The following is a 57671-nucleotide window of genomic DNA, read 5'->3' as shown; positions in this document are numbered from 1 at the left end:
AGTTGCTTTTGATACTCCAAGCACTTGGAACCACCAAAAAATACTCCTATTTAGTAAGGTATAGGGTAGGAATTTCATTCGTTTACCTACAGATAGATAAACTTCTCTGCTTTCGGCTAACTCCGTTGCAATCTGTACCCCTGAATTACCGGCACCCACTACTAAAGTCGTTCCTTCCTTTAATTGGGTTGGATTTTTATAATGAGCTGCATGAATCTGGAAAATGTCTTTTGAGACATCTTTCTCAATATCTGGTACAAAGGGTTTTTGAAAGGGACCAGTTGCAACTACTATATTTTCCGCTACATAATTTCCTTTACTGGTAACGAGGTGAAACTTCTTATTTTCTTTAAATAGATTAATAACCGATGTATTCAGTTGGACTGGAAAATCATAATAACGACTGTAGTTTTCTAAATAATCCGCAATCTCATCTTTGTTAGGGTAACCATGTGGTGGCCCTTCTACGTTCATTCCCGGTAGAGCACTATGAGATCTAGGTGTAAACAAGGTTAAAGAATCGTAACGATGACGCCAAGAGTCCCCAACTCTACTATTAGAATCTATAATTAAAAATGAAAGAGATTTTTGTTTTAAATAATAGCCAATAGCTAGTCCTGCTTGCCCAGCACCAATTACAATTGTGTTATATGAATTTCCCATTTAACATCCCTCCTTCAACAATGGTAAGTACATTATGCATAGTAGGATGAGTTTATTAGAAAAGAGAGAAAAGAACGAATTTAATTATGCCAAACCTCTAAACCATTATTTAAATACGCGTTTTTACAAGCACTTCTTTGGATTTTCCCACTAGATGTTTTTGGTATACTGCTAGTCTTTAAAAGGGAAATAGCGTATGGTTGAACTTCATGTTCCTCCATTACTTGTTGACGGATGTTCCTTAAAACACTGTCTAAATAACCTTTTAATTCTCTTTCATTGTGTGGTCTAGGCCTATATTTACGTTCAATTTCGGCAACTATAATCAACTTTTCTTCCCCATTAATATCAACAGAGAACGCAGCACTGGCTCCTGAAATAATAGTTTGATCTGCTTTTTCCACAGTTAATTCAATATCTTGTGGGTAATGGTTTTTCCCTCTTAATACAATGACATCTTTTAGTCTACCTGTTACAAAAAGTTGGCCTTCATGAAAAAACCCTAAATCCCCAGTTCGTAAAAAGCCATTTTCATTTGTGTCTTTTACTGTATTATTAAACGCATAATTTGTTTCTTGTTTCCGTCCAAAATATCCTTTTGCTATACTGTCTCCTTTAACCCAAATTTCACCTATTTCATTTGATGCACACTTGGACAAGGAATCAGTATTAACAATTTCTACTTTCTGATCAAGCCAAGTCATACCACAACCAACTAATTTAACTGAATTTTCAGAATTTATAGGTCTCTCTATAGCTTTATTTTCTAAAAGATTTTCTTTGCAAAAGCCTTTGGAGACAGGTTTTGTTAATTTTTCATTACCTGTTATAAATAATGTAGCCTCAGCCATACCGTAGCACGGAAAAAATTGATTTAGTTTAAAACCACAATCTTTAAAAGCCTGTGCGAACTTTTGAATAGTTTCATAACGCACGGGTTCAGCACCATTAAAAGCAACTTCCCAACTACTTAAATCAAGCTGCTTCTTTTGTTCATCTGTAATCTTTTTTAGACATAAGTCATAAGCAAAATTGGGTCCACCACTAATAGTCGCTTTGTACTTTGAAATAGCACTTAGCCATCGAAAAGGCTTTTGTAAAAAATCCATTGGTGACATAAATACACATTTTGCTCCAAGATATAGTGGTTGTAGAATGTTACCTATTAACCCCATGTCATGATACATTGGTAGCCATCCGAGCATGACTGTATCCTTGTTATGCTGACAAGCTGCTTTAATCATGGCTTCATTATGCAAAATATTACCGTGAGTGACCATTACTCCTTTAGGAGAAGATGTAGATCCTGAAGTATATTGTAAAAAAGCTAAAGATTCTTTATCTATCTTTGGTTGTGACCACTGGTCCTGATAATCATGAGATATATCGTCAATCGGAATCCACTTTAGATTCATGTTTAAAAGTTCATCTGAGAAATGAAAGCTTATTTTTGAATGCAGTTGCGTAGTTGTCAAAATAATATTAGTAGCTGCATCGTTCATAATCGCTTTTAAACGTAACATATTTCGACTTAACCCCGGAGGGTACACGGGTACGGGTATTACATTCGCATAGATACATCCTAGAAAGGCTTTAACATAGTCTATCCCCGATGGATACATTAAAAGAGCTCGTTGTCCTTCTAAACCTAAATGTTGTAGGTAAGCAGCGATTTGCTTAGCATACATATGAAGTTCTTGATAGGTAATATTAGTTTCATCTTGGTTATCATTAGATAAAAATGTGTAGACTACTTTTTCAGGATGTATCATCACTTTATGTGATAACAAGTCTATCATTGAAGAATAATTACTTTTTGGAATAGTAGGATTGTCTATCAACTTTCCCATGCGGTCTACACCTCTTTTTAGTGTTCTAAAATCACAAAATCACAAATTCTACTCTCTTTCAAAGGCATTGATGGCATTTACGCTATGACTAATTGCAGCACCAGCTTTAAGTGCAGCTGCTACAGTCACTGCTTCTAAAATCTCATCCATAGTTCCACCTAGTTTTTTATACTTAGCTACATGAGCTTCAATGCAATATGGACATCCTGTTGTATGAGCCACGGCAATAGCAATCAACTCTTTTGTTTTAGGAGGAATCGTACCCATATTAAAGACTTCATGTTCAAACTGCATAAATTTTGCTGCAACCTTTGGCGACCTTTCCTTTAATTCACCTAATCTATTTAAATATGATTTTTTATATAAAGTATCGTCTGACATCTTTTATTTCTCCCCTCATTATTTAAATATAAGTAACTATCATGAAGAATAAAACAAACTACTTTAAAATAATAAAAACTTATTTAATCGACGGACGACTTTCCCACCCCTTTTTCTCAATGGTAAAATTTTACTAAGTCTAAATAGAAGAAAATTAACCTATAATTACCTCTATTTGTAAAAAAAGCAGCTACAAATGGATTCTACAAACAATATTTTGGGTTGTCAATTACTTTATTCGAAATTTAAGAATAATTTAATAACTATTTTACAAGACTTTTAGGAGGTAAAATAAAGGCTATTTATTCACTAGGATAAGTACAATATTATACTTAAAATTATATTAATAAAGTCAAAGCAAGACTTATTTCAGGAGGTATTTTTGGGAAGTTTTAAAAAAATAAGTGGACTATAAGATATAAGAAAGTTTAGATGTTTTTTTAGAGCAGATGAATCTTTATTTAAAAGTGAGAAATTCACTATGTATAATATGTCTCTATAACACTCAAATGCTTTTTTGAATTTTAAAACATATGATAACGCTACCATTTTCACCAAAAAAGAATGTTACAAAAAAAATTTAAAAAAAAATGAAATTTACATTTGGAAATGAAGGTAAAATCTGAGAATGATAGTGTGAGGGATTATATCTATCTGCATTCAAGATCTCTTCTAGAAGTTATCCTAGATATAATCCCATTTTTTATAAAAGCCTAGGTGATGCTACTGTTTTTAAAATTGCTTATTGAAGTAAGTTTGGAACTCTTTACAAGTTAAATTTTATCTTATGCTTCAATTTCAAAACCTGAGGACTGTAATGGACCAATTGTAATTAAGCTAATTAACTGCACTGCCATATGTTTAGGAGAGTAGACTAAATCATTATTAATCCACCATTCTACAGTACCAATCAATGCTGAAGAAATGAAATGTATTAATAATTCTGGAGGAGTTGAAAATTTTTGTTCTTGTAAATTTATTGTGGCGAATTCTTTTCTGAATTTCTCTAGGATAACCCCTTTCATTTTGCCATTAAATCCATGTACCCCTTTTTCACTCAACATAATTTGATAAAAAGTAGCATGGTGGAAAATATTTGTGAATATAGCTTCAATCATTGATTGAAACTGTGATATTTTCACCCTTTTCTTTTGAATGTATATACAAGGGTTAATAATATCTGTTAGTTCCTCAAAAACTTCGTCAATTAATTTATCCACCAAATCTTGCTTATCTACATAGTGAAGATAAAAGGTAGCCCTGTTAATTAATGCATTGTCTGCAATATCCCTAATGGTAATAGATTCATAGCCTTTCTCTTGAATTAAATCAATAAACGATTCTTTAATCATTTTTCGTGTTCGAATAACACGCAAGTCTGTTTTCTTTAACATTTTTTCATCACCTGTCTATGATTTCATTTTTAATTAACACTCAGGACTCATGTGTTGTATATATAACAAATAGCGCAATATTGATTATTGAGTATGTGAGAATAAGGAATATAATTACATTGTATATAACAGGGCGTTTCTTATGCAACGCTCTGTCGATGAAAACATGATGTTCAGGAGGGAGATTACGTGTGCGTATTTAAGAGTTTTTTTTCACAAAAAAGATTTTGGGGGAGCTTACTAGGAATTATCATTGTCGTTATGATTTTCAGTATTGCTTTCATAGGATCAATTGTTAATCCCACTCCGAAGGACTTGCCTGTTGCATTGGTGGTAAATGATAAAGGTGCTGAACTGCCTAATAAGACAAAACTAAATGCTAGTGAGGACTATAGAGAAGCGTTACTAGATAATAAAGATATTCCCTTTAAGTGGTCAGTGATTGACACAAGAGAAGACGCTATCAGTGCAATGAATGAAAAGAAATACTATGCGACTATTGTCATTCCAGAGAGCATGTCTCAACAAATTATGTCACTTCAATCCCCTTCACCACAAAAGCCAGAGGTAGAGGTAATTATTAATCAAGGAATGCATTACACGGCTGCTAATACAACAAAACAGGTTATCGATCAATCGCTTTCTAAAATAAATGGTCAAATTCAGGATACAATTTTTACCCAGTTAGAAGCTAAAAAAGCTACTATTACTCCTTCGCAAGCAAAACTTTTGAGCAGCCCTTTACTTGTGAAGAATGAAACCATTAACGAAGTTGGAGATCACACAGCCAATGGGAATGCTCCTGTTTTATTTACACAGATAATATGGATCGCGGTCATTATTAGTTCTGTTATTCATTTTGTTATTATGAAGAAGGTTACAAATGGCCGTATAAGTACCCGATCTGTTTTAGCTCAATTAGTTGCAGGACTACTATTTGCAACAGCCATTGCTTCTACAGTCCTTTTATTTACTGATAATGTATTAAACGTTAATATATCTGACTTCCAGGCAACATTCTTATTTTTACTTTTTACTGCATTTATGTTTTATTTACTTCAAAACGCTATTTTAAATTGGTTAGGATTAGTAGGGGTTCCACTATTTATCTTACTTTTTCTCTTCTCAATTCCGGTATTAAATTTACCTCCAGAGTTTCTACCTACAGTAACTCAAGATTGGTTTTATTCATGGGTTCCCTTTAAATATAGTGTAGAAGGTCTACGTAACATCTTCTACTTTGAAGGGCATGCTATCGAAAGCTATTTATTTGTTCTAGGAATGATAGGTGTGGCTTCATTTATAATCATGTCACTTTCTATACTCAAAACAACAAGTAAAGCAAAACCAATGGTAGCTGTAGAAAAGTAATTTTTATTTATTAATAAAAAAAGACCTTGAGAAGAGCAAGATATATAACTTACTCCTCTCAAGGTCCTATTTGTTTTAATTAATCTTTTGATATCTTTAATTACATGTAAGCTATAAGCCTATACTTGATCTTAAACTTCAGGAGTTGGTGTTGGTTTTTCATAACCACTTTTATATAAGTCTACGTATGAAGCCTTAGCATATTAATGTGTGAATATATATAATACAGTAGTAAGTCGCATTGCAACGTAAGAGCCGACCCAAATATTTTGAAAGGAATGTAGCTCCTAGAAGGTGAAAATGAAAGAATGGTCATTCAATCTGTTTTTTCATATCAATTAATTGTTGTAATAAAATTTTTTCTCCTTCTGAGCTTAGCACGATATTACCTAGATACACTTTATTTTTATCACTTACCTTACCAGTTATAGCACAGGGTTTACTTTCACCACATTTTCCGATAATTATTGCTTCATTTTCTATAGACATTTCCACATGACTCTCACTGCCTTTTATCCCTAAGGATCGTCGTAGTTCACTAGGGAATGTGATACGTCCAAATTTGCCTAGACCCTTAATCAGCCCTATTTTCTTCATTTTCTCACTCCTAATTTAAATTATCTTTCAATTTAATAATGGTTATTAATTAATTGTATTTTGGTGACAAATTATCTCCACAAGAGAATTTTTTACTGGAGTAATTCCAATCTCGAAAATGTATTATATTACCTTTTTACCTCATTATCTTTTTCTTTTAATAAAATTAATATATGAATTTAAACTAATAACAAAGATTTATTAACCCTCATTTTATGATACAAACTACAGAATTAAACAAAAATCTACACAAGAAAACCAATAATATCCATTAAATTATTTATATGTAAAAAAATATTTAAATCCATATATGATAACATTAAATGTATCTATATCTAAATAATGGATAATACACACTTCTTTCTTATCGAATCATTCACAAAAAAATATTTTAGAAAATTTTTAATTTTTGTCGTTTTCTGTATGATTATATAGTTCCTAGTATAAATTAAAGATACGATGTCTCTGGAGAAAAATGAAAGCGTTTAATACTAGTTTATCTTTTCTTAGTTCCACTTCAATGGAGTGAAGATATTTATAAACTAACTACAGAAAAAAAGTTGCTCTCATTGTATCCTTATTAATGACTTAAAGGAGTATCACTATCTCTTCGAATTACGCTGATGTATCCACTCCTTTTGAAGCTAAGCAGACTACGATATCTACTATAATCCTTCCCTTACAAAGAAAGGGATTTTGGAGGATGTAATAGTCTTTCTATAATTACTACAACTTATATGAGAGAGGTTAAAAAATGAATCATTTACATCGTAGGATGGGAACTTTTTCTTTAACAATGGTTGGACTAGGTTCAATCATTGGTTCAGGTTGGTTATTCGGGGCATGGAGAGCAGCTCAAATTGCTGGACCTGCTGCTATTATTTCCTGGATTATCGGTATGATTGTTATTTTATTTATTGGACTTTCTTACAGTGAGCTTGGATCTATGTTTCCAGAAGCAGGAGGTATGGTTAAATATACACAATATTCTCATGGATCATTTCTTGGATTTATTGCTGCTTGGGCAAACTGGATTGCTATTGTATCTGTTATCCCAGTTGAAGCTGTTGCCTCTGTACAATACATGAGTTCTTGGCCCTGGGAATGGGCAAAGTGGACAAGTAGTTTAGTGAAAAATGGCACGCTTACTTTACCTGGATTAGGCATTGCTTCTGCTTTATTACTTATTTATTTTTTACTAAATTATTGGACAGTAAGTCTCTTTTCCAAAGCAAATTCACTCATCACAATCTTTAAGATAGTGATTCCTGGCTTAACAATTGGATCACTTCTATTTGCCGGTTTTCATAGTGGAAATTTTACGTCTGGAGAAGGCATCGCGCCAAATGGTTGGGCAAGCGTACTGACGGCGGTAGCAACGTCCGGTATTGTATTTGCATTTAATGGTTTTCAAAGCCCTATTAATATGGCTGGAGAAGCAAAGAATCCTGGGCGTTCTATTCCATTAGCTGTAGTAGGATCGATTCTAATTGCTACCGTTATTTATATCTTATTACAGGTTGCCTTTATTGGAGCAGTTGACCCTTCTATGGTTGTTCATGGATGGAGTCACCTTAATTTCAACTCTCCATTTGCTGATTTGGCTATTGCTTTAAGTATTAACTGGCTTGTTATTGTATTGTACGCTGATGCATTTGTTTCACCTTCTGGAACGGGAATAACCTATACTGCTACCACATCTCGTATGATATACGGTATGGAAAAGAATAAATATTTACCTGGTGTTTTAGGGAAATTGCACCCTATTTATGGTGTGCCACGTCAAGCAATGTTTTTCAATTTAGCCGTATCATTCATTTTCTTATTTCTATTCAGAGGTTGGGGTGTATTAGCTGAAATTATTTCAGTTGCGACATTAATCTCTTATATTACCGGGCCTGTTACAGCCATGACGTTAAGAAGAACGGGGAAAGAATTGTACAGACCATTACATCTAAAGGGATTAAGTATTATTGCGCCATTAGGTTTTATATTTGCGTCATTAACTCTGTATTGGGCGAGGTGGCCACTTACAGGACAGGTGTTATTCATTATTATGATGGGTCTTCCTATTTACTTTTACTATCAAGCAAAGTTGAAATGGAAGGGGTTCCAGAAGAACTTCCTAGCTGGACTTTGGATGGTTACTTACTTATTATGTATGATGGTTATTTCATATTTAGGAAGTGAAAAGTTTGGTGGAATAAATGTTATTCGATACGGTTGGGACATGCTTATCATTACATGTTTGTCTCTTGTTTTTTATGTTTGGGCTGTAAAGAGTGGATTTAAAACAGAATACCTCAAGGAAGCCACCAAAGTAAATGAAGAAATGAGATTAAGGGAGAGAACAATAAAATCTCAATTAGATAAAGAAAAAGCTGTATAAAAATTGGTTTCTAGTACAAGTATTTTATAAGTATGTGGAGATAGTTATTATGTTGAAAAATAAGGTAGGAAAGTTAAAAACCTTTACGGTAGACTATTCTATATTAAAAAATAATAAAATAATTAATAATTCCATAGTCATGCAATCCATTAATGATCCAGATAAAATTGTAAGGTTAGCTAAATTGGATATATCTACAAAAGAAAGAGTGTTCATTCAAAATGTAAAGATTTTAAGATTTAAGTCCATCCCATCTCATGAACATAATTTAGAATAGAAGAAACTCTTCCAAAAGGGAATTTGCTTACAACAGCAAAAGCTTCTTTTGACGATGTTATTGAGATATTTTACTTGTCTTATTAGATGCCTAGGGCATCTTTTTCTCTTTTCTCATATGTTCGAGGGCTATAGGAAGAGTCGAATTCCTATCTATCGTAATGCTGCGAGAAGTCAAAACATGAAAAGGCCGAAAAGTTTTCTAAAAAACACTGTACATTCTTTCGGTCTCTTGTTTCATTTATATAACAATAGTGAAAGTTGTTATTTTATGGAGGTTTTATATGTCGGATAAAGTGCCATTTTCATTTATAGTAGTTATTGGTTTAATGTTATTTGCTCTATTCTTCGGGGCAGGAAATTTAATTTTCCCACCAATGCTTGGTCAATCAGCAGGAATAAATATTTGGTCAGCTAATGCCGGATTTTTAGTAACCGGAGTTGGTTTACCGTTACTTGGTGTGTTAGCATTTGGTTTTTCGGGAAAAGATGATGTCCAGTCACTAGCGAGTCGCGTACACCCTGTGTTTGCTCTTGTGTTTACAACCGTACTTTATTTAGCGATTGGTCCTTTATTTTCCATACCAAGAGCAGGAACCGTTTCTTTTGAGATAGGCGTCAGACCTTTCTTGGCGGAAGATCTAGGCCACATACCTTTATTTATTTTCACCATAATCTTTTTTAGCATCACATGCTTTTTCTCACTAAATCCCGTTAAAACTATCAATATTATCGGAAAATTCCTAACGCCTATTAAGTTAATATTTATTGGAATGCTTGTAATGATGGCTTTTATTCATCCGATTGGGGATTTTCAGGCACCTACGAAGAACTATAAAATTCACTCATTTTTCAAGGGATTTCAGGAAGGTTATTTAACAATGGATGCTCTTGCAGCTTTTGTTTTTGGAATTATTATTATTAATGCTATTAAAGAAAAAGGCGCAAAAACAAAAAAACACATTATGACTATTTGTGCAAAAGCAACAGGAATTGCTGCGATTATCCTAATAACCATTTATACGGCTCTTTCTTACATGGGTGCTTCAAGTGTAGAAAAACTTGGATACTTAGATAACGGAGGTACTGTTTTGGTAAAAGTCTCGAATTATTATTTTGGAGCTTACGGTGGAATATTATTAGGATTAATGATTACTGTAGCTTGTTTAACAACTAGTGTAGGACTTGTTGCTTCTTGTTCTTCATTCTTTTATAAACTATTTCCAAAGGTACCTTATAAAATACTTGCTATTAGTCTATGTGGTTTTAGTGCAATCGTTGCTAACATCGGGTTAACGCAGTTAATTGCTATTTCTATACCTCTATTAACAGCTATTTATCCATTAGCTATTGTATTGATATTCTTAACTTTTTTTCATCCTTTATTTAAAGGAAAAACTGAAGTTTATCAAGGGAGCTTACTTTTGACATTTATTATTAGTCTATTTGATGGATTAAATACGGGTGGTATTCACATTTCATCTATTAATAGTTTCTTTATTAGAGTTCTCCCTATGTATAAATTAGGACTAGGGTGGATTGTTCCAGCTATTATTGGGGGATTAATAGGTTTTAGCATAGTACAAGTAAAAATCCTTCTTAATTACAGGTCATCTAGACTGAATAAATAATAAATATTCTGATGTAAAGGTTATATCCATTTGAAAATAGGAGAAAATCATCAAAAGGAAGCTTTGTTCTTATTGAGCAAAGCTCCCTTTTTGACGAGTTTCTTCTGTCTTGAACGGGGTTCATTTTGTCTTAGAGCAAATCTCAGCATCTAGTTTATTAGATAACTTTTTAAATCATCAAATGAGTTCGAGTATTTGTGTTGGTTATTTTTAATCACTTTTACTTTCGTCCTAGTATCAGCGCGGCTTGCTTTAAAATATCATTCTCCATTTCTAATTGTTCATTTCGTTTGCGAAGCTCCATCAGTTCTTTTTGTTCCTCGGTCAGGTTATCTTTTCCTTTAAACGAACCAGATGTTTGACTTTGCTCTACCCACTTATCTAAAGATGAAGGAGTCAAGTCATATTCACGAATAATCTCTTGTCTCGGTTTTTCGTTCTGATAAAGCTGCACCATTTGTTGTTTAAATTCCTCCGTAAATGTTCGACGTTCTCTTCTGGTCATTGTAGATGCTCCTTTAGTATATTATCTGTAGTCTACTTGACCTTAAAAATTCTGTCCAACTGAGTGTAGCCTATTCAAGCATATAGCTTAGGTTATAAAGAGAATATCTTAGTAAAAGATGCTCATAGCACATTTGATACGGCTGTGCTTTCAGCTTCAAAAATAGTAGAACATCATAATAATATTCTAGGCGGCAGATTCGTTACATTAAAAGAAGTAAAGAAAATTATATTTTAATCTAATAAATAACTTTTCAAAGGAAAAAACAGCCTTTCAAAGACTGTTTTTTGTTCCTTGAACTTTGATTATGGTAACTAAGGTAACTAAGATTTTATATGTTATAAAGATCAATAATTGCTAACTATAATCAGATCTCTTTACTACCTTTTTCAAATCTGTGGTTTATTCTAACTACTCTATACATTATAAATCCTATAAATAAAATAATCGGAAACGTAGTTTTTATATTTTTAATAAATACCTCAATCATTGGGAGTAAAATAATAGCTAATATAATTGAATATCCAATGCCATTTATAAGGGTATATTTATCTTTGATTTTCGGCATTTTATTTTCTAACATGGTCATTACTATTTGTCCACCATCCAAAACTGGAATAGGTAACGCGTTCACAATACCTAGGAACAAACTAATTTCAGCTAAACAACTCAAATAATTAGAGAGTTCATTAGAATAAGTTGTTGTCGGGAATATAGTTAATCCTGAGTAAAAATATTGAAAAGGGTGATTTAAGAAAACACGTATTAAATCGATAAATTTCATGACAACATGAAATGAACCTCCCTCAATTAACTTTATTATCATAAGGCAAGATATGGGAAGAATGAATATGCTCATTATCACACCTGAAGCTGTTAAGACTACCCGACGCTTCTTAGAATATGTGAAAAATTCTTTATCGCTTCCGGCGGGCATAACGTACCCACCTAATAAAATCCAACAAATTTTAAACTTTATTGATTGTAAAGTGAATTCCAATAATATTGGACCAAATCCAAGAGAGGCTTCTTTAATTTTAATTCCTACTATTTTTGCTCCTATAAGATGTCCTATTTCGTGTACGATAGTAGCAACTATCATGATTAGTATGATTTCTTGGAAACTCATTAAATATCCCCTTTTATAAAAGTAATAATATATAAATTATATCATTTTTACTTTTATATGTAATAAAAGGTAAAAATTATGTTTTAATAGATATTGGAAATATTTATCAAAATGAACGGGGACTGTTTAGATGCATGATATAAAATTTAATTATTTAACTGACTTATGCTCAAGGTATCAACAAGACAAATTTTTCATTGAAGAAATTCCTCTCTCTATTTTATCCAAGGCAAATAAAAGATTTAATATTTCAAGTGAGGAAGCAGTGGTTGCTTTTCTCGACTGTAAGATGTTTGGCTCAGGAAAAGTCGGTGTGTATTTTACCGATAAGGGGATAAGGTGGAAAAATCTAAGTGGTGAATCAGGCAATATAGAATGGACTGAATTTGGTAAAGTAGATCAGATTACGGTCCAAAATAAGGTCGAGGTTCATTTCGACGATAGAAAAGCATTCTTAATAGGAGGAGGAAATACTTATCCAATTTCATTATTTATAGAACTTTTGACAAGTATAAGGGATTTCTTAAACGAATATTCGTACGAATTACTTGTAAAACAGCACAATGTATCTTCTTCTGTAACTTATAATGACTTAATGAATATAAGTACATTATTTGAGAAATATGAAGAAGCATTTGAACCTAATAATGGTCTGTTAGTAGATCAGCATATTCCTTCAGATTTAAAAAAGAAAATAACAAAGTATTTTAATTTACAAGCTAATAGAGAGATTGTTGCTTTTTTATGTACGTTTCCTTTAAAGAAAACCGACGGGATTATTATTGGTGAAAATGGAATTTATTTTAGAGAAGCATTCGTCTCCCTTTATTATCCCTGGTATGTATTCCGAACGTTGCCTTTATATTTATCAGCAGATGAACTCATTATTGGGAAAGATAATATCTTTCATCTTATTCATGCGAAAATGGAAGGTACAGAAATTTTACTTTTTCTAAAAAAACTTCAGGAGTATGCTAATTCTGTTTACAAAAGCGTTCCTACCGTAATCGATCTCTATTCTGTTAACACCAAAACTAAGAATTACGTTATATATTAATTGGAATCCACTTCTTAATAAGATGAGACTAAGAAGTGGGTTTTTGTCGTTTCCTATAAAAAACATTACGTTAACTAACTTTGTATGGGGTATACATATATTTTTAGGTATATATTAGGTAAACTTGAATTAAAAAGGTGAAGATATGATAAGAAATTTTAAGGAAAATGATAAGGATTATATAATCGATTCTCACTACAAAATCTACAATAAAGAGTATAGTTACGATTTATCATTTAAAAAGTTTGTTTCTAATAGTGTGAATCAATATATTAAAAAGGCAAATAACTCATTAGAGAATATTTGGATTTTAGATATTGATGGATGCCCAAAAGGATCAATAAGTATAAAAAGTGTCAGTGAAGACGTAGCTCAATTAGGACTGTTTCTTGTCGATCCTAGTTTAAGAGGAACTGGGTTAGGTAAACAATTAGTTCAAACAGCTATAGATTTTTGCAAGGAGAGAAACTATAAAAAAGTTGTTCTCTGGACCAATAGCGAGCTTGTTGCTACAAGGAGAATTTATAAGAATAAAGGGTTTCGATTAATTGAAACTAGAAATCTAATTTTATCAAATAAAGAACTTATTGAAGAACAATGGGAATTATCTTTGTAGTTATTTCTAATTTAATGTACAAATAATTAAGGTTGGAGAGTTTTTAATTCTACACCCTTTGCTTCTGATAACGATGATTATGGTAACTAAATTTTATAAGATATATAGCTTATAAAAAGAATGCTTAACAACAAGAAACCCCCTACACATTTGAGGGGGGTCTTGTTGCTAATATTAAGGGTGTAATTGCTTGTTGCTTACATATCATTTAATATTTTTGTAGATATTTATTATAACCCAGTAAACCATTTTGAAAAAGAAGAAAATGAAAACGATTACTTTTTATTTAAATCAAAATGTACCTTTTCTATTTCAAGCCTGTAGGCAACACTGTAGTAAGTAAAAATGGAAGCATTTATTCTTTTATCGCTGATATACAACAGAACGGTTTTTGGACACTTATTTTCACTTGTCTAAAGCCCTCTTCTCCTAATAAACTTTGAATATATTTAGGCGAATAATGAAGAAATTCCTTAGTATGCCTCATTCTATCCAGTTCCTCACTTAAAGTAAATGTGATGAATACCTCACCTTCAGGCTTTAATACTCTTTGAATTTCCTGTAGTCCTTTTACTAAATCGGACCAAAAGTATACTGTATGAATAGTATATACTTTGGTGAAATATTCTGCAGCAAAAGGAATATGTTCAACGTTTCCTTCAGTAATCTCTGCCTTATGACTTGCTATAAAGCCTCTATTTACTTGTTTAGCCTTGTTCACCATAGATAAAGAGATATCGATTCCACATATCTTTTCAATATCTACATACTCGTTTAGAAGTCTATTCAACGTTGCACCAGTTCCCATTCCAATTTCAAGAATACGATCGCCAGGCGACGGCTTTATAAGCTCAACTGTCCACCCATTAGCTTTTTTATTGCCCTTTTCCATATAAGAACCTATCCATTTTGCCAAAATACCTCTAGGGTTACTCAACTGTTTACCTAGCCATTGGTTAAACATATTTCCCCCCCTAACTTTGAGCAAGGGAATAAGTTATATAAGACTCTAACTTTTCTTTTACTACATTCCACTCTCTATCAAGTATGCTATAGACAACTGCGTCGCGAACTAGGCCGTTATATAAAAGGCGTTCGTTTCTCAATATTCCTTCTTTAACTGCGCCTAGTCGTTCAATAGCTTTTTGAGCTGTATTATTCCGTAAATCGGTTTTGATTTGTACTCGTTTCACTCCTAATGTTTCAAAAGCGTATTGTAATAATAAAAACTTACTTTCTGTATTAATACTTGTACGTTGAGCATCAGGTGAAAAGAAAGTATACCCCATTTCTAGAGTTTTTGAAGATAAAGATATGTCATATAGTCTAGTACTACCAACAATCTTATTATTCCAAATATCTTCCACGATAAAAGGAACTATCTCCCCTGTTTTTTTCTTTTGTAGACACTCATCTATTATATTTTTCATATCTAATAAGCTATCCATTTTAACAGGCATATAAGTCCAAATATCTGGATTTTGTTTAACAATATTATATAAGTCCTCTGCATCTTCTATTTTCATTATTCTTAATCTTACACGTTGTTTACTTAATTCCACTTGTTTCACCCATCCCTTTGTGCATATTTTGGAAATCATTTAATTTTACACTATATGGAATTAAATATCGAACTGTTTTTCATCAATAAATCAATAATTTAAAAATTATTATTTCTTCCTAGAAGCCGTATTATGGTAACTAGATTTGTATAGTTAGCACAGTTATATTTTATTATTGAAATCTCTTTTGTCTTTATTCTTTTGGTAATCTACAAAAAACGATACTGGAATTGCGCCAAGAAATATACCAATTGAAATAAACAAGGAATTACTTATTTCAAGATTCTTATCTCCAAATATTTTGCTGTAAATTATAAAACATAAAAAACTTAAAAAACCTGTAGCTAAAGGTATTAAAATATGTTTGTGAAACCTCATAACATTATTCTCTCCCCTTCATGTTTTTTTCGAGTGCTTTTATATCCTTCTACCCTCCATTAGTAATTTTTAACATTTTGAAGAGAATGGTACAAACGATGATATTTATGTTTCCGATAAGGCGTTTTATGTTAACTAGAGCTCTGGATATCAATTGTTTTTTTCTTTTAAAAAGAGTAAAGACCAAGTAAGATCATGTTAATTTTTAGAGTTAACATCTTTCCCCTTTTTCAAACTATTTCGTTGGATATAGGCGCCATAATAGGCGTCTTTTTTTTTGCACAAAAAAGGCAATTCACTACGTTTTCATGAATATAAATAGAAGAATAATGAAGAAAGGAAGGGTGTGAATGATAAGAAAGTTATCTATTCCTATTTTAACTTTAGTGATCCTATGGACAATTATTCTTTGCATAGAAAAACAAGTTATGGTGGCCTGTTTTCTATGGGTCGTTTATAGCGCCTTGCAATTTTTTCGAAGGGAATAATTTTTATCTTCTACATAAAGATTTTTAGGAAAGTATATGAATCGTACATAAGAGGATTTCTAATAGATCTTTGTATTCCTTTAGCAATACTACAAACTCAACCTCCTTCCATAAACAAAAGACACTGGCTCTTAACCAGTGTCTTTTGTTTATAATTTTATTTTATGCTCAATAATTTTTATAGAAATGTCATTCATACAAATCATTAGATACTTTTCAGTTCCCTTGGATCTGTTACTTTGTGTTTGTATTTCTTTTCAAATTTATTAAACATGGATATATTCGCTAGTACTCCTACAGCAAACATAAGCAATGTAAGAGAAGAACCACCATAACTTACAAAAGGTAACGTTACACCTGTGATAGGAAGAAGTCCCGTTACTGCTCCTAGGTTAACAAATGCTTGAATGCCAATCATAACGGAAATACCGATAGCTAATAAGGCACCAAAAGGATCGTTGCATCTTTTAGCAATTTTTAAACCTTGTAAAATAATAAAAAATAGCAACCCTAATACAAGTAACACTCCCCAAAAACCTAACTCTTCAGCAATAACTGCCATAATAAAATCTGTATGAGACTCAGGTAGATAACCAGCCTTTTGAATGCCTTGGCCTAACCCTTCACCTGATAGTCCACCAGTTCCTATAGCTAGGTAGGAGTTAACCAATTGGTACCCATCCCCTTGCTGATTCGCAAATGGATGGAGAAACCCAGTAAAACGAGCTAAACGAACAGGAGAAAAAACGGTAGCCATCTGTCCTGTTACTAATAAAACGATGAGCATAACAAATATTCCTACTACTCCTAACAGAGCAATCTTTAGCATGGATTTTCTAGAGATCCCTGAACATAAAACAATCGCTGCAACAGTTCCTAAAATAAGGAGAATTCCACCGTAATCGGGTTGTAAAGCAATTAAGAAACAAATAAAAAACACGATAAGGATAGGCGGAATAATAGCACGCTTTAAATCGTTTATATACTCTTGTTTATTTGCAAAAACAGCCGATAGATATACAATGATTGTTAGTTTCGTAAATTCTAGTGGTTGTATTCTAATCGGCCCCAGTATAAGCCAACTTTGTGCATTCCCGGCGGTATGGCCAAAAATAAGAACCAAAGCAAGAAGCGTAATTACTGTTACTAATAAGATTTTTAACACTTTTTTTTCTCGATAAATTTTATAGGGAATAAAAGCAGAAACACAGAAAAAGAAGAAGCCTGCTATAAGGGCAAGTTTTTGCTTTTGATAAAAATAATCCCCTTCAACACCGTAACGACTAACAGCCGTTACCATACTAGCACTGTAAACCATGACTAATCCGATGAGACTTAGAACAATTAAGGCTACAATAAATTTGTAATCATAACATTTTACTATTTTCTTAAACATAAAAACTCCTCGTTCCTTGCAAGTGTAAGATTCTTATTTTCATCATAAAAAAAAGATTCTTAGTAAATTATATAGAGTAAAAAGAACACTCAATAGTATAATAACAGTTCCTCGCGCTTTGTGCTTTCCTACGATATAATCATTTACACCATGCAATATAAAAGATACTGAAACCATAAGAACAGCTATATTGTACCAGTAATCGCTATCAAACAGCCAAGCTATACTCATACAAATAAGCAATACAATTAACGTTGCATTTCGAATTCGGTTATCAATAAAAATTTGTGCGTATTTCATAAAGATCTCCCACTGCTATGTCTTTTCTTATATAGTTACGTTTTATTCTTTTCTATCCGTCTCACCTTATTTATTAGCTTATATTATACTTAGACAATTCCATATTTAAGATTAATAATCCTCTTTCTTCCAACGAGTTTGAATATATAGAACGTTTTGATATGTGATAAGTTGTTTTGCATGTTTTAATCATAGAGAATAGGATAGAGAAAACAATAAAAAATGAATCCTTTCTTTTTTCTCCTATGCGTTATTATACAGATAAATTGATTTTAGTACTGTTTGTACCTAATTTAAATATGAAAAGAGACTTATTTAGTATTCTCACACTTCAAAGTGAGAAATAAGGAGAATTACTATGTTTTTAACTACTAAAGATAATTTCTTTCATTTCTTAATACTGGATATCATCCTTAGTTTCCTCCTCCTTTGTTTTATTATTTTTATAGATAAATATTTTAGGGAAAATAAAGATACAGATAAAGAGAAGAAAAGAAAATATCAGAAAGATTTTATTATCTTGTTAGCAATGGGATTAATCGTTTATTTTATATAGCATACTATGCACTAGATAATTTTTAATCATATGGAGGAGTTGTAGCATGATTCGAACAATCGCTATTACACAAGACCTACACGTCAAAGAAGATGTGCCCCTTGCTCACTTATCTGATTCCTCAATTAAATGGTTCTGGGTAGATCTTGCCTCTCCTTCTGAAGAGGAAGCAAAAGTATTAGAGACATTTTTCCACTTTCACCCTTTAGCTATCGAAGATTGTCTTCACTTATTACAACGCCCTAAACTTGATTACTATGAGGGGTACAGCTTTTTAGTTCTTCATTATTTAAATAGCCACAAATTAGATGTTGAAGAAGTAGACTTATTTATCGGAGACAATTATTTAGTAACCTTTCACCTTAAACCATTACTCAGTATTGAAACCGTACAACAACGTCTTTTACAACATCCTAGTGGATTTAATAAAGGAGTGTCCTATATTGCTTATGCGGTTCTAGACCAATTAGTGGATGATTACTTCCCAATTGTGTATGAAATTGAGGATAAATTAAATGAAATTGAAAGCAGAGATGCAAAAAAATCAATTGCTTTACTGATGGATGATGTTTTTGATATCCGAAGTGATTTATTAAAACTCAGAAAAACTATCCTTCCTATGCGTGATCTGCTATATCGCATTATTAATTCTGAACGTTTACATATACCTGCAGAGCAGAAAGCCTATTTTAATGATATTTACGACCATTTGTTAAAATTAACAAACATGGTGGAAGCCAATCGAGATATGACATCTGATATGAGAGACAATTACCTTTCAATTAATGCTAATCGGATGAACTCCATTATGATGACGTTAACGATTATCTCCTCGATTTTCATCCCCCTTACATTTGTCGTAGGGTTATATGGGATGAACTTTGATCATATGCCTGAACTTCACTGGCATTACGGATATTATATTGTTTTAGGAATTATGGCTTTAATGACAATTGGTATGATTCTTTGGTTTAAACGAAAAGGCTGGTTTAATGTAAATAAATAACATCAACAATATGCTCACTTATCTTCTAAAAATGGTTAATTAAAAGCAGCCCCAAAGAATGGGGCTGCTTTTCTAAGCTTTCCGACAATTATGAACATGTTGACCAAAGCATATATTTAAAGGAGATTTTTTAGCCAATAAGAATCTTTTCTTCTGCATACCGAATTTTAGATTGCTTATTTGAGCGAATTGCAAGCACAAAACCAATGGTAAGAGGCCCCACTCTGCCAATAAACATCATAATCGTAATAAGAATTCGTCCGGTAGGACTTAAGTCGCCTGTAAAATTAGCACTTAATCCAACTGTTCCGGAAGCAGAGAACGTTTCAAACAAAAGAGTAGACATATCTACACCTTTTTCTGTGATTGTAAGTAGAAAGAAAATAATAGAAACAAAAATAATTCCAGAAGTAGCAATAGAAAAAGCTCTATAAACAAGCGATTTAGGAATTCGGCGTCGAAAAACATTAATCTCTTCTTTATTTGTCAATACTGACCATAAAGCAAATAATATTAAGACAAACGTCGTTATTTTAATTCCACCGCCTGTTGAGCCTGGGGCTGCTCCAATAAACATAAGCCCCATCATATACACTTTTGAAGGTAATGTGAGTGCCCCAATATCCAAGGTATTAAAACCAGCAGTACGGGGAACTACTCCTTGAAAGTAAGCTGCCCACCATTTATCGCCCATGCCCAATTGACCTAAAGTATGAGGGTTATGATATTCTAAAGCAAAAATAATGAGTGTGCTCACGACATTTAGGAGGATAGTTGAAACTAATACAATTTTAGTATGAAGAGAAAACTTCCTTATGTTTCGTTTTCGAAAAACATCTGCAATGACAAAGAATCCAGTCCCTCCTATTATAAAGAGTAACGTAATCATAATATTTACGGTTGGATCTCCTACCCATTTACTTAAATTATCTGATTCCAAACCAAATCCTGCATTGTTAAAAGCCGATATAGAATGGAATATCCCATAATAGATTGCTCTTCCCCAGCTCATTTCTTGAGACCAACGAATAGCTAGGATAAGCGCTCCAATACCTTCCACAGCCAATGTGATTAGAACAACACGTTGGACTAATGCAATAACGCCCTGTAGGGAAAAAGCATTTAGAGATTCCTTAAGTATTAATCTTTGTTGTAATCCAATTTTTTTACCTAGCACAATAAACATCAGTATACCAATAGTCATGAATCCCCAACCACCAACTTGAATGAGAACAAGTAGAATGAGCTGTCCAAATAAAGTAAATGTAGTACCGGTATCTACCACAGCTAGTCCTGTTACACATACAGCAGAAGTGGCTTCAAAGAGAGCATCAATAAAGCTTAAATGATGTCTATCGCTTGTAGCGGCAGGAATCATTAATAAGCCGGTTCCTAATAATATTAATCCTAAAAAACCTATGAACAAGATACTTGCAGGTTCTAGGTGCTTCACTTTATGTTTTTTGCGTGACTTAGAAATTATCATATTACATTCCCTTCAAAATGTTTTGAGTAAAGGCTTATTATATATCATACCCATTTATTCGAAAATATGGTGATTGTTTTTATTGCATCCATAGCTTCCAAGTACAGGTTTTATGTGAACTAGAAATGTATACCTTATACATTGTGTCCTCAAAAAGAGCTGAATTTTACTTTCTAGACATTAACTTTCCTTATACGATATAATATGAAATATGAGAATACCTAATCATCCATCAGTTGAAAGTTTACAGTTATCTAAAGTATTTCACGCTTTAAGTGATCCAAATAGATTGAGGATTGTAAAAAGTATAGCAACAAAAGGTGAAGAAGTTTGTACGTATTATTCTTATGAATTTAATATTTCAAAGTCGACTGTTTCTCACCATATAAAGACATTGAGGGAATCTGGCGTTATAAGAGTACGTGTAGAAGGTTCTCAACATTTTTATTCGATTAGAATGGAGGATTTGAACGAAAGGTTTCCGGGATTAATGGAAATGGTTCTTTCCACAGATCCTGAGTCTTATTGAAAAAGTTCTAGTTTATCTAGAACTTTTTCTTTTTTATTGTCAAATAGAAAAAAGCATGTTATTATTCGATAGTGTTCGACATTCATCGAACACTAGAACACTAGAAATCAGAAACCACTTTTTATTAGGAGGAAATATAAATGAAAAAAAAACTTTTAGATAAAGCTAATTTGGAAGTGACACAAATAGGCTTGGGGACTAATGCAGTAGGTGGTCACAATCTATTTACAGATTTAGATGAAAAACAAGGAAAAGACTTGGTTAAAGAAGCGTTGAATCTAGGCATCACCTTTATTGATACAGCTGATGTGTATGGGTTTGGACGATCTGAAGAATTAGTAGGAGAAGTTATTAAAGCTCATCGTTCTGAACTTAAGCTTGCTACTAAAGGAGCTGTTGAAAAGTTAGATAATGGCACTACACGTATTAACAATAAACCAGAATATTTACGTACAGCTGTTGAAAAAAGTTTAAAAAGACTACAAACTGACTACATTGATTTATATTACTTGCATTATCCAGATAATGAGACTCCATTAGTTGAATCAATAGGTGAATTATCTCGTTTGAAAGAAGAAGGTAAAATTGGTTCTATAGGTATTTCTAATGTGAATTTAAACCAGCTTAAAGAAGCTAATCAATACGATGATATCGATGTTATTCAATCACCTTATAATATGTTACAACGTTCAGCAGAAAATGACTTATTACCTTATAGTCGAGAGCATAACATTTCATTTGTTCCTTATGGCCCTTTAGCATTTGGAATTTTAGGTGGTAAATATAACAGTTCTTTAAATTTAAAAGATGGGGATTGGAGAAAAGAAGAACCTTTATTCCAACCAGAAACATTTCTAAATACTTTAAATAAGGTTGAAAAATTAAAAGAACTTGCTGATGACAAAGGAGCTAGTTTATCAAATCTAGCTTTGGCATGGTTACTTACACAAGAAGGCATTGATACAGTGATACCTGGTGGTAAACGTGCTGATCAAGTCAAGGAAAATGTAAAAGCAGATTCTTTAATCTTACTACCACAAGATTTAGTTAAAATTGAAAAAATACTAGCTGAATAATATAAATCAACAGGTAGGCTGTCGAGAAAATTTTGACAGCCTTTATTTTCTTGTAAATAAAACTAATGTGGTTTAAATTTCTATAATATGGTCTCGCCAGTCACCTTATATAGTGAAAAGGAGAGGTTTACAATAGATACAAAAAATTCAACACAGAAAGCTTCTTCAACCATTGCTTTGTACGCTTTAACTTTAGGAGCTTTTGCTATTGGACTGACAGAATTTGTTATTATGGGCTTATTACCTGAAGTAGCTTCTAGTTTACATGTTTCTATTCCACTTGCAGGAATGCTTGTGACAGGATACGCACTAGGGGTCGCTATAGGGGCACCAATAGTAACATAGCAACAAATAAAATGAAACGTAAACAATTACTAATACTTTTACTGATACTATTTATTATAGGGAATGCTCTTGCAGCATTAGCTCCTAATTATACTATTCTCATGGCAGCACGTATTATTGCAGCCTTGACTCATGGTTCTTTCTTTGGTGTAGGTTCTATCATTGCATCAGAATTAGTATCAAAAGAAAAAAGAGCTAGAGCAATTTCTATTATGTTTGCAGGACTAACATTAGCAAGTTCGTTCCTAATGTTCCCAGAATCGCTAGTCCTCTTAATATATCTAACGAGCGAATTCGTTTTTATTCTCCACTTCCCATGCCCTCATCCTTTACTTTTATTCTAATAACGTTCCAAATACATTTCTAAAAAGGATTGTTTATTTTCGTTACTCCCCTTCTTGATATGTCATAGTTCAACTATATTAGATTACGTTGCGTCACCTTCAACCCTTATTTTTAAATGAATGAATTATTTTTAGTGCGATAAAGAGAGCGTGGATACGTTTTGAGAAGTGCAAAGACTGCCCGCTTTGGAAACAGGTTTAGCCAAAATCCAAAAGATATACTGACGTCCGCAGAGTACTAATTACAAAAAAAGAAACCCTACTATTTTCAAGGTTTCTTTCTGATATTCCACTCTAAGCGACAATTAAAGATGAACTAACATGCTTTTACTGTGATATAGCATTTTCCGACGTTTTGTAATTCATAAAGTAAATAACGTCGTTGAATACACACTTTCTAAAAGCTAGCATCTAGCTTTTAGAAAGTTCGTTTATCTCCCTTTCAATAAGAGCCACTGAAAGCTCGAATGCTTGTATCCGTCTTTTAGCTAAAGTAATTTGAGATTTATATCTACCAGCATTTTCTTTAGCTTCAAACGTTTTTACTGTCTGTCTGAGTTTATGTAAAGTTGAATCGATTTGACGTTTTGCTTCAACTAATTCAGATACATCAAATTTCATTTACGCCCCCCCTTTTTGTAATTTTTATCGGTAAGATGTCTTCCTTTAAAAAGATAGTTTATCAATAGAGCTCCTGTTATCTATATCTCTTGTCTTGTACATGAGTAACCATCCAAAAATACTTATCATACCGAATACCGTAAACACGCACTTACTACTTAAGACTTCTACTTAACAATATACCTGATAAAACAATTTTTTTATCCATAGAAATTGAAAAGATTTCTTTAAAAGAAGTAAGTTTCTGTAAAGTGTTGAGAAGTAATGTTCATTTTTATTAAGATGCTCAGCTGTTTCAAAATAGCATCTGCGTACGATTCCTGTTAAATAACATATTCAAAATCTCTCAACCTAATAAAATTTGTCATACAAATTTAGTTTTTCATCTTCACAACAAAAATAGTTTGTGATATACTTCACATGTAAGGATGTTCATAACGAACTAACAAACTCTTGAATGTAAAGTAGAAAAAGCTATTTCACTCCGATGCCAATACGATTGAAATAGCTTTTTTTATGCTCTTATTTCCATCACCCCATCCTTTCTGTTGCTATACTGGGTTTAATCTAGTCCTCTAAAAGAAGTAGTAAGTTCTTGATTAGTAAGGATAAAGATAAACATAATACTATTAGATTTCCGATACGAAGCATTTACAACCATCTGTCACCTTTCTTTAAAAAATGATAAATCAAAAAAAGTTAAGCTAAGAGCCATAGCGAAAGGTATACTAAGGTCATACATATCGATTTGGGATGATCGAAACATATAGTTAAAAATATAGATAGCAGCACTAAAGGAAATGAACAGCCCAACAAACTTCAATAGTCGCTTTCTTAGTTCAAACCATTTTACTTTTTTGATGTTACTAATTAACTTAATAATCCAATAAAAAGATGCGACTATAATAAATACAACATAACCTAATATAAATCCAAACGAAAATGAATTATCAATATCCATATATGTAATAAAAGATATAATAACTGTACTTAGCACACACAGCGTACAGATGAGAGATGTAACAGTGCATTGTTTCATTATACCCCCCTCCTCCTTCCATCCTTCATCTTACTATCCCATTTTAAAAAAAACTCATTTCCCTTTTGAAACGATTATCTAACATTCTACAAAGTTTGCAACAAATTTTGTGTATTCATCCTAAAAGAGTTGTAGCATCCTATATAGAAAAATAGCTAGGATTTACATCTGTATGTCTAAAGCAGCCATACAAATAACAGCGAGTTTCCAATGTAGGTTCATACTTTACAACAGGAGCTTTTCCCCAATACACTTCTTTAACCGTATTTTTAATGAAAGCAATCTCTTCTTTTGTCACTTCTTTGTATTCTACTTTAAACTCTTCTTCCTCATCTGGATCTTGAAGAACTTCTTGCATTTCTTTTTCTTTTCTTTGGATAGTCTTAGAAGCAAGTTCTTCAATGTGTTTTGTTTTTGAAAGCTTCCATAACGAATGAAAATAAGTCGGAAAGAACTCTTCTGAATAAAATTCCCAATCTAACTTGCAGTAGATATTAACAACCTCTTCATAATCCTCCATAATATAATAGATCTCTGCTATATCAGCTTCTAAATCTTCTCCTTCTTTTTTACTCAGCAGCAGCAGCTTTTTTACAGCTTCTTTTGCTTCTGATTCCCTTCCCAAATGCGCTAGACAAATTCCATAGCTAAGGAATGGAAACAAACTATCGTTGTTAGAAGATCGCAGTAAGTGCGCTTTACGAAAACATTCCGCTGCTTCAGATAGCCTTCCTTTTTTATAGTAGCATAACCCAAGATTATTTAGATTTTCTAGTGAAGGAGTTAAAGTGATGGCTTCTTCTAATATACCAATTGCTTCTTCATACTTTCCACTTGCTTCTGCATGTGAAGCGCAACCTTTTCAAAATCTATTTCATCATACTTGCTCATAGTCATACCCCTTTTAAATAGCAAACGTAAAAGCCGCCTCGATTTGTCAGATAAGGCAGCTTTTACGAGAAATTTAATATAGAATCTGTTTCACTATGAATTATAGTATACTTTCCCAGTAAAAAATATATTTTCCTGCAAAGACCCTCTCGTCTGTGTAGAGAATATAGTTAACTATAAATTTAATGATAACTACGATTTAGTTATTTATCATCATCTATTTCATTTTATAAAACGTAACCACTGGTCTACTATAATTGAATGTCTGAAATGTTGAACACTAAAGAAGGGAATGAATGATGGTTGGTCTATAGGAATGTATCAATCTTATTCGTTTAAAGACGACCATAAAAATAAGAGTAGAATTGTCATGAAGTTAATAATGTTGTTGCAAGAAAATTATAGGTGAAACACTAAAGCCAAAGAAATGTATAGCCTTCTATGGCTTTTTTTACTCCCGGTAAATCTGCGTCATCCTCTAGTTTAAAAAATCCTTTTTATATTGAACAGCAAGATATATACCGGAAGCAATGAATGCAATGGAATATTTAAATAAGAAGAAAATTTGCCACATATATTCTTTTGGGAAAATCAAATCGCATAAAATGACTCCACACAACATAATGAGGGCACTTTTTAAACTTATTTGAGTTGTTCTTTCATCAGCCTCCCCCATTTTTTTATAAAATACATATACTAAAATCAATCCAGCTATAAGCGATATGATACCGATACCAATAAGAATATTCCAGTTACTATTTGATTGTTCTGTCCAGGTTCTCAAAGGAGTAAAAATGGCATTTCCTATTTTGTCAGTTATCATTTTAATCCCTTCCTTTCACATAACTAAAAATATCGTTTACATCTACGTTAAAGAAATCAGCTATTCGAAAAGCTAAAACAAGAGAAGGCGAGTAATTATTCTTTTCCATTACATATATCGTTTGTTTAGATACGCCCACTGCGTCAGCCAATTCTTTTTGAGACATCCTGTTTAAAACTCGGTGCTCATACACTTTATTTTCAACGTAGTCACCATTTTTTTCTTTCAATGTAATCACCTTCCTTTTTTTGACTACAAATCCATCATACACTAAACTTATATAAAGGTAAAGTAAACTTATACAAAAGATAAATATTATTATACATTTTAGGAAAATAAAAAGAGTTAGACTCTTAGCAATGAATCTAACCCTTTTTCTATTTCAACATCAAAAAATAAAGTACTCATTTCCTTTTACTATTTAGAAAAGATTTATTTTCTTTTCTTCGTTAAGACCAATATTTGTTGATTAGTTGAATCCCATTAAATTTTTCACCTGTTGAACATTTTCTAAAGAAGTTAATTTTTCTAATAGTAAAAAGGCCACGTCAAACCCGGTGCTCGGGTTTGATGAAGTAATGATATTGTGATCTACGACAATATAATCATCTTGAACAAGTGCGCCCAATTCTTTTAACTGTGCCCTTCTTATACTTTTAGGTTGATTATAAGTAGTAGCTTTCTTCCCTTCAAGGATTCCACTTTTTCCAAGTGAAAGAGCGGCAACACAGACACTGGCTATAGGTTTTCCTGCTGAGTGAAATTCTCGAATAACCTGCAGGAATCTCTCATCGTAAGCATCTTCATAAAAATTTGCTTCTTCAAAACCACCGGGTACAGCAAGCGCATCAAATTCTTTTACATTAATATCTGATACTAGCATTTCCGGTATCACAGTAAAGTTCCATGTACATGTTAGTTTTGGATGTAAGCCCGCTGTGATTAGTTCAGTCGTGCCGTCTCCCTCAAATTTATTCCATCCAAACACATCTGTAAAAACGCTTGCTTCTACAGCTTCAAATCCATTTGCTAAAAGCAATAATATTTTCTTCATAGAATCATCTCCTTTCAGTAAATTTTATGAAATATTTATGCGATGTTATATACAAATAATTAGGTTATTTCTAAAGATAACTTTACTAAATGAGGTAATTACTTGATAATAATTAATAAAAAAAGGTTGACGATAAAATGGACGCAATAGATAAAAAAATACTTCATGAACTGCAGGCAAATGCTAAGATTTCAATGAAAGAATTGGCTCAAAAAGTTTACTTATCTTCCCCTTCCACCATTGAACGAGTGAGAAGATTAGAGGAACAAGGGATTATAAAAGGCTATAAAACAATTGTTGATGCAGAAAAGTTAGATAGAAATATAACTGCGTTTGTTTTATTTGAGACAACAAGATGTAAGGATCTTGCGGCGTTTTGTAGCGTTCATCCTGATGTAATGGAATGCTATCGTGTAGCTGGAAAAATAAGTTACATAGCAAAAGTATGTACAGAGTCCGTGCATACTTTAGAAGAATTTATTGATAAAGCTATGGAGTTTGGTATACCATCAACAAACATCGTTTTATCATCACATACGAATATGGAACTTAAATTATCCCAAGATACTAGCAACGAATAACGTTTAAAAAGTATGTTTATTTATTTGTCCATTAACAGTATTCAAGTCGATTTTTCAAGAGAGCTAAATCAAAAAAAGTTCATATATAAGCTTGTTATAATAAGGATTATTGTTAAAGGTAAGGAGGAGTATAAGTGCAAATAAAAACACATGAAAGACAGTCATTTTATGCCGGATGTCAATTCGTGGATATAGAAGATCAAACAAATGAACACGTCTTGCCTCTGCTTATTATGTACCCTACATATAAAGAAGAAAAAGTTGAAAAGATGGGACCTTACACGATAAGCGCTGCGCAAGATGCTCCACTTTCAGACGGATCATTTCCTTTAGTCATTATTTCTCATGGCGATGGAAGCACGCCTCTTGCTTATCGAACCATTGCCCAGTTTTTAGCACGTAATGGTTTTATTGTAGGAATACCTCAACATCCGTTTAATAATCGAGAGAATAATACGCTATCTGGAACAATAGATAACCTAAAAAACCGGCCTACCCATATACGTACTGTAATCGATTGGTTTTTAAAGGAAAGTTCCTTTTCTACATCCATTAAATCAAATAATATTTCTTTTATTGGCCATTCAATGGGAGGATATACGGCTCTTGCTGTAGCAGGTGGAGTCCCTACTTCTTTTCCTTCTGAGTCTCCTGATCGAAAGCCTTACTGTTTATCTGTTGATCATGATAAACGTGTTCAATCACTGATTCTTTTAGCACCAGCCGCCGGATGGTTCAGAGAAAGAGGAGCTCTTGAAGACGTAAATACACCTATCTTAATGATTACAGGTGAAAAGGATACGATTACTCCTTCTTTTCACGGGGAATTTGTATTAAATGGCGTTTCTGATGTGGAAAAAGTTCAGCATATCGTTGTAGAAAATGGAGGACATTTTTCATTTCTCAGCCCATTTCCCGACTTTATGAAGTCTCCTACCTTCCTCCCTTCTCAGGATCCGGAAGGCTTTAATCGCAGGGAGTTTCATGAGGACCTGCAAAACACTATATTGGACTTTTTATTACATTCTTTTTAACAGATTAGTCAGTTGTACCCCCTTTTCTTTTGAAGCAATTATATCTAGAAAGAAAAGTTAAAATCCCTTAGAAACTGATGAGCTTCTAAGGGATTTTCATTTCCTATGAGGTCCATGACGCTAGTCTCCTTCTTTCTTTTTTTAAAAGCAGCCAGTATTCACAAATAAATGTTTCAAAAATTCAAAAAACATAACACACGATCTTATTAATCTGTAATAATTAAGAAATAGAGATATATAGAAAAAGTGCTGCTTATTGAATTGATATTTTTACTCTTTTACAAAATAAAAGGGGGATTTACAATATGGCTTTAAAAAAAGGTCAGCTAACCGGACATTTATTCTTGGCTAAACTTATTACACAGTACGCAATGATTCATCAAAAAACGGTAGGCCCCGTAGCTGAAGAATATATTAAACAACTTGGTATTCGTACTGGAGAGTGGATGGAAGGCTTTTATAGCGATAAGCATGAAAAGTGGACGGTAGAGGAATATGCAGAAGTTATAATTGACCTTAAAAATTCAATTGGAGGTCACTTTGAAATTGTTTCCGTTCATCCAGACCATGTGGTTGTAAGCGCTACCCAATGTCCATTTGGCGACGTCGTACAGGATGCTCCTCATTTGTGTAAGATGACGTCTAGTGTGTTTGGAGGAATTGCAGCTCGTAAATTCGGCTATGGAAAAGTGAGCTTGCGCCAGCGTATTGCTCTTGGTCACCCAATGTGTGAAGTTGCTATATATTTTACAAAACACAGTGAAGAAAATGGAGATGTGTATGAAGATCTTTCTATTACGCCTTCTTATGGTAATCCTTTCAATTGGGAAGAGGAAACGATTCATATGCTTAATCAAGAACTTCGAAGAAGCGATGAAATGATTGAAACCCTTCTTGCAGAATTAGAAGAATTACGTAAATAGTATTTCATTACCACATTTAACTATTAAGACATTTTGTTCTAGTTAGGTTAGAGAAGCAAAACAAGATGTAGAAAACAAAGAGCAGCCTTTAATTAAAGGTTTGCTCTTTGTTTTCACCACTCATTTTAATTATTATGGTAAGCAGAAAAAAAAAAAGTAAAAGTTATTATAGCTATTTAGGGATTTTATTTGTAACCTTATGCTTACGAATCAGATGCGTCACCCTAAAGAATCCTTGAAGCGGTCAGAATGCCTTTTTTAATTGCATGAACTGATAATGAATGGATTGACGATACTACTTCAAGCTCTTGTCTATCATTTTTTATTTCTCGACTTTTTTGTAAGGCACTGCATGATTTTCTTGCTTGCGTATACTGGCCAAGATCATTATCAGTAACACTAAACCAATACCAACCATAATGGTGGTTTTTCCCCCGAAATGAGCTAGCCCACTCAAGAATAGTCCCACTATACCGAAGTCTGAATCTGAAAATGTAGCATTTGATAGACCCAAATCTCCCAACACAGGTATTAATAGAATTGGCATGAAACTGATTAAAAGGCCGTTCACAAATGAGCCTAAAATCGCACCTCGTACACCACCCATTGCATTTCCAAACACCCCTGCAGCCGCACCCGTAAAGAAGTGAGGTACTACACCTGGTAAAATAATGATTCCTCCTGATAAAACTAGTATTAACATACTAACAATACCGCCTAAAAAACTTGAAAAGAAACCAATTAATACAGCGTTTGGTGCATAAGTATATATAATTGGAACATCTAATGCTGGCTTTGAATTTGGCACAATTTTAGAAGATATTCCTTTAAATGCTGGTACAATTTCAGCTAATACCAATCGTACACCAGCTAAAATGACGAAAACGCCGGCAGAAAACATTCCTGCTTGAAGTACCGCAAATAAAATATAGTTTTTTCCGTCACTTAAGTTACCTTCGACATAACCAGGCCCCGCAAAAAGAGCGACAATAACGTAGAAAATCGCCATAGTTAATGCAATACTAACTGTACTGTCTCGTAAGAAGCCAAGCCCTTTTGGAAAGTTAATTTTTTCTGTTGATACAATCTCTTTCTTTCCCTTTACAGCCATCCCCACGAGACCACCAACTGCAAAACCAACTGCTCCAGAATGTCCTAATGCCACATTATCATTACCTGTTAGTTTACGGATAAAAGGCTGAACGAGGGCTGGAGAAAGCGTCATAAAAATCCCCACTGTTAAAGCACCAAAGAGAATTAATGAAAACGATGTAAAACCACTTACGGATAAAATGATGGCAATCATACATGACATGTACAAAGTGATATGTCCTGTCAGAAAAATATATTTAAATCGTGTAAAACGAGCAATCAGCAGGTTTACAATCATACCAAAAAACATAATTAATGCGGTCGAAGAACCATATTTACTCAGTGCAATCGCAACGATGGCTTCATTATTTGGAACGACACCGTTTACGTTAAATGCTGCTTTGAACATTTCTCCGAATGGAGCGAGGGCTTGCTGAAGAATCCCTGCACCTGCTGTAATAACCAGGAATCCAACAAACGTTTTTGTTGTTCCTTTTAGTGTATCTGAAAGATTTTTCTTTTGTGCAAGTAGACCTACTAGAGCAATTATGGCTACTAAAACTGAGGGTTCACTCAGAACGTTAATTAATACATTTAACACCTGATTCATCTCTATCACCTCTCAATTTCTTTACAGTAGATTTTTTTCTTGCAGAACCCCTGTTAACTTGGCGCGTAATTCTTCTAAATCAATAATATTATCCAAAATTACGACGTTTCCTAAGCTTGCACCGCCTTCTGCAATATCTTTTGCAAGGAAGAACACGTCTGCATCCTCTGGTGTTGCAGAACCTAAATCAGAATGATTGACTTCTACGCCGCTTACTCCCATCTCATTCAACAACTGTTGAATATTCATTTCTACCATAAAACTTGTTCCTAATCCTGATCCGCATACTGTTAAAATTTTCATTATTCATCTTCTCCTTTTTTTCGCATCATAGCTATAATTTCAGCTGAAGTTTCAGCTTCTTTTAAACGTCTTAATGAGTCTTCATTTACTAAAAATGATGTCAATTCTGACAGCGCTTTTAAATGTAATTTGTTATCAATGGCTGCTAGACAAATAAACAAGTCAATTGCATGTTCTTCTTGGTTCAGTAACAAAACTGGTTTCTTCATTCGTAGAAGGGACATGCCAAGCTCTTGTACACCTTGTTCTGGCCGGGCATGAGGAATAGCTATCCCTTTCCCTATATGAATAAAAGCTCCCATTTCTAAAACTCTATCAATCATTGCTTGAGTATAGGCTGAAGTAATATAATGCTGTTCTTCCAAAGGTTTTGCTGCTAGTTGGATTGCTTCTTCCCACTCTAGAGAAGCGTCAGAGAATTGAATCTTATCCTCTGTTAAAAGTTCAGAAAGCATAGGGGCGTAACTCCTTTCACGTGTATGGCTCTGTCTTAAATGTTTCGTTAAATCTTCATAAAGCGCTTTTTCATTTCTAATAGTTGCATATTTTCGTATGGTCGCCATTAACTTATCCATTGGGATAGTTGATTGAACCGGCAAATTGAAATCAGCTGCCACAGCTTGCTGCAAATAGTTTTCCTCCAGCGCAGTTAATAATGGACGTGTTAAATAAACAGGCTTGGATGATTCCAAATAAATAGTTGAAAAAATCATATCGTAACTGTCTGGGGACAGTTTTTCGATTTCCGCAGCCGAATATGATTCTGTAAAATGCAATTTTGGAAACAATTGTCGTAATTGCGTTCGCAGCATCATAGAGGAACTAATCCCGTTTGGGCAAACGATTGTGGCTCTATACACTTTAGGTTTAGCCTCTAGTTTTCGAACATGCCCACCGAATAAAATCGTAAAATACCCTATCTCTTCATCTGAAATACATTTTCCCGTATATTCAGAAAGTGGCTTCAACGCCTGTTTAACAAATTCAAAGAGTACACCGTGCTCTGTTTTAATTGTGTCAATCAACGGATTTGATAATGGCACTTCACAGATGATTCTAAAATAGGCTGGTACCAAATGTTTATATAAGAGCGATTTTAAAATATGCCTTTCCTTAAATGGTACTAATATTAAGCGCTCTACTTCTGAAATAATAGTACTCGATACAAGGTCAAGCTTTTCATCAATATGGAGCTCTTCTATATTCTGCATAGCAGATAACAATTGAACCGTTAGGTAGATAACCTCTGCTTCAGCCACTTCATCAAGTAAATAAGTTGATAGCTCTTCCCCCATTTTTAGTAAGGGCTGTTCTTTCATTAATTTAATTTGCTTGATTGGTAGAATCAGTTTGTGATGCCCAGACCTGCATTGTAGAAATAAGAGTTCATAAACTAGCTGATCTAGCCGGTTACTAACAAAATCGATCCGATATTTTTCAGCTAAATCATTTACGTTCTCTCTAATTGCTGAACCTGTATTTTCATAATTCCAACTATTAAGAACTTGCTTCATCCCTGAAATGCCCATTGGCAATTGCAAAAGCGTTCCAATACAAATAGTTGCAAATCGACGCTTAAGCCTCTCTTCTCCCTCTAGGTGAAAGCCATCTGTCCGGTTATAAGATAACTGGATGCCTTCTTTCTCACAATACGAACGAAGCTTTTTAATATCCGCTAGTGCTGTATTCCTGCTTACCTGCAGAAAAGACTGATAATGTATATTTGCTATCGCCTCTTTTCGAATATACGTGTATAAATAAATTAAGTATATCCGCTCAGTCTCTTGAAAAACTGACTGCTGACGGTTAAGCGATGTTCCTTCTAGTTTCCAATAGTTTTTAATTCTTTCATCAACCTTAAATTCTATATCAATCACTTGAATTTTTGGTAAATCTAAATTGCTTAATGCATTGTTCAACTTATCAAGCGTATAGGCAAATTGTCGAGGTGATAAATTTATTTGAAGTCTCAACTCCGGAATTGATAACTTCGGGTAATTAATCATCTGCTCAAGCAGCTGCAATGATTTATGATCAAACATCTTATTATCCTCCTCACGTTTATTATAAAATAGAAGTGTTAGCGATTACATAACTGTTCAATCCAATCTTTGTTGTCATTTTAGAATAGCTATTGGACTGAAGGTTATATTTTCCTTTTAAAAGTTTAACATAAGCGCTCGCACCACAGAATGACAAACGTTTATTTTTTGATTTTTATCTCTTAAAGCTGCAGTAAAGCGATTTAAATTGCCTCCCTTACTATAGTAAGCTTTTTTATCGGCGTAACAACAAAAAAGAAGCGCCCTCCGGCAACTTCTTCCCGCTTTTCCTATTCATATGTCAGATTTTCACCTACAAGATAATCACTTAGATTTAGTCTCTTAAAAATGACAGCAGCGCTTCGTTAAATTCGTGTGCATGCGTTGCATTTAAGCCGTGTGGACCGCCTTTTATCAAGGCTAACTTGGAACCAGAAATGGCTTCATGCGTTCGCTTTCCGCTATATTCGAATGGAACGATCTCGTCTGCATCACCGTGAATAATAAGAGTAGGTATTGTAAATTTGGCTAAATCGTCTCTGAAATCTGTTTTACTGAAAGCAGCTATGCAGTCTAGCGTCCCTTTAGGCGATGCGGCTGCGGCAATATCCCGGTTGTAAAGTCGAAATGGTTCGCTGACTAAGTCATTTCCGTCTTCCATCCCAAAAAATGTTTTTGTAAAATCATCAAGAAAAGCTAAACGATCATTTTTTACGCCGTTTTCAAATTCTTGAATTCCTGCATCATCTAATGCTCCTTCAGGATGATCCTCTGACTTATAAAGAAATGGTGGTACAGCTCCTGCAAATACGGCTTTTTCTACTCTATCTGTTCCGTACGTTCCTACATAACGAGCTACTTCTCCGCCGCCCATTGAAAACCCGACTAGTGTCACATTTGTTAAATCCAAATGTTCTAGCAACTGATGTAAATCAGCAGCGAATGTTTCATAATCGTAGCCGTCCCATGGCTGAGAAGACTTTCCGAATCCTCGGCGGTCATACGTTATGACTCTGTATCCAGCCTCAACAAGAGCTGGAACTTGATATTCCCAAGACCGTCCGCTTAGCGGCCAGCCGTGAATTAAGACAACCGGCTTTCCTGTCCCATGGTCCTCATAGTATAGTTCAATAGGTGCTTCATTTTCTGTTCCTACATTAATTTTTGCCATTTTGCTACCTCCATTATATAGTCGTTCTTTATTTGGTTAAGTGGTCGTAAACCTAGCGTAGATAATAAAAAAGATGGCTAACTCTCCTATGATGAGGGTGCTCGGGACGACTAAAAGTAAGTTAATAATAAAAAATACCGCTAAAATTCCTAAAAACAAGCCTAAATGATACACTTTCAAACGATGTTCTTCAAATCTATACTGGTGAAAAACAAGAGTGGTTGCCATGAAGTAGAGCAGCACGGAGCCGAATACAAAATATAAGCTGAATGTGTACTGAACTTCGTGTAAAAACATGAGCTTAATCGATGCTGCAATCATGCTTAGAGACATGAGGATAAGTAAGTGTCCGTAAATAATCGTTTGTCCCGCTCTTTGAATGGACTTGTTTACTTTCTTTTCTACGTTCTCAAAGTACTGCCACCACATGGCGATGATCAGGACAAATGAAATAACCGAAAATAAAATGGTATTCCAATCCCCTTTTTGTGGCTGTATCACAGCAAGAATGCTGACAACGGATTCTCCAAACAGGATTAATGTTAGTAACGCAAAGCGTTCTAACAAATGAGCGGTGTTGGTCGGTAATTTCGCTAACCGTTTATGTCCTAAAATAGGTAAAATCATATCCACTGCAATTCCTGTATATAACACGGCGTAGCGGACCCATGAATCAAAAAAGAGCGAAAGAAGCGAGATGAAAATGCCAATTCCAAAGCATGTTCCTAAAAACACAGCAACTTTTTTTCTCTCACTCTGTTCAAATTTTTGAACAATAAGATATTGAATCGAGGTTAACGCTCTTAGTCCAATATAGCCAATCAGAAAAGAGACGTAATATTGATCAAAATCTACGGACAAGCTTGAGATCATGATAAGAACAAACAGCATTTGAAGAATCATAAAGATGCGCTGATGCAAAAAATCTTGTCCAAATCGATTGATAAACATCGTTTGTCCCGTCCACGCCCACCATATCGGAATAAAGATCAGTACAAACTTTAACAAATACTCTCCATGAATATACCCTTGTTCAACATGAAGCAAAACATGCGTAGCAGTCGCAACGGCTGCCACAAATAACAAATCATAAAAAAGCTCCAGCCACGTAACTTTTTTTTCTTCCACTACTCCGCATCCCTTCCTATCATTTATCAGGCTGTCGTTAATATACTTTATTTTATAAACAAGAGACGCATATTTCATGACAGGCAGCGTAGTAAAAGATAGGTGAGCCAGCTGTTCATCAGTCGGCTCACCTATCTAACAATTTCTCTTATGTCGTTACGTTTTCTCCGTCACATAAATGATCCACAGATGCCATTCTACTTTCATGTCTTATATGTAAAGAGAACGACCTTTAGCATGCTATGTTAGACACTCTGCTTGCTGAAATCGCGCTGAGCTCCTCTATAGCTGCCCATTAAGTTTTGATATCCAGGAAGATGACTAGAAATTAAATTGCCAAAACCTTCAACGTCGTTGCGCCAGTCACGCTGCAGCTCGCACGCTACGCTAAACCAGTTCATAAGCTGTGCGCCGCCGTGAGCCATACGCGTTAATGCTGCATCGGCTACTTGCTTATTAAACGTCCCTGAAGCGTCTGTCACAACAAACACTTCGTAGCCTGCTTTAATGGCAGAAAGCGCAGGAAAAGCAACGCAGACGTCTGTAACTACACCCGCGATGATAAGCTGTTTTTTGCCCGTTGCTTTAATGGCTTTAACAAAGTCTTCGTTATCCCATGCGTTAATTTGTCCAGGACGAGCTATTTTTGTCGCATCAGGAAACAAATCAACGAGTTCTTGCATGAGCGGGCCGTTGGGTCCATTTTCAAAGCTAGTTGTTAAAATAACCGGTAAATCAAAGAATTTAGCTGTATCACCAAGAGCCAATACGTTGTTTTTAAATTCATCAACCCCATAGTCACGTACAAGGCCAGAAATAAGGCCCGTTTGGTGGTCAACTAAAAGCACGGCAGCATCATCTTTTGAAAGGCGAGAGTAAAGATCAGACATTTTATAATCCTCCTTAAATTAAGGCAAGTAAGGATACACGTACCTCTTCCATTCCTTACAAGCGGTCTATAATTTGAACGGTTTTTTGGATTTCATTTATGATCTATTAGGTAAAATATATAAAGAAAAGCTATTTCTGAGGTGAAGGTTCGTGAGGTGTGTTCTCTTTCTTAATCTAGGACAGGAACAGGCGCTTGATCAATCCAATGAACGAACTGCTGTAGGTAGCGCTGAAGATAACGTTTTGTTGATTCATCGGTTAGTACTTTTTGTTGAGCATCAATTTTTTCATGAACTTGCGAAATCAGCATTTTTTGAAATGGTAAAACGTTGACTTGCATAGCTTCCAGTACTTCTCTCGTTTGCATTTGAGCAAAAGCCGTACCGAAGCCTCCTGGAGTTGCTCCAATGAGACCAACCGGTTTTCTGTTTAAAACAGAAGAAGTCCGAGGTCTTGATGCCCAGTCTAAGGCATTTTTTAACACTCCTGGAATTCCGGAGTTGTACTCTGGACTTACAATGATAACACCGTCAACATCTTGAATCGCAGCTCTAAAAGATGCGACAGATTCTGGTGATCCGTCAGCTTCTAAGTCTTCATTAAAAAAAGGCAGGCTGCTTATTTCAATCCAGCGATATTGAGCTGAGTCATCTAATGTAGTCAATGACTCAGCGATCATTCGGTTATACGAATTCTTTCGTAAACTTCCACAAATAAGACCAATAGTTTTTGTCATCTATTCACCTCCTTACTTGGAATTAATTTCATATTACCACGGTGTTTCAAATATAGATATTAGTTTTATATATAGATAAATTAATTCCTTCTTTGTACCTAATGTAGGGTTGAACTAGCGTTTTACTATTACTAAAAGAATTTTTTTAGTGAAATTCAGTCTAATTCTCTCACTTCAAAAGGAATCAAAGCTCTTTCAATTTGATCTCGATGGGTTTCGTACTGTTCAGGCAGCATGAGCTTTTCTCCCATTGTTTCATGTGATTCATCATGCGCAAAGCCTGGAGGGTCTGTTGCAATTTCAAATAGAATTTCTCCGTGTTCTTTAAAGTAAATCGCATTAAAGTAATTCCGATCTCGAACAGCCGTCACTCCGTATCCGCTATCGGCTACGTATTTCTGCCATTCCAACTGATCTTCATCATCTTTTGCTCCCATGCAATATGGTGAACCGTTCCAACGCCCATTTGCCCACGTCCAATGGTTGTTAATTTTAAATCAATCACATTTCCGATGTCAGCTGATGATTGAAAACGTATAAAATCTCCTTCTTGCCCTACTTTTTTTAGCCCCATTACATCTTCTAATAATTGAGCTGTTTCATGAGGCTTAACAGATAGTAACGTAGCGCCTCCGAATCCTTTAATAGCAACATCCGAACTAATTCCACCAACTTGCCACGTATTTTTTTCTCCTTCTTCTCTTTCAACAATCTCTAGATGTAAACCATGAGGGTCGTCAAACTCTAAATACTGTTCTCCAAACCGCTCCATCTTTGTAGCTGGAACCCTAAACTTAGCTAATCGCTTTTCCCAAAAGTCCATCGCACCTTTTGGAACCACATAGGAAGTTACGCCAACTTGCCCGTCACCTATTTTTCCTTGTCGTGCATTTGCCCACGGGAAGAATGTGATAATCGTTCCAGGGTTTCCGCCTTCATTCCCAAAGTAAAGGTGATACGTTCCTGGATCATCAAAGTTTACCGTTTGTTTGACCAAGCGTAGCCCTAACACGCCCGCATAGAAATCAACATTTTCTTGAGGATGACCTACAATGGCCGTGATATGATGAATACCCGCTGTTTTTTTACTCATTACTACCATCTCCTTCGATACATTTTTCGTCATATGCTTTCTTATCCCTCTTAAAATTACAACTATTTATCGTAAATATCTCGAATTCGAGATATTAATCAAAAAAATAAAAGCGTCTTTCTTATTTCAATCCATTTCTCTTTTAGAAAATAAAAGTATCTAGTGCATAATAACCTGGTCCTGCAATTGCTACACCGATTGCTACAACTAAAAGCGTAAGGTTATATTCATACCCATTTTGTGTGGCCCAGTATCCATTCGGACCGTGTACTTTCACAATCGCCATGACCATTGTTCCTGCAATCAAAAGCCCTCCAAGCGGTGTAAGAAGTCCTGCAGCAAATAAAGCTCCGCCTACTAGCTCTGATAATCCAGCCATTAACGCCATTCTAACACCTGGCTTCATTCCGATGGATTCAAACCAGCCTCCCGTTCCTTTTAAGCCGTGGCCGCCAAACCATCCAAATAATTTCTGAGTTCCATGTGCCATAAAAGATAATCCAATGACTAAACGTATTAACAATAAACCAATACTCACCATTTTTTATTCCTCCTATTTTTTCATCAATTTAAAATCTCGAATTAAAATATCTTGAATTAAGGATAATTATAAAATCATATGGTTCCACTGTCAATATAAATTTTTATATTTTTTTGTAGCTAGTTGAAACGCTTAACGACGTATTAAAAACATATTCATGATTTTATATGGATATGAGCGTGGGAACAGAAAATATAATGGGTGGACTTTGCTGTTTCTTAATCATATTAAAAAAGTAAGCAATGATATAAAGTCATCAGGATGAGTAGCGGGAGCATTGCAAAGCGTATCGCGTATGACCCAAGTTCTAAAAATAATTAAGCAAGGTTTATTTACTTTTCTGTGAAATATAAAAGTAATATCACTTATTCATACAAAAATGCACCCTACAAATGTAGCAGGATGCATTTCACTCAGTTTTCTGTATCTTTATTATTTTTTCTGCTGAAAAGTTCCTTAACACACTCAAATGATTAGAAAATATTCAGCAGTTTCTATTGGTCCAATTCCTTCAAGTACATAACTTGAAAATACCTCTAAATTTTAATAATAGGCAGCTGAAATAATAAGAAATTAGTTTAGCTGAATACTTCTGATGACTCTAAAATAGCCATAACGCTTTGTACGGATTCGATTGAACGTTTTAACCCTTCATTTTCCTTTTCCGTTAAAGGAAGTTCAATGATATGTTCAATTCCATCTCCTCCTAGGATTGTAGGTACACCCAGGTAAAGATTATTACAGCCATATTCACCTTCTAGATAAGCTACGGAAGGCAGAATTCGCTTCTTATCCTTTAGAATCGCTTCTGCCATTTGAACCATAGAAGCAGCAGGAGCATAATAGGCACTTCCATTTCCAAGCAGGTTAACGATTTCTCCTCCACCTTTGCGCGTTCGCTCTACGATAGCTTCTATTCGTTCAGGTGAAATGATTTTTTCAAGTGGAATTCCTCCAGCATACGAATAACGGACTAATGGCACCATATCGTCTCCGTGTCCGCCTAAAACAAACCCTGATACATCTTCAACAGAGATATTTAATTCTTGAGCAACAAATGTATTAAAGCGGGCTGTATCTAATACACCAGATTGGCCTATTACTCTATTTTTAGGGAACCCGGTGGTTTTATAGCAAACGTAGGTCATTGCATCAACTGGATTACTTAATACAATAATATAACTGTTTGGTGCATGCTTTTTTACATTTTCCGATACTTCTTTCATAATTTTCGCGTTTGTTGAGACTAGGTCATCACGGCTCATTCCCGGTTTTCTTGGAAGTCCTGCAGTAATTAATACTAAATCTGCATCCTGAATGTCCTCATAGCTAGATGTTCCCTTAATATTAGCGTCAAATCCTTGGACCGGGCTTGCCTCTAACATATCAAGTGCTTTTCCTTTAGTCGGGTTAGTCTGGGAAGGAATATCAACTAACACTACGTCTCCAAGTTCTTTTTGTGCCATCATTAATGCTGCTGTGGCCCCTGTAAAACCCGCTCCAATTACAGCTATTTTTTTACGCTTAAATGCCATGATTTATCCCCCATTCCTCGTCGTTTATATGTATGCTATTCAACTTTTTGATCTTCTTCTACAGCAGCAGAATCTGCTTTTGCTTTATATTGAATACTGGATTTTGTTTTAGCAGCAGATGATTTTTTAGTCGCTTTATTGTCTTTAGGTGTCTCCTTTGACTGCGATTCTTTATTTTCATCTTTTAATAGGCTATTTCCAACCTCTTCATCAGGATGGGGAATTACATGCGCTGACACTAATTCTCCAACGCGAGCCGCTTCTTCTTTTCCCATATCTACAGCTGCTTGTACTGCACTAACATCACCTTCAACTAACACTGTTACAAGGGCTGCATCCACTTTTTCTTGCTTCACTAAACGGACATCAGCTGATTTTAACATCGCATCCGCTGCGACAATTGAACCTATTAAGCCTCTTGTTTCAATCATACCAAGAGCTTTAGCCATTCTCTCCACCTCTTTCTATATCAACAGAATCTATAATCCCGATAATAATTGCATCAATGGGTAATGGAGTGTCGGATGCCATATGTGCTGCGGCACTTCCTTGAGTAACCATTACCTTATCACCAATCCCGGCTCCAATACGATCGACTGCAATAAAAGAAGAGTCGTTATTCGATTTATTTAAAAGTTCAGGTTGAACAACTAAAAACTTTAAACCGCGTAAGTTATCTTCTTTTCTTGTTGCCCAGACGTTGCCAATTACTGTCCCTATTTTCATAAAACATCCGCTCCCTCTACGTCTATCACGCAAATTTCTTTTCCTAATTCTCTTGCTGTATCGCGCGCTAAAGGAGTGATAATCGTTTTAGGTGAAACAGTAATTTTTTCTTCTTCTACTAATTTCACATGTCTTTGGGTTAGCACTCGTTCTGTAAATGATAAAGAGTGTCTGTTTAAGCCTGATTGCAAAAATCTCTCAAATGATTGGATTTTTACCCCAAAGCTTTCTAATGTATTTTTATAAGCGATTAAATGTGCTGCATATTTGTTGTTTACTGGTTTTTTTTGATTACTGGACAGCAAAACGCTTCCTAAAGTTACAGAAGGAATGAGTGAAACAGAAATTCCTTCTAGCAAAGCCTCAGCCAAAAGATAACTTTCTAGTGTATCTGTCATACCAAGAGCCCCTTTTACTAGCAGGTCCTGCTTTGCTTCTGCAAATAAAATACCTTGTATATCTTTTGGAAGGTTTTCTTTTTGGTCATCGCCATAAACCAGTGTCCAGCTTGTTTCTAACTTTTTGATTTGAATTGGATCAATTTCCGCTGACTCTTTCACAATCAGCAGCTTTGGCTTTACGTTTAGGGGCTGCTTGTCTGATTTATCTAATCGTTTTAAAACTTCTACTACAATTTGTTCAATCAGAGCATGATTGTTCATAAAGCTTCCTCGTATAGAGAAAGAATCCCTGTAGCTCCGGTAGAAATTAGCCCAGCATTCGCTTCATCTGTATCAATATGCATTTCAAGCTTAAACTTTGGCGAAACTCGAATTAATACACGTTCGAGCGTAGTAGGTCTTTCTCCTTGAGAGGTAATGCGAACACACTGACCATTTTTCACACCATAAGCTTCAGCATCACCCGGCGTCATATGAATATGAGCTCGTGCAATGATTAAGCCTTCTTTCTTGTAAATGCTGCTCTTTGGTCCAACTAATGTAATCGCTTCCGAATTCTTTATATCTCCAGATTCACGTAGTGGAGGAACAGAACCAAGTTTAATTGAATCTGTTTTACTGACCTCTACTTGAGTTATACTCCTTGCTGGACCAAGGACTCGCACCTTTTCGATGCTTCCTTTAGGTCCCACAATAGTAACTGTTTCATTAGCTGCAAATTGCCCAGGCTGAGACAGGTCTGATTTTTTTGTTAGCTCATACCCTGCTCCAAAAAGAGCTTCTACATCTTCTATACTTAAGTGACAGTGTCTAGCAGATACAGCCATTGGGACTGTATTGCTTTGCTTGGCTGTTTGACTTAACTGCTGAACAACCTCTGCTACAATCGATTGAATGGCCTGCTTATTCATGCGCTATGCTCCTAACTTTTTAAGCTTATAGTTCACTATCAATTTTTGGTAAAATACTTTCTAATTCATTGTGTGGGCGTGGGATAACGTGAACGGAAATAAGTTCTCCAACGCGCTGTGCAGCTGCCGCACCAGAATCTGTTGCTGCTTTTACCGCGCCTACGTCACCGCGTACTAAAACCGTTACAATTCCTCCACCTACGTGAACTTTACCAACTAAATGTACGTTTGCTGCTTTTACCATTGCGTCTGCTGCCTCTACTGATGCTACTAATCCTTTTGTTTCAATCATGCCTAATGCTGTTAGTTCTCTTGCCATTTTTAATTCCCCCTAATTAGTTTGTTTGATATTTTTGAAGTGCTTGATTAACCATTTCAGCAATTGCTGCCGAATCAATTGGTCCCTGTGGTTTTAAATGATTCATAACTTCGTTGACAATTTCCTGTACGTCTTGATGATCTTTTGTATCTGACGAAGCAGAGGTAAAAGATACGGATGGTTTCGGAATTGTCACCTCTTTTGTACCATAAGCCATTCGCTTAATATTTAATAAATGTCGAGCGGTCACATTGTCTGATGTAATGTTACCTCCGAACGAACCGCATCCTAATGTAAAGGAAGGCTTAAGTCCAGTGGTACCACCCACGGCTCCAACTGACGAGAGTGTGTTAACCATCAGTCTTGAGACGGGCATTTCAAGAGCAAACGTTTTAGCTACAGCATCATCGTTTGTATGAAGTGATAAGCTGTGACCTCTTCCTCCAAGATTTAATAAACTTAAACATAATTCCCTTGCTTGTTCGTCGTTCTTAGCTGTATACAATGGGAAGATAGGTGCTAGCTTTTCAATCGAAAATGGTACATCCTTGGCCACCCTTGTTTCTTCAGCAACTAAGATGCGTGTATCAGAAGGTACTGTAATACCTGCCATTTCAGCAATTTTCACAGCACTTTGACCAACAATATTTGGATTAAGCTTCTTTGGAATCGGTGAAATCACTTTTTCCATCTTGGCTTTCTCTTCTGAATTTAAAAAGTAGGCTCCATTATTCTTTAATTCTCTAATAGCCATTTGTTGAATATTAAGATCGACAACAATCGATTGCTCGGTTGCACAGATCGTGCCGTTGTCGAACGTTTTGCTATCGACAATCATTTTTACTGCTTGGTCAACCTTCGCAGTCTTTTCAATATATACAGGTACATTTCCTGGACCTACACCATAAGCTGGTTTCCCAGAACTATACGCTGCGCGAACGAGACCACTTCCACCTGTTGCTAAAATTAAGTTCACATCTTTATGCTTCATTAATTCATTGGTTGCTGCCATAGAAGGATTAGAAATCCAACCAATAATCCCTTCTGGAGCTCCTGCTTCAACTGCTGCACGGGAACAAATTTTAAGTGCTTCTACTGTACAGTTCATTGCCCGAGGATGAGGGCTGACCACTAGAGCATTTCTAGTTTTTAAACTAATTAATGTCTTGAAGATAGCCGTTGAAGTGGGGTTAGTTGTAGGAATAATTCCAGCAACAACTCCAAAAGGAGAGGCGACTTCTAGCACTTTGTTCGCTCTATCTTCGTGAACAATCCCTACTGTTTTTTCATTTTTAATTGATTCATAAACAGCTCTAGATCCTACCTCATTTTTGATTTTCTTATGTTCTACAACACCCATTCGCGTTTCTTCCACTGCCATTTTCGCTAATTCTAATGCTTTAGAATAGGCTGCTTCGGCAACTCGTTCAACAATGCGATCTACTTGTTCTTGTGAAAAATTCAAGTATGCCTGCTGTGCGGCTTTTGCCTTTTCCACTGCATCCCGCATCTCTTGTAAAGATTGAAGATCTTGATCAAACTGCATATCCAACAACTCCTTTCTACTGTCTATAAGCTTTTTAGTAATGAACTGGATTTCTTGCAATGTCTAAAATAGCCTGGCGAAACGCATCAGCAGCTGCTTGACAGGCTGATTGAGATCCTGTTAAAAACCCACCGCCAAAATTTGTTTCAGAAGGAGGGCCAAAAAATTTCACAAGTTCTACATCAGCTGCTTTAAGCGCTACATCAAGTCCATACATAGCCTCTAGTGGAGGGGCAATTAAATAAGCTAGTGGTTCGCCAATATCGATTCCTGCTTCTTTAGAAAGATAAGAACCTGTTCTTGCCACCACATGTGCATACAGCGCGTGATTTTTCTCTTCATCTAACGCTTCAAAATAGGCATCTGATTCTGTCACTTGTAAAACAGCATCAATGCCAGCTTTAACTTCATCTGGACTCGGACCCGCTAATACCCCAATCATTTCACCTGATAGCGGACCTGACGCATGGGCAGCGCCAGCATAAAAGGAACGGGCATAAGCTACCTCAACGTCTGCTCTTTTAGTGGCTTCATCTAAAGCTGTATAGCCTACGTCATCGATACTTGATGTAAACATGGCTAAACTTCTATGGTAAGGCTGCAAGTTAAACTGTTGAACTAAGGCGTCATCCACATTTGGAATCACACGAACAGCTAAAATGTCAGCATGGATACGTGTTAAAGCCACTCTTATTCACCTCTATTGTTCTTTTTGAACAAGCGATACTCCGCTAGCTTCATATTTTAAAATTTTTTGAACCAATGTACCGAGATAAGCACCCGCTTCAACTGGAGGAATACCGCCTTTATGAATATTGGAAACCACCATTCTCTCAGCTTCGATCATTCCTTTTTTCGGTTCATAGCATAAATAGGCACTTAAAGATTCTGCGCTTATAAGTCCCGGGCGTTCTCCAATCAAAAGTACCACCACTTTTGGCGTCAGAAGTTCACCAATGTCGTCCATTACAGCAACTCGACCTTTTTCTATGTAAAACGGAACGCCTACATCTAAACCTGCGCTTTTTAAGGACTGTTGAAGAGATAGGTAAACATCTTCGACATTTTCTTCAATGGACTTGGAGCTTAAACCATCAGAAACAATAATTTGAACAGTTGGTGATTTGGTACATCTCTCTTGAATGCACTTTTTTGCTTCGTCTGATAGCTTTCGTCCATAATCCGGCCGGCGAATGTATACTTCTTTATCCGTTACCTGAGTATTTACTTTAAATAAATTCAGCCGTTTTAAAAGGTCATCGTTCACATTGCCATACACAGCGTCAACGGCTGCTGCATGGTCATAGCGGAATTTCAGCCATGTTTCTGTCCGCGGACGTAAACCTGCTCTGCCAATCCCGATTCGGGCAGGTGTTTTCTGAATCAATGTATCTAATTCTTCTTGATTCACTGGATTTTTAATACCCGGAACCTGCTGCTTTGGTTCAACGTTCTCTTCCTGCTGAATAGGCATTTTACTTTCAGGCAGAGATGTTGAATCATTTTCTTGAATATTCGGAAATTTAATTAATTCCTTTGCCGACTCTTCTTCTATCACTTCAGCTAGAGGTTCATTAATTACCTTCGTATTGGCGTTGGATGTATGAGCCCAAAAAGCTACGCTGCTTTGACGTTCGTCAGTGGGAGAACTTTGTTCGAAACTAGATTGTTTTTCTAGCTTTTCAACAATGGATCGTGTAATTTTTTCAATCAATTCAGGATTCATCCTCTTTATCACCTACCTTGTAAAAATACTTGGATCTCCTGCGTATTTACTTAATTTCCCTTGTTCAAAAATCCCCATTTTCTCAAGCCATTCTGCAAATAAAGGAGAAGGCTGTTTCCCCATCGTTTGCCTCAAAGTCGCTACATCGTGGTAGCTCATTGATTGGTAGTTAAGCATACAATCATCACCCATTGGTGTTGCGATAATAAAATTAACGCCTGCAGCTGTTAGCAATACACCTAGATCTTCAATATCATTTTGATCTGCTTTGATATGATTGGTGTAACAAATATCTACACCCATCGGAATTCCATGCATCTTTGCCATAAAATGATCTTCTAAGCCTGCGCGAATAACTTGTTTATTGTTATATAAGTACTCCGGTCCAATAAAGCCGACCACGGTATTTACAATGTAAGGGTCATAATGACGTGCAAATCCATAGTTACGCGACTCTAACGTTAGCTGATCCATTCCAAAGTGCGCTTCAGCTGATAGCTCAGAACCTTGTCCTGTTTCAAAATATAAGCGCTGAGGCCCTGTTCCTGTTCCATGACTTTTAGCTAATTGATTCGCCTCTTCTAATAAGGCAGCGCTGATTCCAAATGAGCGGTTAGCTGCTTCTGTTCCCGCAATACTTTGAAAAATCATATCCGCTGGTGCTCCTTGTTCAATGGCTTTCATCTGAGTCGTAACATGAGCTAAGACACAGTTTTGAGTTGGAATCTCCCAATCATTCATAAAATTTTTTGTGGCGTGGAGCAGCCTTTTTACACTTTCAACTGAGTCATCTACAGGATTAATACCAATAACCGCGTCTCCAATTCCGTAAGACAGCCCTTCTTTTAAAGAAGCAATCATTCCTTCTACATTGTCTGTAGGATGATTAGGCTGCAGTCTAGAAGCTAAGACCCCTTTTTGGCCAATAGTAATATTACATTTTGTTAAAATCTCCATCTTATTCGCTGCGTGAACTAAATCAAGATTTGACATTAGCTTTGCTACTGCAGCAATAATTTCACTATTTAACCCTCGACTAATCCTCTTTAAATCCTCACCCGTTGTTTCATCACTTAAGATATACTCTCTAAGCTCTGCTATGGACCAATTTTTCATTGTTTGATAGATAGGTTCATTTACTTGACTCTCAATAATTTGAGATACTTCGTCTTCTTCAGGTGAGATCATTGGGTTTTCGCGAATATCAGCAAGTGTTAATTCGCTAAGCACCTCTTTTGCTGCAATTCTTTCTTGAACGGTTTCTGCAGCTAAACCTGCCAGCCGGTCACCAGACTTTTCTTCATTTGCCTTAGCAAACAAATCTTTCAAATCAGAAAATTGATAAACAGCACCTAAATAATGTGTATGTAACTTCACCAATGAAGCCCCCTTTCTTATGAGTGGAACGTAAGGGTTTTGACTACTACCGGTACTACGCTTGTTTGTAGCAATTGGCCAATATCTAAGTAGTCACCGTGTTCCACCTTAATTTGATCAATACAAATAATGCTTTGCGAAGAATCTTGAGCAACAAGCGTTTGGCCCAATACCTTGGCATGATCGCTCTCAAGAACAATAATGAGCGGCTGATCTCTTTTGTTTTTTTGTTTCACCGCTTCTAGCAGACCTTTTGCTAATTGTTGAATATCTCGAAATCCTACGTACGGAAGCCCAGATAAGTACAAGGCAAAATTTTGTCCCTCCTGCTGCGGGTCATGTATCTCAATTGCATCTTTTACAGCATCCTTTAAGTGATGAACACTTTTTTGAAACCCATCCTTAAAAGAAATTTGATAAACAGGTACATTTCGTACAGGTAAATCTTTGGTTTCTACTTGAATCGTGGCTCCACTGATTTCAGTCGTTTGTGTACCAGCACCAAGAACGGTTGCGCGAACGGTTTCATCAGGCTGAATCCATGACCATTTCTTTAAACTCTGATTACCCCTTAAAGAGTCCGCAAGCATCATTCCTATGTCGTGGTAAGGAGCTTTTTCAAAACCTTTAGATTCATATTGATAGAGGCACTCACTGATTCCACCAGAAAACATAATGACATCGATTTCTTCTTTCCAATTCGGTTCATGACCTAAAAGCAGTACCTTGTCTTCTGCTATCATGGTACGTGTTAGCATTCTACTAATCAGATCGGCCATATAATTTGTTATATTCTTTATCTCTTTTTCCACCATTACATCACCTGTTGCAAGAGTACTATTCCACTCTCTTAATAGGTTTCTAACAGGTGGCGAAATGCTGCTGATTTTATCTTCCGAAAACTCTATCAGCCTGCCTCCTATGTGCAGTGTGCAGGTTCCACACAGCCTTCCCATTCGATAAACTGCTACATTAGCTGTTCCCCCGCCAATATCTACATTGGCAATAGTTTTGCTCATTTTTTTAGAATATTGATAAGCTCCTGATCCTTTTGCTGCAATAATTCCCTCTAAATCAGGACCCGCAGTTGCAACTAAAAACTCCCCCGCATGATTTGATAGATGGTGAATCATTTCCTCGGCATTTTGCTTAGTTGCTGTTTCACCTGTAATAATCACGGCACCTGTTTTAATATCTTCGGAACCAACGTTTGCTTTATCATACTCATTTCTAACAAGCTTCTCTATTGCTTCAATATCGATTGTTGTTGATGTGAGAAGTGGTGTTCGATAAATCGGGCTGCGATGAATAACTTCTTTATCAATAATCTCAATACGCGGCAAGTGTGTTCCTCCTGCCATATTCATCAGAGAAAATTTGCTTAACACAATTTTGGTTGTGCTTGTTCCTATATCAATTCCTGCGCTGATAATCTCCTCTTTTAGAGGTTCGTATTGTTTCATATCCCTCCACCTCATTAACCTTCAATCAGCAAAAGGTTTTATATCACTGATTGCTCATTAGTCGTGTTTTAGTCAAATAAAAAAGGCACCTCATACGAGCTATCTTCTAAAAGATAGCTGTATAAGGCGCCTTTGCCCGTATTTTTTTGTATATTTAGAATATAACTGATTTTTTATAAATTGTAAAGGCTTTCATTAGAAAATAATATATTTCGATTTCCAGTTATCAGTATACTGTTTCATCTCTTGTAGAGACTGACACTGTACCAAAGCTCGAACCTCTTCAAGCCCTTCTTTGTTGCGGGAAGAAGTAACAACAATAGGACCATTTACAACTACTTGCCTTGCTTTTTTAATCGCTAAGCTCACATCAGCATCTTTTGCATCACTTTTTGTAATGACCCCAATAGCTAACTTATTAATGCCTGTACTAAAATTAGGCGGAAAGACTGTCTTTTTCTTGGTGGCGTCCTGCAAATATAACACATGTGTAACTTCAAGAGCGGTTGCCATAATATTTTTATAAAAAAAAGGATTTTCAACATATTCTCCAGGTGTATCAACGATCCAATCATAATAGATTAAAGCTTGTGTTTTAACTGCCTCTACCGGCTTTCCAAGCAGAGCATTTGTTAATGTCGATTTGCCGGCACCAATTGAACCAATGAGCATGGCTCTATTTTTTTTATGCATAATTCTTCCCTCCTATACTATTAGGATTTTGTAATAATTGAAGGCGTGTACCCTAATGTTTCGGAGAGAAAACGATTAATTTCTCTCATTGCCATATCTACTTCTGAAACGCTTCCCACAATAACAAGGCTTCCTGTAAAACGATCTAAAAAACCTAATTGAACATGTGCAGCTTTTGTAGCCAAATCACCGGCAATGATAACCGTCTCGCTTGGAGTTAATGTTAGAATGCCTAGAGCTCCTTCTTGCTGTATACCTAATTTTTCAAACATATCCGGATCTGGATTTGCAATTAAATGGCTCAATGTAATTTGTTTTCCCGGCACAAACTCTTGAATAAAACGCTTTTTTTCTTCACTCATAAAAAATTACCTCTCCCTTATCGTATAAATTCTATACAATGCTTACATCACTTGTGTCTTACTGCTTTTTTCTTCTACCTTTTCATTTTCTTCAGCTGCTGAACTTAAGTACTCGTCTTTTCCAATAATGCCTGCTTCGCGATCCTTCTTTTCTAGCTCTAAGGCTTTTGGAACAGATAGCCAATATGCTAAACCAATGCCTATTACACCTGCAGAGAACTTCCCGATAATAACTGGAAGAATTAATGTCGGTTGGAAATTGGCTGTAAAAGACAAATGATCTCCTAATAAGAATGCCGAGCAAACTGCAAACGAAATATTAATAACTTTGTCTTTTGGAGGCATGCTGCGAATAAGCTTAAACATCGCTAAAATATTAGCAATTGTAGCTAAAATACCTGCACTGCCTTCTTTACTTAATCCAAGTTTTTTCCCTACAGCTTCAAGCGGCTTTCCTGCATATTTTTGAAGCAAATAAACCATAGGAAATGCACCAGCAAGCATGATGCCAATATAACCTGCTGTTTCTAGCGCACGGAATTGATCCGCTTTATCAGCCATGATCGGATGAAATCCCCAGCTTCCAAATAAATGAGAGAATAGGCCCGTAAAAATTTCAACAATGGAGAAAACAAGAACTAGCTTAATTCCGGCATCCATAATACGCCCAAACCACATAAATCCTTTAATCATTAAATCTGGCAAGAAATATAGTCCTACCGCTAATAGCACAACAAATAATAAAAGTGGAGATAAATTCAAAATAATTTTCAAATAACTTATCGTAAACTCGTATGTTGAATCACTTGTAGTGGAAATAATTTTACGCACATCAGAATTGGTTACCATAATTAAAACACTTGAAATAAAAGCCCCAATTGGAATCGTTAACACACCTGACATGACGCCGAGCGCCATATATTTGTGGTCGCGTTTATCAAGCATGGCCAGTCCTACTGGAATCGAGAATACAATGGTTGCTCCGGCCATAAATCCTACTATCATGGCCATGACCCATCCTTCATACGACTCTTTTAATACGTGTGCTAATTGATACCCTCCCATATCCGTTGCTAAGATAGAGGTTGCTGCGATAGCAGGATCTGCCCCAATAGCTGAGAAAAAAGGACCGCATACCGTACTAATAAACCACGAAAGATATGGAGTTGCAGCCATGATACCAGCCGCTGGTATAAAAATATACCCGATAGAATGCAACCCTTCCATGAATTGCTTTCCTAATCCTTCATCACTATTTCTAATCGCAGCAATAGCCCCACACACTGCACAAGTCATGATAATATAAATCACGATTTTCCCAATGATAACCACACCCAATTCCCCCTATATGATGATTTTTATTTAAATAGATAATAGTTTAACTATTTCTATCTATTTAAAGCGTATGAAGTAACTTGTTAAGAGCTTTGCTACTAGAGAAAGATTAAAATTGTTCCCTTAAAAAAGACAAAAAGGTGCCAGGTGGTTTTTTATCACTTAAAACCACTAAGCACCTTTGCTCAAACTATTTACTTGTACAGTGAGGTTAAGTTCCATATTTCTCAATGATGTGTTTTGCTAACTTCTCTAGTGTAACCTGCTTTTTCATGCTAATAGTCCGCATTTTTTTGAAAGCACGATCTTCTGTTAAATTATATTTATTCATTAAAATTCCTTTTGCTTTTTCAACGATTTTTCGTTTCTTCAGTTCATTATTCATTTCCTGAACTTTTTGCTCATACATTTTTGCATTTTCTGCTTGCTGTAGAGCGATTTCAACTGCTGGAATTAAATTTGATTCAGCTATCGGTTTTACTAAATAGCCTACTATATTCGCTTTTTTTGCTTTATCAATAAACTCCCTCTGGCTGTATGCTGTCAACAGCAGAATAGGAATATTATATTTATTTGAAATAATTTCACTTGCTTTTAGGCCATTTAACTTAGGCATTTTTATATCCATAATAATTAAATCTGGCTTTAGTGCAAAAGCTAATTCAACCGCTTTTTCACCATCTCCAGCTTCTCCTACTATTTCATAACCATTATCAGAGAGCATCATTGATAAATCTAGTCGTACAATTGACTCATCTTCAACAATCATAATTCGTTTAGTCACGGTGTCCGCCTCTTTCTAATGGGAACCTAGCTGATGCCATGGTGCCATTTGCAGTTCTCTCAATCGAAAATTGACCAGATAAATCGTGAGTGACCATCATGGTAACTATATCTAATCCTAAAGATGGTTTGGCTTTTTTTGAGTACCCAACACCATTATCTTTAATTGTAACCTCTATCTCACAGTTATTCTGTTGAAAAGAAACGTGAACCTTACCTTCTTCTCGCCCCTTAAACGCATGTTTCATACAGTTTTGAATGAGCTCATTAATAATTAATGCTATGGAGACAGCTTTATCCGACTCTGTAAAAAGCTGAGTGCCCGAATATTCAATTGAAATATTTTTATTTTCATCCGTAGAGCTATACACTAGCATATTACCAATTTTCTCAATCAAACTAAGAATATCTACATTGTCTACACTAGAGTTGGAAAGAATAATCTCGTACACAGAAGCGATACTTAAAATCCGGTTAAGACTCTCGACAAAATGAGCCTTGCTTTCTTCAGGAAGACCCCTTCTCATCTGAAGCCTTAATAAACTCGCAATAGTCTGTAAATTATTTTTGACGCGATGATGAATTTCTTGAATCATGACTGATTTGACAACAAGTTCTCTTTCTCGCTCTCTAAGTTCAGTCATATCTCGAAATGTAATAAAAGCACCATTCGTTGGGTTTTCTTGTTTTAAACTAACTTTTTTGACTTGAAACACCTTATTTAAAATAGTCACTTCGTGCATAAACAACTTTTCTGGATGATAAAATAACTCTTCTAAACAAGGGAAATATTCGATGATTTGATTCCCTATCTTACATTCTGAGGAACAAACTTCAGAAACCAAATTGAAAGCAGCAGAATTAAAATATAGAATGTTTAAATTAGGGTCAATAAAGAAAAGTGCCTCTCCAATAAACTCTGGAATAAGCGAAGCATTTTCTGTCATTTCCATTAAAATTTCGCTTAATGTATCATTTGTATTTGATAACGTTTTCATTTTTTCTTGACGTTCAACTACTTCACTAATATCTTTCTCCATAATCAATGTAGCAATTACACGATTATTAAATCCTTTAATAGGAACCACACTTTGTTCTACCGTTTTTCCTTCTTGTGTTAAGGCACGATTTAAAGACATCGGTTTTCCATTTCGCAGCGTGTAAAATACTGCTGGTTCAAACGCTTCGTACACAAATTTCCCTGCGACTGGACGTTCATAAACTGACGGTGCAGTTTCTGGTGCAGCTTCTGCCACTACAACTGCATGCTGTCCTTCTTTTGTTAAACAATCAATAAACACATTTGCTCGGTTTAAATCAGCAATAAGCGGCAAATTTTTAGCAACTTCATCAATCTTTTGGATATCGACTTCTGCTAAATTTGTATGAAGCCTGCATAAAGAATTTAAGGATAATGTATGAGTCATATGTAAACTCCTAGCTGCTTTTAAACATGTAAGCATCAAAATATTAGAATATAATAAATATTATATTTTTCTGAACTTTTTTTGTCAATGTCTCATTTTGATGGGAAAATATTTACCTTATGAAGGAAACCTTATTTCTTTTATGCCTTGTCACTTCTTTTTCTAAAGGTAAAAGTGGACGATCGTGGTCTATCTGCCAGTTGAATTCGCATAGATATAGCCCCTGGGCTTTAAAGCTTTTTACGTAAAAATTAGTATTCTGTTATTTTGTTAGTAATAGCTTATGATAGTGAGTTTTGGATTTTTTAAAAAGATAAAATCAACTACAGAGCTGCTTAATAAAATCAAGTAGCAAAGGGGCGTTTTAATACGATGTCAGTGTGGATAGGAATATGGATTACTATGTTTATTTCCATATTTCGGGGTACACACTCCAGATATAGGTTAAATAAGAAAAAGAAAGAAGCAGAGAAAAAAAGAGATCATACAGCACGATAGCAAACTGTATGATCTCTTTTTTTAGCCTTTTTTACATCTATATAGACGAATAAGGCTTTATTTTTACACGCGGGTAGGCACTTTGCAAAGCTACATCATAGTCTAACTCTTACCTCCGTACCATCAGTAGCTTTGACATCTACTAGTACCATCCCCTTATGTTTCTTCAGTTCCTTAACAATAGGCTTTAGCATGCTTTTATCTATTATCGGAAAAGTGAAATTCAGCCCTTTTCTTTTAAAATGTTCTTTTGTCCATTTATCCGTATGCTTCTGGATAAATTTTGAAAAAGCAACGCTAATAGCAATGTTTAAAAGAGCATATGGAACAGGGATGTTAAACCGGGCTTCTTTGGTTTTCACTTTTACATGAATCATAAGCGCACCATTACTCAATGATGACTGAAACGGTATCTCCGTTTGCCGATTTAATATCAACAATTTGACCATCTAACTCGTTTTCAATTGCTTCAACAATCAGGTTTATGTCTATATCTTTTACATATTTTTCTGATTGAGGAATACTTGCTGCGATGCTGTGTCCAGCCATTAATACCAGCTTGACAAGCTTTATCGGCAAATTAACCTTCACATTATCGTTTTCAGTTGACACAACTCGAATTTTTAACGTTTTATCTAAATACGAATTTGGTTTCTTCAAAAGCTTATTGCCTGTTTCTTCTTTTTCTTTTAATACTTGAATTAGTTCTGATCCCTTTTCTGCATCAATTTTTCCTTCTTGAACCATTGTTAACACTTTTGTAATTTCCTCTTTCACAAAAATCCCCTCCCTATTCTTCTTTTAAGAGCTTGATGGCTTCTTCTGCCGTAATTTCACCATTTTCTAGCATAGACACAACTTTTTTCTCGTCTACCTCATTTTTCTTCTTTTCTACATATCCAAGAGATGAAATGATGTCAGTAAGCTTGCCTCGAACGGTTGGATACGAAACTCCCAGTTCCTTTTCCACTTCTTTGATATTTCCTCTGCATGCTAAAAACACTTCTACAAATTGAAGCTGATCACTTGATAAGGATGCCAGCTTAGATAATTCAAACTCATTTTCAATCGTCGTGTGACAATGGGTGCACTGCAGCTTTGTAATTTTTAATGTTTCACTGCAGACAGGACAATTTGTAAGTACTTTATAAGCCATAATCAAATCCCCTTCTTTTAGTTAATTTGATTATATAACAAACAATTAAAAACAAAAACAATAAAATTTAATTATTTTAATAAAAAAATTAAAAATATCAATTCATTTTTTAAAAATGTTAATAATTCATTTTAAATCACACACAATGATAACTAATTGATATTTGGTAAATCAAATGCTTCAAATCAAAAAAAGTGAACACAGAATTAAATAAAAAAAAGTATGTAAGATAAAGTTTTCAATTCGTATGTAAGGCTTCAATCAAGGTAAAATTAATCTGTTCCAATTGCTCTTCTTTAATCTGTGTGTCAGGTAATCTCGAAACAGAATTTGGCTTGAACCCAGAATATACACATATGAAATACGACTAAATTCAATCTTATTCCCTTGGTTTATCGCTACACTTTAGGATGATATATAGAGCGACAGTTTTTTAACATATCTAACCTATAAAGTATAAGAGTTCGGCTGTTAAATGTTTATTTTTGGAAAATTATATTATATAATACATTTGGTACTCTAATATTATTCCTGGTACCAAATGGAGGTTTTTTATGAAAGAGCGAATTACAAATGAAACAATTTTTTTAATTCAACAAAAAGGATTTTCTTTTACTATTAGCGATTTAGCTAAGAATTTGGGGACTAGCAAACGAACCATTTACCAACATTTTGGTTCTAAAGACGCAATCATTGACTCGATAATTGAAAATCTTATCCTACAGATTAAGAACAAAGAAGAAGAAATCTTTCATGATGAAAGTCTCAATTTACTTGAAAAGATTACTCAAGTCCTTATATGTGTGCCTGAAGAGTTTAATACAATGGACATTCGCCTATTAGTAGATTTAAAACGTCTTCACTATAATCAATGGGTTAAGATAGATGAATTTTTAAAGCAAGAGTGGGGTCTAGTAGTAAAACTTATGGAAGAAGGGATAGAAACAGGAGTTCTACGTGAAGTTAATTTACAACTATTTATAGAGCTATACCTAGGCGCAATCAATCAAATTTATCAGCCAAGCTTCTCGCTAAAAACTAAACTCACACTGAGTGAAATATTAAAATCTGTTATCGATATTCTTTTGAATGGCATTTCTATAAAAAAATAAGGTGGCGAAAAAAATTGCATTGGATTTACCTAAGTTTAGCTATTCTTTTTGAAGTGGCTGGTACTACGGCCATGAAATTATCAGACGGGTTTACTAAAGTTATACCAAGTGTGTTGCTCATATTTTTTTATATTTGTAGTTTGTGTTTTTTGACGTTAACGTTAAAAAGTTTAGAGGTTTCAATTGCTTATGCTATTTGGTCAGGTATGGGGATTATAATTATTACGCTAATTGGATTTATGTATTTTAATGAAAGTGTAAGCCTGCTAAAGGTTGTTGCTATAGCTCTAATTATTATCGGCGTAGTGACATTAAATATGACCGGTGAAAAAGAAGCTGATACTAGTAAATCCACTTTGGAAAAACACATGAGGTAAAAAGATGAAATATTTAAAACCTTTTT

The 57671-nt window shown here is 35.0% G+C and carries 59 protein-coding genes and 4 pseudogenes (2 of these 63 only partly in view); 16 read left to right on the top strand and 47 right to left on the bottom strand.

The window, feature by feature from the left end; genetic code table 11:
* The 4 genes from MMB68_RS23575 to MMB68_RS23560 all read right to left on the bottom strand — a co-directional run.
* Positions 1-663, bottom strand: the 5' portion of a protein-coding gene (locus MMB68_RS23575; protein ID WP_277549403.1) for a flavin-containing monooxygenase. 375 nt of this gene lie to the left of the window's left edge; the window shows 663 of its 1038 coding nt (coding positions 1-663); its start codon is at positions 661-663; its stop codon lies off the left edge, out of view.
* An 80-nt stretch (positions 664-743) separates the two neighbouring features.
* Positions 744-2513 carry a fatty acyl-AMP ligase gene (locus MMB68_RS23570; RefSeq protein ID WP_277549402.1) on the bottom strand — a complete coding sequence of 590 codons (1770 nt, stop codon included), beginning with the start codon at positions 2511-2513 and terminating at the stop codon, positions 744-746.
* A 48-nt stretch (positions 2514-2561) separates the two neighbouring features.
* Positions 2562-2894, bottom strand: coding sequence for a carboxymuconolactone decarboxylase family protein (locus MMB68_RS23565; protein WP_221786212.1), 333 nt, complete (start codon positions 2892-2894; stop codon positions 2562-2564).
* A gap of 785 nt (positions 2895-3679) precedes the next feature.
* Positions 3680-4288, bottom strand: a complete 609-nt coding sequence (locus MMB68_RS23560) for a TetR/AcrR family transcriptional regulator (protein WP_277549401.1) — start codon at positions 4286-4288, stop codon at positions 3680-3682.
* 189 nt (positions 4289-4477) lie between these two features.
* On the opposite strand from MMB68_RS23560, the gene MMB68_RS23555 reads away from it, so the two are divergent.
* A complete protein-coding gene (locus MMB68_RS23555; protein ID WP_277549400.1) occupies positions 4478-5659 on the top strand; it encodes a YhgE/Pip domain-containing protein in 1182 nt (393 codons plus the stop codon).
* Positions 5660-5971: 312 nt separating this feature from the next.
* On the opposite strand, the gene MMB68_RS23550 is transcribed toward MMB68_RS23555, so the two are convergent.
* A complete protein-coding gene (locus MMB68_RS23550; RefSeq protein ID WP_277549399.1) occupies positions 5972-6256 on the bottom strand; it encodes an AbrB/MazE/SpoVT family DNA-binding domain-containing protein in 285 nt (94 codons plus the stop codon).
* Between the two features lie 754 nt (positions 6257-7010).
* On the opposite strand from MMB68_RS23550, the gene MMB68_RS23545 reads away from it, so the two are divergent.
* The 3 genes from MMB68_RS23545 to brnQ all read left to right on the top strand — a co-directional run bounded on the left by MMB68_RS23545 (position 7011) and on the right by brnQ (position 10552).
* Positions 7011-8645, top strand: a complete 1635-nt coding sequence (locus MMB68_RS23545) for an APC family permease (protein WP_269871469.1) — start codon at positions 7011-7013, stop codon at positions 8643-8645.
* A 49-nt stretch (positions 8646-8694) separates the two neighbouring features.
* Positions 8695-8922: a hypothetical protein gene (locus MMB68_RS23540; RefSeq protein WP_098278675.1), complete on the top strand. Its 228-nt coding sequence runs from the start codon at positions 8695-8697 to the stop codon at positions 8920-8922.
* A gap of 283 nt (positions 8923-9205) precedes the next feature.
* Positions 9206-10552 carry a branched-chain amino acid transport system II carrier protein gene (gene brnQ / locus MMB68_RS23535; protein WP_221786217.1) on the top strand — a complete coding sequence of 449 codons (1347 nt, stop codon included), beginning with the start codon at positions 9206-9208 and terminating at the stop codon, positions 10550-10552.
* Between the two features lie 182 nt (positions 10553-10734).
* Here the strand turns inward: brnQ and MMB68_RS23530 are convergent.
* Both MMB68_RS23530 and MMB68_RS23525 read right to left on the bottom strand, forming a co-directional pair.
* Positions 10735-11057: pseudogene (locus MMB68_RS23530) on the bottom strand (transposase); the annotation flags it as partial.
* A 367-nt stretch (positions 11058-11424) separates the two neighbouring features.
* Entirely contained in the window at positions 11425-12186 is a 762-nt protein-coding gene (locus tag MMB68_RS23525; protein WP_269871468.1) for a site-2 protease family protein, read from the bottom strand.
* Positions 12187-12316: 130 nt separating this feature from the next.
* On the opposite strand from MMB68_RS23525, the gene MMB68_RS23520 reads away from it, so the two are divergent.
* Both MMB68_RS23520 and MMB68_RS23515 read left to right on the top strand, forming a co-directional pair.
* On the top strand, positions 12317-13243 hold the full coding sequence (locus tag MMB68_RS23520) for a hypothetical protein (RefSeq protein ID WP_277549398.1): 927 nt from the start codon (positions 12317-12319) through the stop codon (positions 13241-13243).
* 145 nt (positions 13244-13388) lie between these two features.
* Complete coding sequence (locus MMB68_RS23515) at positions 13389-13859, top strand: GNAT family N-acetyltransferase (RefSeq protein WP_277549397.1); 471 nt, start codon at positions 13389-13391, stop codon at positions 13857-13859.
* 355 nt (positions 13860-14214) lie between these two features.
* Here MMB68_RS23515 and MMB68_RS23510 read toward each other — a convergent pair whose 3' ends face one another.
* The 4 genes from MMB68_RS23510 to MMB68_RS23495 all read right to left on the bottom strand — a co-directional run bounded on the left by MMB68_RS23510 (position 14215) and on the right by MMB68_RS23495 (position 17983).
* The gene (locus MMB68_RS23510) at positions 14215-14823 is read right to left on the bottom strand and encodes a class I SAM-dependent methyltransferase (RefSeq protein WP_221786221.1); all 609 of its coding nucleotides are present in this window, start codon (positions 14821-14823) and stop codon (positions 14215-14217) included.
* A gap of 10 nt (positions 14824-14833) precedes the next feature.
* Entirely contained in the window at positions 14834-15421 is a 588-nt protein-coding gene (locus MMB68_RS23505) for a GNAT family N-acetyltransferase (RefSeq protein ID WP_055991484.1), read from the bottom strand.
* A gap of 1071 nt (positions 15422-16492) precedes the next feature.
* Entirely contained in the window at positions 16493-17683 is a 1191-nt protein-coding gene (gene ftsW, locus MMB68_RS23500; protein ID WP_221786222.1) for a putative lipid II flippase FtsW, read from the bottom strand.
* Between the two features lie 42 nt (positions 17684-17725).
* Positions 17726-17983, bottom strand: coding sequence for a hypothetical protein (locus tag MMB68_RS23495; RefSeq protein WP_098325100.1), 258 nt, complete (start codon positions 17981-17983; stop codon positions 17726-17728).
* A gap of 602 nt (positions 17984-18585) precedes the next feature.
* Here MMB68_RS23495 and corA point away from each other — a divergent pair.
* Positions 18586-19545: a magnesium/cobalt transporter CorA gene (gene corA / locus MMB68_RS23490; protein ID WP_221786223.1), complete on the top strand. Its 960-nt coding sequence runs from the start codon at positions 18586-18588 to the stop codon at positions 19543-19545.
* A gap of 130 nt (positions 19546-19675) precedes the next feature.
* Here corA and MMB68_RS23485 read toward each other — a convergent pair whose 3' ends face one another.
* On the bottom strand, positions 19676-21031 hold the full coding sequence (locus MMB68_RS23485; protein WP_221786224.1) for a TrkH family potassium uptake protein: 1356 nt from the start codon (positions 21029-21031) through the stop codon (positions 19676-19678).
* Positions 21032-21242: 211 nt separating this feature from the next.
* Here MMB68_RS23485 and MMB68_RS23480 point away from each other — a divergent pair, with 211 nt between their 5' ends.
* The 3 genes and pseudogenes from MMB68_RS23480 to MMB68_RS23470 all read left to right on the top strand — a co-directional run bounded on the left by MMB68_RS23480 (position 21243) and on the right by MMB68_RS23470 (position 23325).
* A complete protein-coding gene (locus MMB68_RS23480; RefSeq protein ID WP_221786225.1) occupies positions 21243-21560 on the top strand; it encodes an ArsR/SmtB family transcription factor in 318 nt (105 codons plus the stop codon).
* Positions 21561-21700: 140 nt separating this feature from the next.
* Complete coding sequence (locus tag MMB68_RS23475) at positions 21701-22636, top strand: aldo/keto reductase (protein ID WP_264408331.1); 936 nt, start codon at positions 21701-21703, stop codon at positions 22634-22636.
* Between the two features lie 87 nt (positions 22637-22723).
* Positions 22724-23325: pseudogene (locus tag MMB68_RS23470) on the top strand (MFS transporter).
* A 411-nt stretch (positions 23326-23736) separates the two neighbouring features.
* Here MMB68_RS23470 and MMB68_RS23465 read toward each other — a convergent pair.
* From MMB68_RS23465 to MMB68_RS23440, 7 genes and pseudogenes are all read right to left on the bottom strand, one after another.
* Complete coding sequence (locus tag MMB68_RS23465) at positions 23737-23946, bottom strand: hypothetical protein (protein WP_221786227.1); 210 nt, start codon at positions 23944-23946, stop codon at positions 23737-23739.
* A gap of 664 nt (positions 23947-24610) precedes the next feature.
* Positions 24611-24985, bottom strand: a complete 375-nt coding sequence (locus tag MMB68_RS23460; RefSeq protein WP_221786228.1) for a hypothetical protein — start codon at positions 24983-24985, stop codon at positions 24611-24613.
* A gap of 139 nt (positions 24986-25124) precedes the next feature.
* Positions 25125-25610: a hypothetical protein gene (locus MMB68_RS23455; protein WP_277549395.1), complete on the bottom strand. Its 486-nt coding sequence runs from the start codon at positions 25608-25610 to the stop codon at positions 25125-25127.
* A gap of 63 nt (positions 25611-25673) precedes the next feature.
* Positions 25674-25778, bottom strand: a pseudogene (locus tag MMB68_RS27580) (tetratricopeptide repeat protein); the annotation flags it as partial.
* Between the two features lie 576 nt (positions 25779-26354).
* The gene (locus MMB68_RS23450; RefSeq protein WP_221786229.1) at positions 26355-26699 is read right to left on the bottom strand and encodes a DUF2178 domain-containing protein; all 345 of its coding nucleotides are present in this window, start codon (positions 26697-26699) and stop codon (positions 26355-26357) included.
* A gap of 1 nt (position 26700) precedes the next feature.
* A complete protein-coding gene (locus tag MMB68_RS23445) occupies positions 26701-26928 on the bottom strand; it encodes a helix-turn-helix transcriptional regulator (protein WP_028414839.1) in 228 nt (75 codons plus the stop codon).
* 240 nt (positions 26929-27168) lie between these two features.
* Complete coding sequence (locus tag MMB68_RS23440) at positions 27169-27753, bottom strand: DJ-1/PfpI family protein (protein ID WP_221786230.1); 585 nt, start codon at positions 27751-27753, stop codon at positions 27169-27171.
* A gap of 137 nt (positions 27754-27890) precedes the next feature.
* Here MMB68_RS23440 and MMB68_RS23435 point away from each other — a divergent pair, with 137 nt between their 5' ends.
* From MMB68_RS23435 to MMB68_RS23425, 3 genes are all read left to right on the top strand, one after another.
* Complete coding sequence (locus tag MMB68_RS23435) at positions 27891-28334, top strand: Lrp/AsnC family transcriptional regulator (protein ID WP_221786231.1); 444 nt, start codon at positions 27891-27893, stop codon at positions 28332-28334.
* A 134-nt stretch (positions 28335-28468) separates the two neighbouring features.
* Entirely contained in the window at positions 28469-29368 is a 900-nt protein-coding gene (locus MMB68_RS23430; protein ID WP_277549394.1) for an alpha/beta hydrolase family protein, read from the top strand.
* 305 nt (positions 29369-29673) lie between these two features.
* Positions 29674-30291, top strand: a complete 618-nt coding sequence (locus tag MMB68_RS23425; RefSeq protein WP_221786233.1) for a methanogen output domain 1-containing protein — start codon at positions 29674-29676, stop codon at positions 30289-30291.
* Between the two features lie 322 nt (positions 30292-30613).
* Here MMB68_RS23425 and MMB68_RS23420 read toward each other — a convergent pair whose 3' ends face one another.
* The 28 genes and pseudogenes from MMB68_RS23420 to MMB68_RS23285 all read right to left on the bottom strand — a co-directional run bounded on the left by MMB68_RS23420 (position 30614) and on the right by MMB68_RS23285 (position 56156).
* Entirely contained in the window at positions 30614-31993 is a 1380-nt protein-coding gene (locus MMB68_RS23420) for a PTS ascorbate transporter subunit IIC (RefSeq protein ID WP_277549393.1), read from the bottom strand.
* A gap of 21 nt (positions 31994-32014) precedes the next feature.
* A complete protein-coding gene (locus MMB68_RS23415) occupies positions 32015-32296 on the bottom strand; it encodes a PTS sugar transporter subunit IIB (protein ID WP_028414844.1) in 282 nt (93 codons plus the stop codon).
* The gene (locus MMB68_RS23410) at positions 32296-34338 is read right to left on the bottom strand and encodes a BglG family transcription antiterminator (RefSeq protein WP_277549392.1); all 2043 of its coding nucleotides are present in this window, start codon (positions 34336-34338) and stop codon (positions 32296-32298) included. The genes MMB68_RS23415 and MMB68_RS23410 overlap by 1 nt, the downstream gene beginning before the upstream one ends.
* 334 nt (positions 34339-34672) lie before the next feature.
* Positions 34673-35509: an alpha/beta fold hydrolase gene (locus tag MMB68_RS23405; protein ID WP_277549391.1), complete on the bottom strand. Its 837-nt coding sequence runs from the start codon at positions 35507-35509 to the stop codon at positions 34673-34675.
* A 36-nt stretch (positions 35510-35545) separates the two neighbouring features.
* Positions 35546-36637 carry a low temperature requirement protein A gene (locus tag MMB68_RS23400; protein ID WP_141480537.1) on the bottom strand — a complete coding sequence of 364 codons (1092 nt, stop codon included), beginning with the start codon at positions 36635-36637 and terminating at the stop codon, positions 35546-35548.
* A gap of 245 nt (positions 36638-36882) precedes the next feature.
* Positions 36883-37527, bottom strand: a complete 645-nt coding sequence (ycaC, locus tag MMB68_RS23395) for an isochorismate family cysteine hydrolase YcaC (RefSeq protein ID WP_277549390.1) — start codon at positions 37525-37527, stop codon at positions 36883-36885.
* Positions 37528-37697: 170 nt separating this feature from the next.
* The gene (locus MMB68_RS23390; RefSeq protein ID WP_277549389.1) at positions 37698-38264 is read right to left on the bottom strand and encodes an NADPH-dependent FMN reductase; all 567 of its coding nucleotides are present in this window, start codon (positions 38262-38264) and stop codon (positions 37698-37700) included.
* Positions 38265-38419: 155 nt separating this feature from the next.
* Positions 38420-39357: pseudogene (locus MMB68_RS23385) on the bottom strand (ring-cleaving dioxygenase).
* Positions 39358-39499: 142 nt separating this feature from the next.
* Entirely contained in the window at positions 39500-39898 is a 399-nt protein-coding gene (locus MMB68_RS23380) for a DoxX family protein (protein ID WP_277549388.1), read from the bottom strand.
* Between the two features lie 578 nt (positions 39899-40476).
* Positions 40477-41433: a malate dehydrogenase gene (mdh, locus tag MMB68_RS23375; protein ID WP_078082069.1), complete on the bottom strand. Its 957-nt coding sequence runs from the start codon at positions 41431-41433 to the stop codon at positions 40477-40479.
* Positions 41434-41468: 35 nt separating this feature from the next.
* Complete coding sequence (locus MMB68_RS23370; RefSeq protein WP_013084349.1) at positions 41469-41882, bottom strand: BMC domain-containing protein; 414 nt, start codon at positions 41880-41882, stop codon at positions 41469-41471.
* Positions 41875-42159 carry a EutN/CcmL family microcompartment protein gene (locus tag MMB68_RS23365; RefSeq protein WP_013058362.1) on the bottom strand — a complete coding sequence of 95 codons (285 nt, stop codon included), beginning with the start codon at positions 42157-42159 and terminating at the stop codon, positions 41875-41877. Before MMB68_RS23365 ends, MMB68_RS23370 begins: the two co-directional genes overlap by 8 nt.
* Positions 42156-42821, bottom strand: a complete 666-nt coding sequence (locus tag MMB68_RS23360; protein WP_277549387.1) for a hypothetical protein — start codon at positions 42819-42821, stop codon at positions 42156-42158. Before MMB68_RS23360 ends, MMB68_RS23365 begins: the two co-directional genes overlap by 4 nt.
* A complete protein-coding gene (locus MMB68_RS23355) occupies positions 42818-43471 on the bottom strand; it encodes a phosphate propanoyltransferase (protein ID WP_264408358.1) in 654 nt (217 codons plus the stop codon). Before MMB68_RS23355 ends, MMB68_RS23360 begins: the two co-directional genes overlap by 4 nt.
* A 25-nt stretch (positions 43472-43496) precedes the next feature.
* The gene (eutM, locus tag MMB68_RS23350) at positions 43497-43790 is read right to left on the bottom strand and encodes an ethanolamine utilization microcompartment protein EutM (RefSeq protein WP_013058365.1); all 294 of its coding nucleotides are present in this window, start codon (positions 43788-43790) and stop codon (positions 43497-43499) included.
* Between the two features lie 16 nt (positions 43791-43806).
* On the bottom strand, positions 43807-45336 hold the full coding sequence (locus MMB68_RS23345) for an acetaldehyde dehydrogenase (acetylating) (protein ID WP_277549386.1): 1530 nt from the start codon (positions 45334-45336) through the stop codon (positions 43807-43809).
* Between the two features lie 34 nt (positions 45337-45370).
* Positions 45371-46024 (bottom strand): ethanolamine utilization microcompartment protein EutL, encoded by a 654-nt coding sequence (gene eutL, locus MMB68_RS23340; protein WP_264408362.1) that lies wholly within the window; start codon positions 46022-46024, stop codon positions 45371-45373.
* A 12-nt stretch (positions 46025-46036) separates the two neighbouring features.
* Positions 46037-47062: an ethanolamine ammonia-lyase subunit EutC gene (gene eutC / locus MMB68_RS23335; protein ID WP_277447354.1), complete on the bottom strand. Its 1026-nt coding sequence runs from the start codon at positions 47060-47062 to the stop codon at positions 46037-46039.
* Positions 47063-47074: 12 nt separating this feature from the next.
* Positions 47075-48439, bottom strand: coding sequence for an ethanolamine ammonia-lyase subunit EutB (locus MMB68_RS23330; RefSeq protein WP_277447353.1), 1365 nt, complete (start codon positions 48437-48439; stop codon positions 47075-47077).
* A 17-nt stretch (positions 48440-48456) separates the two neighbouring features.
* The gene (locus MMB68_RS23325) at positions 48457-49902 is read right to left on the bottom strand and encodes an ethanolamine ammonia-lyase reactivating factor EutA (protein WP_277549385.1); all 1446 of its coding nucleotides are present in this window, start codon (positions 49900-49902) and stop codon (positions 48457-48459) included.
* Positions 49903-50097: 195 nt separating this feature from the next.
* Positions 50098-50595, bottom strand: a complete 498-nt coding sequence (locus tag MMB68_RS23320; protein ID WP_053487604.1) for a EutP/PduV family microcompartment system protein — start codon at positions 50593-50595, stop codon at positions 50098-50100.
* A gap of 20 nt (positions 50596-50615) precedes the next feature.
* A complete protein-coding gene (eutS, locus tag MMB68_RS23315) occupies positions 50616-50957 on the bottom strand; it encodes an ethanolamine utilization microcompartment protein EutS (protein WP_013058372.1) in 342 nt (113 codons plus the stop codon).
* A gap of 42 nt (positions 50958-50999) precedes the next feature.
* Positions 51000-52289, bottom strand: a complete 1290-nt coding sequence (gene eutH / locus MMB68_RS23310; RefSeq protein ID WP_116514438.1) for an ethanolamine utilization protein EutH — start codon at positions 52287-52289, stop codon at positions 51000-51002.
* Between the two features lie 214 nt (positions 52290-52503).
* Complete coding sequence (locus tag MMB68_RS23305) at positions 52504-53076, bottom strand: ANTAR domain-containing response regulator (protein WP_192995004.1); 573 nt, start codon at positions 53074-53076, stop codon at positions 52504-52506.
* Positions 53069-54502 (bottom strand): sensor histidine kinase, encoded by a 1434-nt coding sequence (locus MMB68_RS23300; RefSeq protein WP_277549384.1) that lies wholly within the window; start codon positions 54500-54502, stop codon positions 53069-53071. Before MMB68_RS23300 ends, MMB68_RS23305 begins: the two co-directional genes overlap by 8 nt.
* Positions 54503-55095: 593 nt before the next feature.
* Entirely contained in the window at positions 55096-55377 is a 282-nt protein-coding gene (locus MMB68_RS23295; protein WP_277549383.1) for a hypothetical protein, read from the bottom strand.
* A 10-nt stretch (positions 55378-55387) separates the two neighbouring features.
* On the bottom strand, positions 55388-55777 hold the full coding sequence (locus MMB68_RS23290) for an SHOCT-like domain-containing protein (protein WP_277549382.1): 390 nt from the start codon (positions 55775-55777) through the stop codon (positions 55388-55390).
* 13 nt (positions 55778-55790) lie between these two features.
* Positions 55791-56156, bottom strand: coding sequence for a DUF2089 domain-containing protein (locus MMB68_RS23285; protein ID WP_277549381.1), 366 nt, complete (start codon positions 56154-56156; stop codon positions 55791-55793).
* A gap of 554 nt (positions 56157-56710) precedes the next feature.
* Here MMB68_RS23285 and MMB68_RS23280 point away from each other — a divergent pair.
* The 3 genes in view from MMB68_RS23280 to MMB68_RS23270 are tightly spaced (at most 14 nt apart) and all read left to right on the top strand, a layout consistent with a single transcriptional unit that may run on beyond the window.
* On the top strand, positions 56711-57268 hold the full coding sequence (locus tag MMB68_RS23280) for a TetR/AcrR family transcriptional regulator (RefSeq protein ID WP_277549380.1): 558 nt from the start codon (positions 56711-56713) through the stop codon (positions 57266-57268).
* 14 nt (positions 57269-57282) lie between these two features.
* Complete coding sequence (locus tag MMB68_RS23275) at positions 57283-57645, top strand: DMT family transporter (RefSeq protein ID WP_221786244.1); 363 nt, start codon at positions 57283-57285, stop codon at positions 57643-57645.
* Between the two features lie 4 nt (positions 57646-57649).
* Positions 57650-57671 carry the 5' end (the start) of a YvaD family protein gene (locus MMB68_RS23270; RefSeq protein ID WP_277549379.1) on the top strand. It continues 389 nt past the right edge of the window, so 22 of the gene's 411 nt are visible here — the first part of the coding sequence; it begins with the start codon at positions 57650-57652; its stop codon lies off the right edge, out of view.

The sequence above is a fragment of the Priestia sp. Y58 genome (assembly GCF_029522095.1).
Classification (GTDB): Bacteria; Bacillota; Bacilli; order Bacillales; family Bacillaceae_H; genus Priestia; species Priestia megaterium_E.
The sequence above is the reverse complement of the archived record's forward strand: the minus strand, read 5'-3'. Positions and strand labels throughout refer to the sequence as shown.

Coding starts and splice junctions, on each gene's coding strand:
- MMB68_RS23465 (WP_221786227.1), bottom strand. CDS start 23,946: ATGAAATTTGATGTATCTGAATTAGTTGAAGCAAAACGTCAAATCGAT.
- MMB68_RS23345 (WP_277549386.1), bottom strand. CDS start 45,336: ATGCAGTTTGATCAAGATCTTCAATCTTTACAAGAGATGCGGGATGCA.
- MMB68_RS23405 (WP_277549391.1), bottom strand. CDS start 35,509: ATGGCAAAAATTAATGTAGGAACAGAAAATGAAGCACCTATTGAACTA.
- MMB68_RS23545 (WP_269871469.1), top strand. CDS start 7,011: ATGAATCATTTACATCGTAGGATGGGAACTTTTTCTTTAACAATGGTT.
- eutM (WP_013058365.1), bottom strand. CDS start 43,790: ATGGCAAGAGAACTAACAGCATTAGGCATGATTGAAACAAAAGGATTA.
- MMB68_RS23370 (WP_013084349.1), bottom strand. CDS start 41,882: ATGGCTAAAGCTCTTGGTATGATTGAAACAAGAGGCTTAATAGGTTCA.
- MMB68_RS23300 (WP_277549384.1), bottom strand. CDS start 54,502: ATGACTCATACATTATCCTTAAATTCTTTATGCAGGCTTCATACAAAT.
- MMB68_RS23360 (WP_277549387.1), bottom strand. CDS start 42,821: ATGAACAATCATGCTCTGATTGAACAAATTGTAGTAGAAGTTTTAAAA.
- MMB68_RS23450 (WP_221786229.1), bottom strand. CDS start 26,699: ATGATAACTGACAAAATAGGAAATGCCATTTTTACTCCTTTGAGAACC.
- MMB68_RS23285 (WP_277549381.1), bottom strand. CDS start 56,156: ATGGCTTATAAAGTACTTACAAATTGTCCTGTCTGCAGTGAAACATTA.
- ftsW (WP_221786222.1), bottom strand. CDS start 17,683: ATGTTTAAGAAAATAGTAAAATGTTATGATTACAAATTTATTGTAGCC.
- MMB68_RS23570 (WP_277549402.1), bottom strand. CDS start 2,513: ATGGGAAAGTTGATAGACAATCCTACTATTCCAAAAAGTAATTATTCT.
- MMB68_RS23365 (WP_013058362.1), bottom strand. CDS start 42,159: ATGAAAATAGGGACAGTAATTGGCAACGTCTGGGCAACAAGAAAAGAA.
- MMB68_RS23415 (WP_028414844.1), bottom strand. CDS start 32,296: ATGAAAATTTTAACAGTATGCGGATCAGGATTAGGAACAAGTTTTATG.
- MMB68_RS23510 (WP_221786221.1), bottom strand. CDS start 14,823: ATGTTTAACCAATGGCTAGGTAAACAGTTGAGTAACCCTAGAGGTATT.
- MMB68_RS23280 (WP_277549380.1), top strand. CDS start 56,711: ATGAAAGAGCGAATTACAAATGAAACAATTTTTTTAATTCAACAAAAA.
- MMB68_RS23325 (WP_277549385.1), bottom strand. CDS start 49,902: ATGAAACAATACGAACCTCTAAAAGAGGAGATTATCAGCGCAGGAATT.
- MMB68_RS23520 (WP_277549398.1), top strand. CDS start 12,317: ATGCATGATATAAAATTTAATTATTTAACTGACTTATGCTCAAGGTAT.
- MMB68_RS23565 (WP_221786212.1), bottom strand. CDS start 2,894: ATGTCAGACGATACTTTATATAAAAAATCATATTTAAATAGATTAGGT.
- corA (WP_221786223.1), top strand. CDS start 18,586: ATGATTCGAACAATCGCTATTACACAAGACCTACACGTCAAAGAAGAT.
- brnQ (WP_221786217.1), top strand. CDS start 9,206: ATGTCGGATAAAGTGCCATTTTCATTTATAGTAGTTATTGGTTTAATG.
- MMB68_RS23480 (WP_221786225.1), top strand. CDS start 21,243: ATGAGAATACCTAATCATCCATCAGTTGAAAGTTTACAGTTATCTAAA.
- eutC (WP_277447354.1), bottom strand. CDS start 47,062: ATGAATCCTGAATTGATTGAAAAAATTACACGATCCATTGTTGAAAAG.
- MMB68_RS23355 (WP_264408358.1), bottom strand. CDS start 43,471: ATGAATAAGCAGGCCATTCAATCGATTGTAGCAGAGGTTGTTCAGCAG.
- MMB68_RS23515 (WP_277549397.1), top strand. CDS start 13,389: ATGATAAGAAATTTTAAGGAAAATGATAAGGATTATATAATCGATTCT.
- MMB68_RS23435 (WP_221786231.1), top strand. CDS start 27,891: ATGGACGCAATAGATAAAAAAATACTTCATGAACTGCAGGCAAATGCT.
- MMB68_RS23410 (WP_277549392.1), bottom strand. CDS start 34,338: ATGTTTGATCATAAATCATTGCAGCTGCTTGAGCAGATGATTAATTAC.
- MMB68_RS23525 (WP_269871468.1), bottom strand. CDS start 12,186: ATGAGTTTCCAAGAAATCATACTAATCATGATAGTTGCTACTATCGTA.
- ycaC (WP_277549390.1), bottom strand. CDS start 37,527: ATGTCTGATCTTTACTCTCGCCTTTCAAAAGATGATGCTGCCGTGCTT.
- MMB68_RS23485 (WP_221786224.1), bottom strand. CDS start 21,031: ATGATAATTTCTAAGTCACGCAAAAAACATAAAGTGAAGCACCTAGAA.
- MMB68_RS23460 (WP_221786228.1), bottom strand. CDS start 24,985: ATGAAACAATGCACTGTTACATCTCTCATCTGTACGCTGTGTGTGCTA.
- MMB68_RS23550 (WP_277549399.1), bottom strand. CDS start 6,256: ATGAAGAAAATAGGGCTGATTAAGGGTCTAGGCAAATTTGGACGTATC.
- MMB68_RS23390 (WP_277549389.1), bottom strand. CDS start 38,264: ATGACAAAAACTATTGGTCTTATTTGTGGAAGTTTACGAAAGAATTCG.
- MMB68_RS23495 (WP_098325100.1), bottom strand. CDS start 17,983: ATGAAATACGCACAAATTTTTATTGATAACCGAATTCGAAATGCAACG.
- MMB68_RS23540 (WP_098278675.1), top strand. CDS start 8,695: ATGTTGAAAAATAAGGTAGGAAAGTTAAAAACCTTTACGGTAGACTAT.
- MMB68_RS23295 (WP_277549383.1), bottom strand. CDS start 55,377: ATGATTCATGTAAAAGTGAAAACCAAAGAAGCCCGGTTTAACATCCCT.
- mdh (WP_078082069.1), bottom strand. CDS start 41,433: ATGGCATTTAAGCGTAAAAAAATAGCTGTAATTGGAGCGGGTTTTACA.
- MMB68_RS23380 (WP_277549388.1), bottom strand. CDS start 39,898: ATGGTGAGTATTGGTTTATTGTTAATACGTTTAGTCATTGGATTATCT.
- MMB68_RS23425 (WP_221786233.1), top strand. CDS start 29,674: ATGGCTTTAAAAAAAGGTCAGCTAACCGGACATTTATTCTTGGCTAAA.
- MMB68_RS23475 (WP_264408331.1), top strand. CDS start 21,701: ATGAAAAAAAAACTTTTAGATAAAGCTAATTTGGAAGTGACACAAATA.
- MMB68_RS23440 (WP_221786230.1), bottom strand. CDS start 27,753: ATGAAGAAAATATTATTGCTTTTAGCAAATGGATTTGAAGCTGTAGAA.
- eutS (WP_013058372.1), bottom strand. CDS start 50,957: ATGAGTGAAGAAAAAAAGCGTTTTATTCAAGAGTTTGTGCCGGGAAAA.
- MMB68_RS23420 (WP_277549393.1), bottom strand. CDS start 31,993: ATGAATCAGGTGTTAAATGTATTAATTAACGTTCTGAGTGAACCCTCA.
- MMB68_RS23320 (WP_053487604.1), bottom strand. CDS start 50,595: ATGCATAAAAAAAATAGAGCCATGCTCATTGGTTCAATTGGTGCCGGC.
- MMB68_RS23560 (WP_277549401.1), bottom strand. CDS start 4,288: ATGTTAAAGAAAACAGACTTGCGTGTTATTCGAACACGAAAAATGATT.